The following is a 57,671-nucleotide window of genomic DNA, read 5'->3' as shown; positions in this document are numbered from 1 at the left end:
CTGCTGTTCAAAATATCGAATTAGAAACAGAAACGGATAGAACACCACTTTGGAAAGCTTTTGTTCAGAATCAGTTTTTAATGATTGTAGTGGCCATTTTCTTCTTGCTGACTAGTGCTTACTTTGCTTTTGGATATTTAATGCAGGTAGGTATTGATCAAGGTTACCAACCGGTACAACCAATTCACTTCTCGCATAAAATTCATGCAGGTGATAACGGAATCGATTGTAAATACTGTCACTCTTCTGCACGAGTAAGTAAAACATCAGGAATTCCTTCGTTGAATGTTTGTATGAACTGTCATAAGTCAATTTACGAATACAACGGTGAAACTTCAGCAGAATATACTAAAGAATTTTACGATGGTGAAATTCAAAAGTTATACAAAGCTGCAGGATGGAGTGATGCCGATCAAAAATATACTGGGGAATCTCAGCCAGTAAAATGGGTGCGTATTCATAACTTGCCAGATTTCGCATACTTTAACCACTCACAACACGTCACTGTTGCTGGTGTAGAATGTCAAACGTGTCATGGTCCTGTTGAGGAAATGGAAGTTGTTTATCAACATGCGCCGTTAACCATGGGATGGTGTATTAACTGTCATAGAGAAACAGATGTGACGGTAAAAGATAACGCTTACTATGAGAAAATTCATGCTGAGCTTTCTAAAAAGTATGGTGTAGAATCATTAACAGCAGCCCAAATGGGTGGTCTGGAATGTGGTAAATGTCACTACTAAAAAGCTGTTAACTTTTCGTAAATACGGAAAACCAAAAATTAATTTAAGAAGTAATTCAATTATATAATATGTCATCAAACAAGAAATACTGGAAAAGTGTTGAAGAGCTAAACGAAAATAGCTCTATTGTTGAGACGCTTAAACAAAACGAGTTTGTAGCAGAAATACCTACTGATGAGTTTTTAGGAAATAAAGAGACGTTAGAGGCTAGTTCTACAACGCGTCGTGATTTCTTAAAATATGTAGGTTTTAGTACAGCCGCTGCTTCTTTAGCAGCTTGTGAGGGTCCTGTTAAAAAATCGATTCCTTACGTAGTACAGCCAACCGAGATTATTCCTGGAGTGGCCAACTATTACGCTACAACAATCGCAGATGGTTTTGATTTTGCAAGTGTTTTGGTTAAAACGCGTGAAGGTCGTCCAATAAAAATTGAAAACAATACCTTAGCTTCTACTCATGGCAGTGCTAATGCTAGAGTGAATGCATCTGTTTTAGGTTTGTATGACAGTTTAAGAATTCAAGGTCCGAAAAAAGATGGTGCTTCAATTTCTTGGAGTGATTTTAATGCGGAAACTACTAAAAGTTTAAATAGTATTAAGGATTCTGGAAAGTCGATCGTGTTATTAACACAAACTTTCGCTAGTCCATCTACCACCAAACTTATTGCAGAGTTTAAAGAAACTTATGGTAATGTTAAGCATGTGGTTTATGATGCCGTTTCAGAATTTGCTGCCGTTCAAGCTTTTCAAAAGAAATACAATAAAAAAGGTTTAGCCGATTACGATTTTTCTCAGGCGATGACTATTGTTTCTGTTGGAGCAGATTTCTTAGGCGATTGGCAAGGTGGAGGTTTTGATGCAGGATATGCTAAAAACAGAGTGCCTCAAAACGGAAAAATGTCACGTCATATTCAGTTTGAATCGAATATGTCGCTTTCTGGTGCTAACGCCGATAAGCGTGTACCGGTGACACCTACTCAACAAAAATTAGCCTTAGCGAAATTATACAGTCTAGTTACAGGAAATAATGTTTCTGTAAAAGGTTTACCAGAGCACGTTGAAATAGCTGTTAAAAATGCAGCTATTCAACTTAAAAAAGCAGGTAGTAAAGCTGTTGTGGTTACTGGAATTCAGGATGTCAACGCACAAACTGTTGTTTTAGAACTTAACGAATACCTAGCAAGTAAAGCTTTTAATAGTAAAGTAGCTATTAAAACTAAGCAAGGTAATGATAATGATGTTGCTCAACTTGTTGCCGATATGAAGGCAGGGAAAGTAGGAGCGATTATCATGAGCGGTGTTAATCCGTTATATACTTTAGCTAATGCAGCTGATTTTGCTGAAGGTTTAAAGAAAACAAAATTATCTATTGCGTTTTCAATGAAAGAAGATGAAACGTCTTCTCATACGCAATATATCGCAGCAGCTCCACACTTTTTAGAAGCTTGGGGTGATGTTGAAATAAAAACGGGTCATTACAGTTTAACGCAACCAGCGATTCGTCCTTTGTTTGATACGAAACAATTTCAGGATGTTTTATTAAAGTGGACTGGTAACAGTGCTTCTTATAGTGATTATATTAAAACCACTTGGAATAGTGATATCCTAAATGGAGGTTCTTACAATCAAGCTTTACATGATGGTTTCTTTGTAAACTCATCTGTGGCTACAGAATTGGTTGAAGAAGACCTTACAGAAACTGAAGAATCTGTTAATGCGTTTTCTGGAGCTGCTCAAGCTTTAGCATCATCTGCCAAATCTAAAGGTATCGAGTTAAGTCTTTATATCAAAACTGGTATGGGTGATGGTCAACAAGCTAATAACCCTTGGTTACAAGAGTTTCCAGATCCGATTTCAAGAGTGTCTTGGGATAACTATTTAACCATATCTAAAGCTGATGCTGAAGAGCTAGGATTAATTAACAGACACGTTGCAACGGGCGCTTTAAATGGTAGTTACGCTAACATTACTGCTAACGGTGTAACAGTAAAGGCTCCTGTGTTAATTCAACCAGGACAGGCTAAAGGTTCTGTAGGTTTATCTTTCGGTTACGGAAGAACAGCAGGATTAAAAGAAGAAATGCAAACAGGTGTAAATGCTTATGCCTTATATCATAACTTATCAAACGTTCAAGATGTAACTATCGAAGCGGCTTCAGGTGAACATGAATTTGCTTGTGTACAACTTCATAATACCTTAATGGGTCGTGGTGATATCATTAAAGAAACGACTTTAGAGATTTTCAACACCAAGGACAAAGCGCATTGGAATGGGATGCCTGTAGTGTCTTTAGATCATGAAGAAACGCCTGTAACATCTCCAGATGTTGATTTATGGGATGAGTTTGATCGTAGTATAGGTCATCACTTTAACTTATCAATCGATTTAAACGCGTGTACAGGATGTGGGGCTTGTGTTATTGCTTGTCATGCGGAGAATAACGTGCCTGTAGTAGGTAAAGAAGAAGTGAGAAGAAGTAGAGATATGCACTGGTTGCGTATTGATAGATATTACTCTTCTGATGATACTTTTGAAGAAGATAATGCCAAAAAAGAAGGCTTCTCAGGTCTGTTTGGTGATAATGGTTCCTTAGGTGGATTTGGTGAAATGGAACATGCAGCCGATAACCCACAAGTAGCTTTCCAAGCGGTAATGTGTCAACACTGTAACCACGCACCTTGTGAAACAGTTTGTCCTGTAGCAGCAACTTCTCATGGTCGTCAAGGTCAAAACCATATGGCTTACAACCGTTGTGTAGGTACAAGATATTGTGCAAACAACTGTCCGTATAAAGTACGTCGTTTCAACTGGTTCTTATACAATGGAAATGATGAGTTCGATTATCATATGAATGATGATTTAGGACGTATGGTACTTAATCCTGATGTTGTTGTACGTTCTCGTGGGGTGATGGAAAAATGTTCTATGTGTATTCAAATGACACAAAAAACAGTTCTTGACGCTAAACGTGATGGACGTGTGATTAAAGATGGTGAATTCCAAACAGCTTGTTCTGCAGCTTGTAGTAGCGGTGCGATGGTATTTGGAGACATCAACGATAAAGACAGTAAAGTTGCAAAACTTAAAGAAGATAACCGTATGTATCACTTGTTAGAGCATGTAGGAACAAAGCCTAATGTGCAATATCAAACAAAAGTGAGAAATACAACTGAAGCATAAAATAGTTAAAAGGTTTTAAGTTTAAAAGTTGAAAAAATACGAAATCAACATTTAAGCAAATAACAAGTAACAAATAATAAATAACAATAAATATGGCGTCTCATTACGAAGCACCTATTAGAAGACCTTTAGTTACAGGAAATAAGTCCTATCACGACGTTACTGTGGATGTGGCAAAACCTGTAGAAGGAAAAGCAAATAAACAATGGTGGATAGTTTTTGGTATTTCACTAGTCGCTTTCCTATGGGGAATTGGATGTATTTTATATACCATTACAACAGGTATTGGTGTCTGGGGTCTTAACAAGACTGTAGGTTGGGCCTGGGATATTACCAACTTCGTTTGGTGGGTAGGTATTGGTCACGCAGGAACACTTATTTCTGCAGTACTTTTATTATTCCGTCAAAAATGGAGAATGGCCATTAACCGTTCTGCAGAGGCGATGACTATCTTCTCGGTAGTTCAGGCAGGTTTATTCCCAATCATTCACATGGGGCGTCCATGGTTAGGATACTGGGTATTACCAATCCCGAATCAATTCGGATCACTATGGGTAAACTTTAACTCACCATTACTTTGGGACGTATTCGCGATCTCAACATATTTATCGGTATCACTAGTATTCTGGTGGACTGGTTTATTACCAGATTTCGCGATGCTAAGAGATCGTGCTATCAAGCCTTTTCAAAAGAGAATTTACTCGATATTGAGTTTTGGATGGTCTGGTCGTGCTAAAGATTGGCAACGTTTTGAAGAGGTATCATTGGTACTTGCAGGTTTAGCAACGCCATTAGTACTTTCTGTACACACGATTGTATCGTTTGACTTCGCTACTTCGGTTATTCCTGGTTGGCATACAACAATTTTTCCACCATACTTCGTTGCTGGTGCGGTATTCTCTGGATTCGCGATGGTAAACACATTACTTATCATTATGAGAAAAGTGTGTAACCTTGAAGACTATATTACAGTGCAACACATCGAGCTTATGAATATTGTAATCATGATTACAGGTTCTATCGTAGGTGTGGCTTATATTACTGAGTTATTTATTGCATGGTATTCCGGTGTAGAATATGAACAATACGCGTTCTTAAACAGAGCAACTGGTCCTTATGCATGGGCATACTGGATGATGATGTCTTGTAACGTATTCTCTCCACAATTTATGTGGTTTAAGAAATTAAGAACAAGTATCATGTTCTCATTCTTTATCTCGATTGTAGTAAACGTAGGAATGTGGTTTGAGCGTTTCGTAATTATTGTAACCTCGTTACACCGTGATTACTTACCATCATCATGGACGATGTTCTCACCAACATTTGTTGATATCGGAATCTTTATCGGAACTATAGGATTCTTCTTTGTACTGTTCTTATTATACTCTAGAACGTTCCCTGTAATCGCTCAAGCAGAGGTTAAAACCATCTTGAAATCTTCAGGTGATAAGTACAAAAGAATAAGAGAAAGCGGTGAAAGTTTAACTGGAACTGGTGCAGATCCTAGAACTTCGAACGTTAATAATGAACCAAAAAACTAAAAGTAGCATATGGAAGCTTCAAAAGTAATTCACGCTATTTATAACGACGACGATATTTTAATGTCTGCCGTAAAAAGGGTTAAGGCTGAAAGATATCATATAGAAGAAATATATACACCATTTCCAGTTCACGGATTAGACCGCGCTATGGGGCTTGCTCCTACACGTATCGCTATTACAGCTTTTATTTACGGTCTTATTGGTTTAACAGTGGCTACGGTGATGATGAATTTCATCATGATTGAAGACTGGCCTCAAAACATTGGTGGTAAACCAAGTTTTAGCTATTTAGAAAACATGCCAGCTTTCGTACCAATTATGTTCGAGCTTACGGTATTTTTCTCGGCACACCTTATGGTAATTACCTTTTACTTACGTAGTAGAATGTGGCCGTTTAAAAGTGCCGAAAACCCAGATCCTAGAACTACCGATGATCATTTCTTAATGGAAATAGCCGTAAACGGTAATGAAGAGGCGCTTTCTAGTATGCTTAAAGATACTGGAGCCGTAGAGATTAATTTAGTTGATAAAGCCCATTAATAAAAGATATGAAAAGCTTAATTAAAATATTAGCAGTAGCAGTTGTTTTTGTAGCCGTTTCTTGTAATAAGAGTACGGCACCAAATTACCAATTCATGCCTAACATGTATGAATCTGCAGGGTATGAAACTTATGGAGAAGCAGCATTTTCTAATGGCTTAGAAGCGCAGTTACCTGCCGAAGGTTCTGTAGCTAGAGGGTATATCCCATTTGATGTTGAAAATTCTACCGAAGGTTATGAGTTTGCAAAAGCTAATCTGGTTAGTCCGTTAGATTCTACACAAGTAGATTTAAATAGAGGTAAAGAGTTATATGATATTTACTGTGGAATTTGCCATGGTAATAAAGGTGATGGTCAAGGTAATTTGGTGAAGCGTGAAAAAATCCTTGGTATTCCTAGTTATGATGATGCCGGTCGTGCTATTAATGCAGGAAGTATTTACCACACTATTTATTACGGTAAAAACGCTATGGGTTCTTATGCTAACCAATTACAAGAGGAAGAGCGTTGGCAAGTGGTTTCATATGTGTTACAATTAAAAGCAGATTTAGAAAAGTAAGATTGATAAGATTATTATAGATATGTATACATTTTCAAATAAATTAAAGACATTTTCTTTCATTCTAATGATTTTAGGAGCATTGGGTGTAGGCTATGGTTTTATGACGTCTCATAAATCTTTTGAGGAGGTTGAACACTTACTTGCTGAAGAATCACATCATGGTGGTGGTCACGCTGAAGCTAATGGGCATCAAGCAACACCAAGTCACGATACTCATGCTGAGGCTGAAGGAAGTCATGGTGAAGAAGCACATGCTCATGTTGATGAACATACGAAGCATGTTGAACACGTACAACACCAAATTGCAAACAGACCTTGGTCTGCATTATATGTAGCAGCTTTTTTCTTTATGATGATCGCTTTAGGTGTTTTAGCTTTTTATGCAATTCAAATTGCATCTCAAGCAGGATGGTCACCGGTTTTATTTAGAGTGATGGAAGGCATTACTGCTTACCTGTTACCAGGGGCTATTATTGTGCTTCTTATTGCTATTGCATCAGGTACTATTGGTCACTATAACATATTTATTTGGATGGATCCAGATGTTGTAGCTCACGATAAACTTATTCAAGGTAAATCTGGATGGTTAAACCTAGGTGGTTTTGCTATTAGAGGAATCATTTTTATTGCTGGTTGGGCTTTATACCGTCACTTTGCTCGTAAATTTTCTATTGCTCAAGATAACGCTGAACCTGGTGACCAAAGTAACTTTAAGAAAGCTTTCCGTATTACAGCTGGATTCTTAGTATTCTTTATCTATACAGAATCTATGATGTCTTGGGATTGGATTATGAGTGTCGACCCACACTGGTTTTCAACTTTATTTGGTTGGTACGTTTTCGCATCAATGTTTGTTAGCGGTATTACAGTCATCGCACTATTATCAATATACCTAAAATCTAGAGGGTACTTAGCCTATGTAAATGAAAACCATTTACATGATGTAGCTAAATTTATGTTCGGTATTAGTATTTTCTGGACTTACCTTTGGTTTTCACAATTCATGTTAATCTGGTATTCTAATATTCCTGAAGAGGTTACCTATTTTATAACACGAATCAATGATTATAAATTACCTTTCTTCGGTATGGTAGTTATGAACTTTGTATTCCCACTATTATTGTTAATGAACGCAGACTATAAGCGTATGCCTTGGTTTGTTGTTATGGCGGGAATCGTGATACTTGCTGGTCACTATATTGATATCTTCAATATGATTATGCCTGCAACTGTTGGAGATAGATGGTTTATAGGAATTCCTGAAATAGGCTCTGTTTTATTATTTGGAGGATTATTCATATTTGTAGTATTCACGTCTTTATCTAAGGCTTCACTACTGGCAAAAGGATACCCTCTTATGAAGGAGAGTGAAGATTTCCATTATTAATTAAGATTTAAGTAAAGAAGAAAGAAGAACCACCATGACTACTTTATTAACGATTATAGTTTTAGTATTTATTTTAATTGCCATTTGGCAAATGGTTAAGATTTTCGATTTGGCACAAGCTAAAACTGAAAATTCTCAAGTAGCTAACGATAAAGATAATGCCTTAAATGGTTATTTAATGATGGGCTTTTTAGCGTTCATCTATATCATAACTATTGTATGTGTTGTTAAATGGGGCGATTTACCGCTTTTATCAAATTCGGCATCAGCACACGGGCCTACTATTGATAACCTTATGGTTATTTCATTAGTGATTATATTTTTTGTACAAACTATTACCCAATTTTTGTTACACTACTTCGCTTTTAAATATAAAGGCGAGAAAGGAAAACAAGCGTTTTTCTTTGCAGATAACAATAAATTAGAAATGATTTGGACAATTATTCCTGTTATCGTTTTAGCTGGTTTAATTATATACGGATTGAATACTTGGATTAACATTACAAGTGTTGATGAAAGTGACGATCCTTTAATTGTTGAATTATATGCTCAGCAATTTAACTGGAAAGCGAGATATGCTGGAGCCGATAATACTTTAGGGAAAGCTAATGTACGTTTAATTGATATTGATCGTGCTAATATTTTAGGATTAGATGAAGCCGATCCTAATGCTCAAGATGATATTATTACTACCGAATTACACTTGCCTGTAGGAAAGCCTGTGTTGTTTAAAATGCGTTCTCAAGATGTATTACACTCTGCTTACATGCCGCACTTTAGAGCTCAAATGAACTGTGTTCCAGGGATGATTACACAATTCGGATTTACACCTACTGTAACGACTGCTGAAATGCGTCAAAATCCGGATATGGTTGAAAAAGTAGCTCATATTAATGACATCAGAGTTGAAAACAGCAAACCGTTAGTTGCTAATGGTGAAGAAGCTTTAGAGCGTTACGAATTTGATTACCTGTTATTGTGTAATAAAATTTGTGGGAAATCACATTACAACATGCAAATGAAGATTATTGTTGAAACGCAAGAAGAATATGACGTTTGGATTGCTCAACAAAAGGAATTTAAAAATTCTTTAATTAATTAATTTAAACAAGAAACCAAACCGATTATAAGATTATGTCAGCACACGCAGATACTCACGCTCACGAAGACGACCACGGACATCATCATAAAGAAACTTTCGTAACGAAGTACATCTTCAGTCAGGATCATAAAATGATTGCTAAGCAGTACCTTGTAACGGGTACGATTATGGGAATTATTGGTATCCTGATGTCTTTAATGTTCCGTATGCAAATTGCATGGCCAGAAGAGCCAAATGTATTATTTGAAGCGTTATTAGGTAAATGGGCTCCCGACGGTGTTATGGATGCCGATATTTATTTGGCATTAGTTACCATCCACGGTACCATCATGGTATTCTTTGTACTTACAGCAGGTTTAAGTGGTACTTTTAGTAACCTCCTTATTCCTTTGCAAATTGGTGCTCGTGATATGGCTTCAGGTTTCTTAAACATGGTTTCTTACTGGTTATTCTTTTTATCAAGTGTAATCATGGTTATTTCATTGTTTGTTGAAGCTGGACCAGCTGCTGCAGGATGGACAATTTATCCACCATTAAGTGCCTTACCAATGGCTCAAGGTGGTTCTGGTATGGGTATGACTTTATGGTTAGTGTCTATGGCTATCTTTATTGCTTCATCATTATTAGGTTCGCTTAACTATGTGGTTACTGTTATAAACTTACGTACAAAAGGGATGTCGATGACTAGATTACCTTTAACCATATGGGCATTCTTTGTTACAGCTATTATTGGTATTATTTCGTTCCCAGTTCTACTATCTGCTGCATTGTTATTAATTATGGATAGAAGTTTCGGAACCTCGTTCTTCTTATCAGATATATTTATTCAAGGTGAAGTATTACATTACCAAGGAGGTTCTCCAGTTTTATTTGAGCACTTATTTTGGTTCTTAGGTCACCCAGAGGTATACATTGTAATTTTACCTGCAATGGGACTCGTTTCTGAAATTATGGCTTCAAATTCACGTAAACCTATTTTTGGTTACCGTGCCATGATTGTATCTATTTTAGCCATTGCTTTCTTATCTACAATCGTATGGGGTCACCATATGTTTATCTCAGGAATGAATCCATTTTTAGGTTCTGTGTTTACGTTTACAACCCTATTAATTGCGATTCCATCGGCGGTAAAAGCCTTCAACTGGATTACAACCTTATGGAAAGGTAACCTTCAAATGAACCCAGCGATGCTATTTTCAATCGGATTCGTATCTACTTTCATCACTGGAGGTTTAACAGGTATCATCCTTGGGGATTCAGCTTTAGATATTAATGTTCACGATACTTACTTCGTAGTAGCTCACTTTCACTTAGTAATGGGTATATCGGCTTTATATGGTATGTTCGCAGGAATTTACCACTGGTTTCCTAAAATGTACGGTCGTATGTTAAATAAAAATCTTGGTTATATTCACTTTTGGTTAACTGCGGTTTGTGCTTATGGTGTATTCTTCCCAATGCACTTTATTGGAATGGCAGGTTTACCGCGTCGTTATTATACAAATAGTAACTTCCCTTTATTTGACGATTTAGCCAATGTTAACGTGATTATCACAGTGTTTGCTTTAGTTGGTGGTGTAGTGCAACTTGTTTATTTATATAACTTCTTTAGTAGTATTTTCTTCGGAAAGAAAGCAACGCAAAACCCTTGGAAAGCTACAACTTTAGAGTGGACAACGCCTGTAGAGCATATTCATGGAAACTGGCCAGGCGAGATACCTCACGTACACCGTTGGGCTTACGATTATAGCAAGCCAGGTTATGATGTTGATTTTGTTCCGCAAAACGTACCTTTCAAAGAAGGTGAAGTGGAATTACATCATTAATTTATTCCTGCGAAGGCAGTAATCTCTTAATAGAGTATCCAAAAGATTATTTAAAGCCTTTCCTTTATGGAGAGGCTTTTTGTTTATATTTGAAATTGTATTTTTGTGTTTTAATTATAAGTATTTATAAACCTCATTAAAGTTTGATTTATAGTAATTTATAATATAAGTTAACCTAAATAGATTCCTGCCTTCGCAGGAAGTTAGCATGAACGAAAACCTAGATCCTACCAACGATAATTTTTCTCCAGAAGAGTTTGATGTAGAAAAGAAATTAAGACCGCTGTCTTTTGATGACTTCACGGGGCAAGACCAAGTATTGGAAAATCTTCAAATATTCGTTCAGGCCGCCAATTTGCGTGCAGAAGCTTTGGATCATACGCTTTTTCATGGGCCTCCAGGCCTAGGGAAAACCACCTTAGCTAATATTCTTGCTAATGAATTGAATGTTGGTATCAAAGTCACCTCTGGGCCTGTGCTAGATAAGCCAGGTGATTTAGCGGGTTTGTTAACCAATCTCGAAGAGCGTGATGTCTTGTTTATTGATGAAATCCATCGTTTAAGTCCGATTGTAGAGGAATATTTGTATTCCGCCATGGAAGACTTTAAAATTGATATCATGATTGAATCGGGACCCAATGCCAGAACGGTTCAAATTAACTTAAATCCATTTACCCTTGTGGGTGCTACTACCCGATCAGGTTTGCTAACCTCACCAATGCGTGCTCGGTTTGGTATTCAGAGTCGATTACAATATTATAAAACCGATTTATTAACGACCATCATTCAACGTAGTGCCAGTATTCTTAATGTACCTATTTCTATGGAAGCGGCTATTGAGATTGCTGGACGAAGCCGAGGAACACCTAGAATAGCAAATGCTTTGTTACGTCGTGTTCGGGATTTTGCTCAAATTAAAGGTAATGGTAGCATTGATATTAAAATTGCAAAATATAGTTTAGAGGCTCTTAATGTGGATGCTCATGGTTTAGATGAAATGGATAATAAAATTTTAGCTACTATTATCGATAAATTTAAAGGGGGACCTGTGGGTATTTCGACTATTGCTACCGCAGTAAGTGAAAGTCCCGAAACGATTGAAGAGGTATATGAGCCTTTTTTAATTCAGCAAGGATTTATTATGAGAACCCCTCGCGGTCGTGAAGTCACTGCTGAAGCCTACAAACATTTAGGGCGTGTGAAGGGACCTACGCAAGGAGGCTTATTTTAATACCCTTTTAAAATCCCATTAATAGTTAACCCCAAATATCCTATGAAAACATTTAAACTAATTACTGCGATGTTATTATTGTGCCTTGTTTTTTCTTGTGATAAGGTTGATAAACTCACCCAGTTTGATATTGGGTATAATGAAAAGGTTGTTATAGAATCTTCAGCGGTAGTCGATTTACCATTTAATGTCTTTACGCCAGAAATCAGTTCTAATTCAGAATCGACTTTCGAAAATAATAACACCAGAAAAAATCTTATTGAATATTTTGAATTGAAAACCATGACTTTGGAAATTGAAGGTCCGGATCATGGTAATTTCGATTTTCTAAACAGCATCGAAATCTGCATTTCTGCAGAAAATGAGCCTGAAGTTAAAATCTCATGGAAAGACCAAATTGAGGCTAATAGTAGTGGTATTTTGAAATTGGATACCTCTAATGACGATCTTCAACAGTATCTTATAAAGGATCAATTTAATTTAAGATTAGCCACCATTACCGATGAAATTATTACATCAGATCACCATATTAATGTAAAGTCTGTGTTTTTTGGTGATGCTAAAATATTCGGACTTTAAGTTATAGATCTTTTAAATGGCTTCATTATATTTTTTAATTTAGAGCTGAGGCAGATATAGACGCTTATTCACATGTTAAACAATAAAACAAAATACAGTCAATTTATTAAAACCGAAGCCAAGCGCCTCGGTTTTTTGTCTTGCGGTATTAGTAAAGCCGAATTTCTGGAAGAGGAAGCGCCTCGTTTGGAAAAATGGCTAAAAAATAACATGAATGGTGAGATGCGTTATATGGAGAACCATTTTGATAAACGCCTAGACCCTACAAAACTCGTTGAGGGTTCTAAAAGTGTCGTCTCCTTATTGTTGAATTATTACCCTAAAGACATTCAAACAGAAAACAGTTATAAGCTTTCTAAATACGCTTTTGGGACCGACTATCATTTTGTAATTAAAGATAAGCTTAAAGACCTCTTGCATTTTATCCAAGATGAAATAGGTGAAGTGGATGGTCGCGCCTTTGTCGATTCGGCACCGGTTTTAGATAAAGCTTGGGCTGCAAAATCGGGATTGGGTTGGGTTGGTAAACACAGTAATCTATTAACTCAAAAAGTAGGTTCCTTTTATTTTATTGCCGAACTAATAATCGATTTAGATTTAGAATATGATGCTCGAGTTACCGACCACTGCGGTACGTGTACAGCTTGTATTGATGCATGCCCGACGGAAGCCATTACAGCACCCTATGTGGTCGATGGTAGTAAGTGTATTTCGTATTTTACCATTGAATTAAAAGAAAATATCCCTTCAGAATTCCAAGGTAAATTTGACGATTGGATGTTTGGCTGCGATGTTTGCCAGGATGTTTGTCCGTGGAATCGCTTCTCAAAACCGCATAACGAACCACTTTTTAATCCGCATCCCGAATTACTATCCATGACTAAAAAGGATTGGGAAGACATAACGGCAGAGACTTTTCAAAAAGTATTTAAAAAATCGGCTGTCAAACGCACCAAGTTTGCTGGGCTAAATCGAAACATCAATTTTTTGAAGGATACTAATTTGTAACTGGAGAATAAAAGTTTTCACTTAATAAAATGGCACGCTCAAAAGGTTTCCTTTTAAATGAATTTTACGACTTAAATAGATCAAATGTCATGTTTTCCTAATATAGGATTCTTATATTTGTTAGTTATAAAAACAATTACTACATGAGCGAAGAAAGCAAACGCAGAGAAGCCCTTATATATCATGCCAAACCTACCCCCGGAAAAATAAAAGTAGTTCCAACTAAGAAATATGCAACACAGCGCGATTTATCTTTAGCCTATTCCCCTGGTGTCGCAGAGCCTTGCTTGGAAATAGAAAAAGACAAGGAAAACGCTTATAAATACACGGCTAAAGGCAATTTGGTAGCCGTAATATCAAACGGAACTGCTGTTTTAGGCTTGGGAAATATAGGTCCCGAAGCATCAAAACCAGTAATGGAAGGTAAAGGTTTACTTTTCAAGATTTTTGCCGATATAGATGTTTTTGATATCGAAGTTGATACCGAAAATGTTGAAGAGTTTATCGCAACCGTAAAAAATATTGCCCCAACATTTGGAGGTATAAACTTAGAGGATATTAAAGCTCCGGGGGCTTTCGAAATTGAAAGACGCTTAAAGGAGGAGTTAGATATTCCTGTAATGCACGACGACCAACATGGTACCGCAATCATTTCCGCGGCAGCGCTTATCAATGCCTTGGAAATTGCAAATAAGAAAATCGAAGATGTAAAGATTGTTATTAGTGGTGCTGGAGCTGCAGCCATTTCATGTTCACGTTTATATCAAGCTTTTGGAGCCAAGCGTGAAAATATGGTAATGCTGGATAGTAAAGGGGTTATTCGTGATGATCGCGACAACCTTACTGCCGAGAAAGCCGAATTTGCAACCCACCGTAAAATAGATACTCTAGATGAAGCTATGATTGATGCCGATGTGTTTATTGGTTTATCTATGGCTAATATTGTATCGCCAGAAATGCTATTGGCTATGGCCGAAAATCCTATTGTTTTTGCCATGGCAAACCCAGATCCAGAGGTTAAATACGACGTAGCTATTGCAACTCGTAAAGATATTATCATGGCAACGGGTAGGAGTGACCATCCTAATCAAGTTAATAATGTTCTTGGCTTCCCTTTCATATTTAGAGGGGCGTTAGATGTTAGAGCAACTAAAATCAATGAAGCCATGAAAATGGCTGCTGTAGAGGCTTTGGCACGATTAGCAAAAGAGCCTGTTCCAGAACAAGTAAACATTGCCTATGGAGAAACCCGTTTAACTTTTGGGAAAGATTATATCATTCCTAAACCATTCGATCCACGTTTAATTGCCGAAGTACCTCCTGCCGTTGCAAAAGCTGCCATGGAAAGTGGTGTGGCCAAAGAACCTATTACCGATTGGGAAGATTACCAAGATGTTTTAAGAGAGCGCTTGGGGTCTGATAATAAATTTGTGCGATTGCTTTTAAACCGTGCTAAATTAAATCCTAAACGTGTGGTTTTTGCTGAAGCAGATCAATTAGCCGTTGTTAAGGCCGCTCAAATTGTGCGTGAAGAAGGCGTTGCCATTCCAATTTTATTAGGAAGAAAAGATACCATAAAAAGCTTAATGAACGACATTGAGTTTGATGACGATAATGTGATTATCATCGACCCAAAAACCGATGAAGAAGACGAACGTAAAAATAAATACGCCAAAGTGTATTGGGAACAACGTAAGCGTAAAGGTGTAACGCTTTATGCCGCGCAACGTTTAATGCGAGAGCGTAATTATTTTGCTGCCATGATGGTTAATGAAGGTGATGCCGATGCATTAATTTCAGGATACTCAAGAAGCTATCCTACCGTTGTAAAACCCATGTTAGAGGTTATTGGTATGGCTAAAGGGGTTAATCGGGTGGCAACAACAAACGTCATGATGACCAAGCGAGGCCCCTTATTTTTAAGTGATACTTCTATTAATATCGAGCCCAATGCCAAGGAACTTACTAAAATAGCTCAAATGACCGCTCAAATAGTAAAAATGTTTGGAATGAAACCTGTTATGGCCATGACATCTTATTCTAACTTCGGGTCTTCATCAAATCCTATGGCTACGAAAGTGAGAGAAGCAGTGGCGTATTTACATCGTCATGCACCCGATTTAATTGTAGATGGTGAGTTACAAACCGATTTTGCACTTAATAACGAGATGCTAAAAGAGCGATTCCCGTTTTCGAAATTAGTAGGGCAAAAAGTAAACACTCTTATTTTTCCAAATTTAGATTCTGCTAATATTACCTACAAATTAATCAAGGAACTGAATGAAGCAGATTCTATAGGCCCCATTATGATGGGTATGCGTAAGCCTGTCCATATTTTACAATTAGGGGCTAGTGTAGACGAAATTGTGAATATGACTGCCATTGCTGTAATAGATGCCCAAAAGAAAGAACAATTAGATATATAAAAGGGGCTTTCATTGTATTTCCAATGAAAATAATTTTATTACATTTGGTCAGATAACCAACTGACATAGATGATAACCCATATTCAAGGTAAACTCACCGATAAAAATCCAACCCACGTTGTTATAGATTGTAACGGCGTGGGCTATTTACTTAATATATCTTTACATACCTACTCTCAAATTCCCGAAGGTGAGCATTTAAAATTATATACTCACCTTCAGGTTAAAGAGGATTCTCATACGTTATACGGCTTTTCAAGTCTAGCCGAGCGTGAAATTTTTAGATTGTTAATTTCTGTAAGTGGTATAGGATCTAGCATTGCACGTACCATGTTGTCGTCATTAACACCCAAACAAGTTCGTGAAGGGATTGCTACAGGTGATGTAGCCTTAATTCAATCCATTAAAGGCATTGGAGCAAAAACAGCACAACGTGTTATTATTGAATTGAAAGATAAAATCATTAAGATTTATGATATTGATGAAGTTTCTGTTTCGCAAGGCAATACCAATAAGGATGAAGCGTTATCTGCTTTAGAAGTTCTTGGTTTTGTTAAAAAACAGGCCGAACGTGTAGTAGATAAGATTATGATAGCCCAACCAGATGCTAATGTCGAAACCATCATTAAGCAGGCTTTAAAAAATTTATAATTCATTTTGAAAATAACTAACCTTCAATTTTATAAATCAATTAAACCGTGTTTGTTATTATTTTTTGCCCTATGCTGTTTTACAGATGGCTGGGGACAAGAAACACCACAGGATTCCATTCCGCCTCAGGCAGGGTATCATGTTGGAAATATAAAAGCGCCAACACCTTCAAGTGTAGAGTCTAAATACACTTACGACCCCGTTTCTAATCGATATATTTACACCGAAAAAATTGGGGAGTATGACATTCGCTTTCCTATTATATTATCACCTAAGGAATATTACGATTTAGTAGCTAGAGAAAACCTAAGAGCTTATTATAAAGAAAAAATTGATGCTTTTGATGGTAAAAAGGAAGGTGCCGAAGAAGGGCGTAGAAACTTATTGCCGGAGTTTTATATCAAATCTGGGCTTTTTGAAAGCATTTTTGGAGGAAATACAATAGAAATTATACCACAAGGTTCTGTAGAGATGGACTTGGGAATATTGTATTCTAAACAAGATAATCCGTCATTTTCACCCAGAAACAGAAGTAATTTAACCTTTGATTTCGATCAGCGAATAAGCTTAAGTTTATTAGGTAAAGTTGGAGAGCGTCTTCAAATTAACGCCAATTACGACACGCAATCTACTTTCGATTTTCAGAATTTAATAAAATTAGAATACACACCAACTGAAGATGATATTATTCAGAAAATAGAAGTTGGTAATGTGAGTATGCCATTAAATAGCTCCCTAATTACTGGCGCTCAAAGTTTATTTGGTGTAAAGGCGCAACTGCAATTTGGTAAAACTACGGTGACAGGCGTTTTTTCTGAACAAAAATCGCAATCTAATACCGTTGTTGCTCAAGGAGGTGGAACCCTTGAAGAGTTCGATGTTTTTATTAGAGACTATGACGAAAACAGACACTTTTTCTTAGCGCAATATTTTAGAGAGACTTACGATGCTGCGCTATCTAACTATCCGTTTATAAACAACAAAGGTTTACAAATTAAACGTTTAGAAGTTTGGGTAACCAACCGAAGCAATCGCACCGAAAATGTACGAAACGTTGTAGCCTTACAAGATTTAGGGGAATCGGATAGAATTGGTTTGCAAACACCTCCTAATGGTTTTGTAAATGTGGGGCCAGGAGCCTTTCCAGACAATGGTAATAACGATTTCGATCCAACCAATATTGGTGGGCCTGGATCACAGCTTACCACAGCTGTTAGAGATATTGCTACCGTGCAATCTGGTATTCTAGTACCAAACGTTAATGAAGGCCCTGATTATGCTAAACTTGAAAATGCTAGAAAATTAATTGAAGGTCAAGAATATACTCTAAATTCAGAATTAGGTTATATTTCATTAAATCAGCGTTTAAGTAACGATGAAGTTTTAGCTGTGGCTTTTCAATATACCATAGCAGGTCAGGTGTATCAGGTTGGAGAATTTGCTAACGATGGGGTCGATGCTACCGATGTAGATACCGATAACAATGGAAATGTTACCAATGTGGTTAATTCTGCGCTACTACTTAAAATGCTAAAAAGTAGTGTGACCAATGTGAATCAGCCGGTTTGGGATTTAATGATGAAAAATATTTACGACACCGGGGCTTATAATCTTAGTGTGGAAGATTTTAAATTGAATATCTTTTATAACGAAGCAACACCTTTAAACTTTATAAAACCTGTAGGTAGTGATTTTGCTAACGATATCAATGGAAACCCTATAGGTAATAATACCGATGAAAAGGACTTGATTGAAAATGTACCTTTATTAAGGGTTTTCAATTTGGATAAATTAAATTTTAATAACGATCCACAAAACCGTGGTGATGGTTTTTTCGATTTTGTTCCAGGTGTAACCGTTATCCCTACAAATGGTAAAATTGTGTTTACAAGCGCCGAGCCTTTTGGAGAGTATCTCTTTAATGTGCTTGGGGGTGGTAATTATGAAGATGATACGTCTTATAACGACGACCAAAAGAAATATGTATTTGATAAACTTTATTCTGAAACCAAAACCAAAGCTTTAGATTACGTAGAAAAAAACAAGTTTAAATTAAATGGCCGCTATAAATCTACTGGCGGCGATGGTATTCCAATTGGTTCGTTTAATGTGCCCCGAGGTTCTGTGCGTGTAACAGCAGGGGGACGTGTATTAGTGGAAGGCATAGACTATACCGTTAATTACCAATTGGGAAGGGTGCAAATTTTAGATGAAGCTCTAAAAGCGTCTAATACACCTATTGAGGTTTCGACAGAAAATAATGCAGTTTTCGGACAACAAACAAGGCGTTTTACAGGGCTTAACGTCGAACATAAGTTTAATGATAATTTTGTTTTAGGCGGTACCTTTTTAAATCTTAATGAGCGCCCTGTAACACAAAAAGCAAACTACGGAACAGAATCAATAAACAACTCTATTTTCGGTGTTAATGGTAATTACGCGACTAAAGTGCCTTTTTTAACGCGATTAGTTAATAAACTACCAAATATTGATACCGACGTAGAATCGAATATTTCCTTAAGAGGGGAATTCGCTTACCTGTCTCCTGGAGCTCCTAAAGGCACCGATTTAAATGGAGAAGCCACGTCGTATATAGACGACTTCGAAGGTTCTCAAAACAGCATCGATTTAAAGTCGCAATTATCATGGTTTTTGTCTAGTAGACCTTTAGATTTAAATATTCCGAGCAATCCAAATGAAGATGATAATGGTATTCAAAATGGATACCAACGTGCCATGTTAAACTGGTATTCTATCGATCCTGTTTTTTACAGTAGTCAACGTCCCGATGGTATGACCGATGATGATATTTCTGGATTGTATACCAGTCGCGTATTTATAAATGAATTATTTCCAGATAGAGATTTGGTACAAGGGCAAAATTCTGTACTGTTTACTTTAGATCTAGCCTATTATCCTAACGAACGAGGACCTTACAACTTTGATCCTAATGCAGCTAGTGAGGTGCTAAATAATCCGCAAGAAAGCTGGGCTGGAATTACAAGACAAATTACTTCAACAGATTTTGAACAACAAAATGTAGAGTATATCGATTTTTGGGTGCAAGATCCCTTTCAAGAAAATCCGAATAATCCTGGAGGTAAGCTGGTTTTTAACTTAGGAAATATATCAGAAGATATTATAAAAGATGGGAAAAAGTTATATGAAAATGGCTTGCCCAAAGATGGCGATGTTAGTTTTTTACAACCTACAGCTTGGGGAACGGTAACACCACAAAACCAGTCTTTAGTGTATGCCTTCGATAGTACAGGGCAGGAGCGAATTAATCAAGATGTAGGTTACGATGGTTATAATGATGCCGAAGAAGCTATGGCATTTGGAGCGCAGTTTGGAGCAGATCCTTCTAACGATAATTATGTGTATTTTTTAAATGCCGATGGAAATATTTTCGATCGTTATAAAAAATATAATGGGGTAGAAGGTAATACCCCGGACAGTTTTTCTAACACAGACCGCGGTGCCAACACACAACCCGATGTTGAAGATATTAACCGTGATAACACCATGAATACCATAGATAGTTATTACGAGTATGAGTTAGATCTAAACCGTCAAAATTTACCAATTACCGAGGTCGAATTTAACAATCTACCTGATAGTAACCCTTTAAAACAGTTTTTAAGAGATTATAAAGAGCGCCCCCGACAATTACCAAATGGGCAATCTGTAAATGTAAGGTGGTATCAGTTTAGAGTCCCTGTTGAAGGAGCACATGCTAAATCTGTTGGGAATATTTCAGATTTAAGATCGGTTCGTTTTTCAAGAATTTATTTAAAAGAATTTACCGAACCCACCGTTTTCCGTTTTGGTACCCTCGATTTAGTACGAAGCGACTGGAGACGTTATACCTTACCTTTAGATGAAAATGATCCAGATCCTAGCGACCCTAATACCGAGTTTTCAGTTGGTGTTATAGGTACTTTAGAAAACGAAGGCCGTTACGAGAGTCCGCCAGGCATTGTTCCAGAACAATTGTTTAATAACAACACCGTTGTTCGCCAAAATGAACAATCTTTAGTGATTGAAGTGTGTGGCTTAGAGGCCAAAGACTCAAGAGGTGTCTACAAAAATATCAATTTAGACATGCGTCAATACAAACGGATGCGTATGTTTATGCATGCCGAAGATCAAGATGCTGCTGTAGGAACCATAGGTGATAAAGACTTAGTAGGATTCATACGTATGGGAAACGACCTTACTGAAAATTACTATCAAATTGAAATCCCGTTACAAGTCTCAGGATCTGAGTTGTGGCCAACAGCTAATGAAATAAACTTACCTATTGAAGTTTTAGGTAAAATTAAAGCTAAAAGCATTTCTAATGGTAATGGCGATTTAACATTCTATGATGTCATAGGCGATGATATTCAACTGGTAAACGATCCGTTTCTAGGCTATAAATTAGGGCAGCATCGTGTGGCCATAAAGGGAAATCCCAACTTTGGTGATATTCGAACGCTCATGGTAGGTGTTAAGAATGCTACTAACAATGATGTTTGCGGTGAAATCTGGTTTAACGAGTTACGCATGTCAGATCTGGACAATCAAGGCGGTTGGGCGACTGTGGTAAGCATGGATTCCAATATTGCAGATTTTGCAAACATAAGCGCGACAGGGCGTCAAAGCACTTCTGGTTTTGGGTCGTTAGAACAAGGGCCAAGCCAACGTAGTCTTGAAGATGTTCAGCAATATGATGTGGTTACCAATGTGAATGTGGGGCAGCTATTACCTAAAAAATGGGGCGTACAATTGCCTTTTAATTATGGTCGAGGTGAAGCTCTTATTACACCTAAATATGATCAGTTATATAAAGATTTAACGTTAGAATCACGTTTGGATGCTGCTAATGATGCTGCCGAAAGAGAACGTATTAAAGAACAGTCGGAAGATTACACCATGCGTCACAGTATTAACTTTATAGGCGTCAGAAAGGTGCGTACTACCGATGCGAAACCTCGTTTTTATGATGTGGAAAATTTTACGCTTAATTATTCTTATAATAAAATTGAACATCGGGATTTTGAAATTGAGAACTCTGTTAATAAAACTTTACGTTTAGGGGCTAATTATGCCCATAATTTTGAGCCTCTGGTTATCGAGCCTTTTCAAAAGAACGATTCGTTGTTTACAGGTAAGTATTGGAAAATATTAAAGGATTTCAACTTAAATCTATTACCAGCTAGTTTTACAGTGAACTCCGATTTAAACCGCCAGTTTAACCGACAAAAATTTAGAGAGGTAGATCTTACGGGTGATAATATCGCCATAGAAGAATTGTATCGAAGAAATTATATGTTCGATTTTCAGTACACAATAAATTATAATTTAACCAAATCCTTACAGTTAAATTATACGGCTACTAATAATAATATTGTACGAAACTATTTTAAAAATGATGATTTAATTGCCGGGGAACAGGATAATACTTTAGATGTTTGGGATGGCATGCTAGATTTTGGAGATCCTAACCGCCAGATGCAAAATTTAGGGCTTACCTATAAAGTGCCCATTAATAAAATACCAACCTTTAGCTTTTTAGATCTTACCTACCAATATACGGGAAGTTTCCAGTGGCAAAAAGGGTCCGATCTATTTGGTAATGTAGAGTTAAACGGGCAATTATATGACTTGGGGAATACGGTACAGAATTCCAATGTCCATAACATTAATTCGTCTATGGATATGAATCGATTATATAAATACATTGGTTTAACAAAAAAACCTATTAGCCGGGCTAGGCAACGTAGGGCGCCAGGACGACCAGCTACTAATCCTGAAGGTAAAGAAGGAAGTGCGCAGCCAAAAACCAAAGGGCAAGCCGGAACAAAAGCATTAAATGCCGCTATCGATATTTTAACAAGCGTTAAAAGAATTCAAATTAATTATTCTGAAAATAACGGAACCTTTCTACCGGGTTATGTTCAAACACCTGGTTTCCTCGGTACCACAAAACCAACACTAGGGTTTATTTTTGGAGGACAAAGCGATGTGCGCTACAAGGCGGCTAGACGCGGGTGGTTAACGGTGTTTCCAGAATTTAATCAGCAGTATACAACCACTGAAACCAAGCAGTTAGATGTTTCGGCGTCTTTACAGCCTGTAAGAGATTTAAAAATTGATATTCTAGGAAACCGTTCATATTATGAGAATTACTCCGAAAATTATAGGGTAGAAAATGATGAGTATTATTCATTAACACCTAATACCTTTGGTAACTTTAATATTTCAACGCTATTAATAAAAACAGCCTTTCAAGTTAGTGATGAAATAACTTCAGAATCCTTTAGCGAATTTAGGACGAATAGAATAAAAATAGCCGATCGCTTGGCGGAAGCGTTTTACGGTACAACCAATTACGCTAGAGATGCAGAAGGCTATCCTTTAGGGTTTGGAAAGAATAATCAAAAGGTGTTATTACCATCATTTTTAGCGGCTTACCAAGGGAAAGATGCTGAAAACATTACAACCGAAACATTTAGAAATGTGCCTATCCCGAACTGGGATTTGAAATATACGGGGTTCATGAAATTTGGGTGGTTTAAAAAGAACTTTAAACGATTCTCCCTAACCCATGGTTACCGTTCCACGTATACCATCAATCAGTTTTCAACGAATTTAAATCTGAATTTAGATCCAACGGACAATGAAAAACCTATACCAGGTACCCCTTATGCGAATCAACCAGCCGAGGCTTTAGATCAATCTGGAAATTATAAAAATGAAACGCTTTATAGCAATATCAATTTAACCGAAATGTTTAGTCCGCTTATGCGCATTGACATGGAAATGAAAAACTCGGTTAAAATATTAGCCGAAATTAAAAAAGATCGATTGCTGTCCCTGAGTTTTGATAATAATTTAATGACCGAAGTTCATGGTAATGAATACATATTAGGATTGGGGTACCGTATTAAAGATTTACGCATCCGATCTAAATTGGCAGGTCCACAGAAACGTATAATTAGTGATTTAAATATGAAGGCCGATGTTTCGGTAAGAGATAATAAAACCATTGTGAGGTATTTGGATTTAGATAATAATCAAATTACTTCAGGGCAAACCATTTGGGGTGTAAAATATACTGCCGATTATGCCTTTAGTAAAAACCTAACAGGGATCTTCTATTTTGATTATACATTTTCAGATTATGCCATTTCTACAGCATTCCCGCAAACAACTGTAAGGTCAGGGCTAACAATTCGTTATAATTTTGGGAATTAACAGAAAAGCTGTTTGAATTTAACATTTGAATAAATACATTTGTTGTAAATTATTAACTTAAAATATTAGACATGAATATTCCTTCAGAATTAAAGTACACTAAAGATCACGAATGGGTTAGATTAGAGGGCGATATCGCTACGATAGGCGTTACAGATTTTGCACAAAGTGAATTAGGAGATATCGTTTATGTGGAGGTAGAAACTCTAGATGAAACATTAGATGCCGATGAAGTTTTTGGTACAGTGGAAGCTGTTAAAACCGTGTCTGATTTATTTTTGCCTTTAGCAGGTGAAATTATTGAGTTTAACGAGGCATTAGAAGATGAACCAGAAAAAGTAAATTCAGACCCTTATGGTGATGGATGGATGATTAAAGTGAAATGTTCAGATTTATCCCAAGCTGAAGGTTTGCTTTCTTCTGAAGATTATAAAAGCTTAATAGGTGCTTAAAAAAATTGTACCTATTGCAACAGTAAGCTATACTGTTTTATTAGCAACAGTATGTCTTATCACCATTAAGCAAGTTCCTGATATAGGCGTTTCTTATGGTGATAAGATTTTTCATTTTTTGGCCTATGGTCTCTTAACTATTTTATGGTTTGCAACGTTCTTGCTTACTTTTAAAATCACCAAGAAATCGGCTGTGGGTTACGCGCTTATTTTTGCAGTGGTTTTTGGTATAATTATTGAGGTGTTACAAGGTACATTGACGGTTTCTAGGTCGTTAGATGTTTATGATATGGTAGTAAACACCCTTGGCGCCCTTCTAGCATCTTTCATACTAATAGTTAAAAACAAAGTCCTGCGTTAAAAACTTTTGAAACGCTTGTTATTTTGGTAAATAAATAGTTATTTTAGCAATCTTGATAAATGAATTAAATTATGGAACTTAAAAAAAATCCCAAAGCAAATGTTGGACGTAACAGTTCATTATACTTTGCTGTTGGCCTAGCACTAATGCTATTTCTTACAAATTATGCAATAAACTATAAAACTTACGATAAGGAAGATATAGATATTGGAATGGTGAATATGGATGAGGAATTAGAAGAAGATATTCCATTAACAGAACAAATACAAACACCACCACCGCCACCACCACCACCTGCAGCACCAGAAGTTATTGAGATCGTTGAGGATGAGGTTGAAGTTGAAGAAACTGTAATCGAATCTACAGAGGTTGATCAAGAAACTGAAATCGTAGAGGTTGAAGAGGTTGAAGTTGAAGAGGTAGAAGAAGATGTTGATGTGCCGTTTTCAGTTATTGAAAATGTGCCAATTTTTCCTGGTTGTGAGAAAGGAACCAATAATGAGAAAAGAGACTGTATGTCTAAAAAGATATCTCAGTTTGTAAATAAAAAGTTTAACACCGAGTTAGCTAGTGAGTTAGGTTTATCTGGAAGACAACGTATTAACGTAATCTTTAAAATTGATAAAACTGGATCTATTACAGGTGTTAGAGCAAGAGCGCCACACCCTGGTTTAGAAAGAGAAGCTGCTCGTGTAATTAATTTATTACCAAAAATGCAACCTGGAAAGCAACGTGGTAAGCCGGTAAATGTTCCATATTCTTTACCAATTATCTTCCAAGTTCAAGATTAAGGTTTTCTAATACAAGGTTACCCTCGTGTAATCTAAATAATAAATTAAATCCCGTTACAATAGCATTGTAGCGGGATTTCTTTTTTTTGGTATGCTTCTTGTGTCTTTAGGATATTATTAACATTTAATTTGATAATATTATGAAGATTCAAAGTAAAAATCATGATTTTAGGTATCAGGACAGTAAAACCTTGAAAAAGTCACAAAAGCATGATGTGAATTTAAAAAAAGACACCACCATTTATTTTCAAGTAGGAGTCATCTTATGTTTGTTGGTTGTTTTTGGTTTGTTAGAATTGAATTTTGAAACGACCATTCCAAAAGTTGATAACGATTTTCCTCCTATTGATGAGTTGGCATGGGTGGAGGTGCCACGTATTAAAACAATAGTGCCAGAAATAGTAGAGCCCATTAAAAAGAGAACCCAAAAAGAACCTGTGTCTTTTGAAGTCATCAAAAATGATGAACCTGAGGCTCCTTTCTTTGAGGATATTCAAAAAGAAATACCAACCGAGTCTGTTAGCCCCGAAACACTTCCACCTTTAGTGGAAAAGCCTATCGATGATGAACCTGTTTCTTTTGTAGCCATACAAGAAGCTCCAATTTATCCTGGCTGTGAAAAGGCCGATGGGAATGAAGCTAGGAAAAAATGTATGTCCGATAAAATCACTCAACTTGTTCAAAAGAAGTTTGAGGGTAGCGATATAGCTTCAGATTACGGATTAACAGGGCGTCAACGTATTCAAGTGCAGTTTACCATTGATAAAACAGGCCATGTTACCAATGTTAAAACGCGTGCTCCTAATCCAGAGCTTGAGCAAGAAGCCAAACGGGTTATTAACTTTATTCCAGAAATGACTCCAGGTAGGCAGCATGATAAGCATGTTGAGGTGGTATATACTTTGCCTATAGTTTTTCAAGTACAATAATGAGTTAAAAAGTATGCTATCTTAAAAAGAAATGGTGTGTTAAATGGAGTTTGTCGAAATACCCTAATGGTTATTGTCGAAATGTGTTTTGATAAGTTCTACTTTAAAGCCGGCTCGCTTAATAAATTTTAACCGTCTTCTTTTTATAATCAACCCCATCAATACGGCATACTTTAAATTAGGAATATAAAAAATATAGTATCTTTCCGCTCTGAAACCATTCTATCCAAACAAACATGAAGCAATTCATTGTACTTATCCTACTTATTGTTCAGGTTAAAGGGCATGCACAAAGCACTATTCTAAAAGAAAAACCACCTGTTTTCCCTGAATGTTTATCGGTATCTATTGATTCGCTTCAACAGTGTTTTGATCAAAGTGTGTTTAATCATATCTATAATGAGTTCCAAGTTCCAGAACGGGTTTATAAAGAAAACTATAAAGGTGAAGTAGTCGTACTTTTTGAACTAGATACCACAGGAACCTTTCGTGTGATTTATATTGATGCCATGTATGATGAGTTAAAAAAAGAAACCATTCGTGTTTTTTCTACCTTACCAACTATTATACCAGCGACCTATAATTCTAGAAATACTTTTAAACAGTATTCATTTCCTATAAAAATCCCTTTAGTAAATCAAACCGTATCTTCTCAAGATTTGGCTAAAGTTAATAAGTTGACAGCATTAGAGGAGCAAGCTAAGCGAGAATTTGACAGTGTAACAGCTCAAACACGTGCTTTTAACAAACCAAATTATAAAAGTCAGTTAAACATTCCCTTTGTGCATAGCGAATATGCGAAGTTCGATAAAGAGATGAATCTTGTTGGTACAAACAGTCATACTAGTGCCAAGCCGTTTATTTACTCAGAGGTTTCAAAATATTATGATTTTAAGGCAGAAAATGAAAAGCTGGTTCAGGAAAGAAAAACTTGGGTAGGAAGAAAAATTTGGAATGAGCACTTTGTTCAGTTGCAAACCAACAATTATTGGTTTACTATCGATCCTATTTTTGATCTACAAGTTGGTAAAGATAGCGATGCCGATTTTAGCTATACCTATAATAATACTAGGGGGATTGTTGTACAAGGTGGTTTTGGTGATAAATTTAGTTTTTATACATCCTTTCTAGAAAGTCAAGGCCGGTTTGCCGATTATTTTAATCGCTATGCAGAAACTCTTAAAGCTTTTGGTCCCGATCCTGCTATTATCCCTGGGCGTGGTATTGCTAAGCGTTACAGAACTGATGCCTATGATTATCCTGTTGCCGAAGCTTACTTGTCTTATACACCTTCTAAATATTTTAATTTTCAATTTGGACATGGTAAATCCTTTATTGGAGACGGCTACCGCTCTCTAGTTTTGAGTGATGTTGCGAGTCCGCAAGTCTTTTTCAAAATTAATACCACATTTTGGAAAATGAAATATACCAATACCTGGATGTGGCTTATGGATGTTCGTGACGAAGTTGTTGAAGATAAAGCTTTCAAAAGAAAATATATAGGCAATCATTTTTTAAGCTGGAATGTATCCAAACGTTTAAACCTTGGTTTTTTTGAATCGGTAGTTTGGGATAATTCCAATGATAGAGGTTTTGATGTGAATTATTTAAATCCGATTATATTTTATAGAGCTATAGAATTTGAAACAGGTCAAGGAGCAGGTAATGCACTTATGGGAGCCACGGCTAAATATAAGTGGAATGATAATATTTACTTATACGGACAGTTTATTTTGGATGAATTCTCGCTTGCAGACATCACAGGAGGTGAAAAAAGTTATAAGAACAAATACGGATACCAACTGGGTATAAAATATTTTGATGCCTTTAAAGTTGATAATTTGTTACTGCAATTTGAGTACAATCGCGTGCGCCCTTATACCTATTCTCATAATACTATTGTGCTTAATTATGCGCATAGTAACCAGTCCATGGCACATTTGTGGAACTCTAATTTTAGTGAAGCCATTATTATAGGGCGGTACCATTATAAAAGGTGGTTTGCCAATGCTAAACTTATTTTTGGTGTTCGCGGCTTCGATTTTAACGATGGTGTAGATGATTTTAGTTATGGTGGTGATATCTATAGAGACTATTTTGAACGCCCTTATGATACTGGTGTTGAGGTTGGTCAAGGTATTAGAACCAATATCTTTAACGGGAATTTTCAAGCGGGCTATTTGCTAAATACAGCTTCCAATATGAAAATTTTTGGTGATGTGACATTCAGGGATTTCGATCCTAATGCTACCACATCTACCACCTATAAAAATAATACCGTGTGGTTTACAGTGGGTGTGCGCTCCGATTTGTTTAATTGGTATTTCGATTTTTGATTTTATCCTCCTTTTTTGCAACCTGTTATTTTAACTTTATTCGGCTTGCTAAAATGCTTTTATAGAGTATCTTTGCACTCGCATTAAAAAAACCGTCAAGGAAAATTATATTGAGTCGTTCAAAATCAGCCATACAAGAACCTACTGTTATTTCAGATTTTAAGGAGATTACCAAGATGCGCTTGTCTCTAAGCGTCGTGTTTTCATCGCTTGCAGGCTATTTGTTAGGTGTCGATGTTATTGATCTTAAAGTGCTCGTGTTATTAGCCTTTGGAGGGTATTTCATGGTTGGTGCTTCCAATGCTTTCAATCAAATTATAGAAAAAGATTTAGACGCCCTAATGGACCGTACAAAAAACAGACCAATTCCTTCTGGACGTATGCCTGTTAATACCGCTTTTATTATAGCATCTATTTTTACTTTACTCGGCATCATTATTCTGTATACCATAAACAAGCAAACCGCTATGTTTGGTGCGATTTCTATTTTTCTTTACACCTGTGTTTATACGCCGTTAAAAACCAAAACACCTATTTCGGTATTTGTTGGAGCTATTCCTGGAGCTATTCCTTTTATGTTAGGCTGGGTTGCTGCAACCGATAATTTTGGTATTGAGCCAGGAACTTTATTCGCTTTACAGTTTTTTTGGCAATTCCCACACTTCTGGGCTATAGGTTGGTTTTTATTTGAAGACTATAAAAAAGGGGGCTTCTTTATGTTGCCTACTGGAAAACAAGATCGCGGAACAGCTGTACAAGTTATCATGTATACCATATGGACCATTATTGTGTCTATTATTCCTGTTTTTGGATTTACAGGCGAATTAAAACTTTCGGTTGTAGCAGCAGTTATTGTATTTCTGTGCGGACTATTCATGCTGCATTATGCTGTGCGACTGTTTAGAGAAATGACCGAGAAAGCTGCAAGACAATTAATGCTCGTAAGTGTGTCTTACATTACACTTATTCAAATTGTTTACGTTATAGATAAATTTATACGATAATCATGGATTTAACCCAAGGGACTAAAGAAGAGAAAATTGGCAGAGCAAAAAAAATGATGCTTTGGTTTGGAATCATTTCATTGATAATGTCGTTTGCTGGTTGGACCAGTGCCTTCGTGGTAAGTAGTAGCCGACCAGATTGGTTAAAAGATTTCCAATTGCCCAATGCCTTTTTAATTAGCACCGTATGTATCGTTTTAAGTAGTGTTGCTTTTATACTGGCTAAAAAAGCATTAAGAGCGGGCCAAAATAAAGCGACCATGCTGTGGTTGTTAATGACATTAGCTTTAGGGCTGTTTTTTATATATAATCAATTTGCAGGATTTCAACAAATAATAGACTTAGGATACAACTTCACAGGTCCTACAAGTAATGTTACCATGTCGTATATTTACTTAATTGCCGTGGTACATATTCTACACGTAGTGGTAGGACTTATTTGTTTAACGGTTGTAATTTTTAATCAATTTAAACAACGTTATAGCGCTAGTAATATGCTCGGTTTTGAGTTGGCTTTAACCTTTTGGCACTTCATTGATATTCTGTGGGTTTACCTCTTTTTATTCCTTTACTTTGTAAGATAATTTTTAGTCTTAATTCTTTTTTTTGATAATTTTAACGGCTAACACCCAGTAAAACTGACAATTATCATAGTTTAAAATTTCAAGGCGTATATTTCGTCAGATGAATAAAATGATTATTTTTGTGCAACTTTTAAATAACAACCATTATATATGAGTACTACAGTTGTAAACGCTGGATCGGACCAAACATGGAAGGGTGGTAATGAACCTTTAAAAGCCAGTTATGGTAAGATGATGATGTGGTTTTTCATCGTTTCAGATGCATTAACTTTTTCGGGTTTTTTAGCAGCCTACGGATTTTCAAGATTTAAATTTATTGATTCATGGCCAATTGCCGATGAAGTGTTTACTCACTTTCCTTTTTTACATGGTGTTGACGCTCCAATGTATTATGTGGCTTTCATGACCTTTGTACTTATTATGTCGTCGGTAACTATGGTGTTAGCCGTAGATGCGGGGCATCACTTAAATAAAAGCAAGGTTACCATCTATATGTTTTTAACGATTATTGGTGGTTTAATTTTCGTTGGTTCTCAAGCTTGGGAATGGAATACCTTTATTAAAGGTGAATATGGTGCGGTAAAAACTAAAGGCGGTAATATTTTGCAGTTTGTTGATACCGAAGGTCATCGTGTCGCTATTGGTGATTTTGCTATTGCTGATACTCATGCAGAACGTGTACAACAAGAGAATAAAAACGGACTTTGGTTCGTGTCTGAAGGGAGCTTACCAAGTTTTACGGTTGATGAAGTTTTACATGGTTTAGAAGCAAACGATAATATTTTAGTTAGAACGCAAACTTTAACAGAAGAAGGTCATAAAACTGTACTGTCAAGAGAAGAGTCTATAAAACTGATTAAAACCTACGGTGTAAAAGTTGTTGAAGGCGCTAACCTTCATGAAAATGAATATGGGTCGCCTTTATTCGCAGATTTCTTTTTCTTCATAACAGGATTCCACGGATTCCACGTGTTTTCAGGAGTTATTTTAAACATCATCATATTTTTCAACGTTGTTATTGGAACTTATGAAAGACGTAAAAGCTACGAAATGGTTGAAAAAGTGGGACTATATTGGCACTTTGTAGATTTAGTTTGGGTATTTGTATTTACATTCTTTTACCTGGTTTAATAAAATAGATACTTTTTTTACTTCCGTGAAAACGGGAATCTAAACAAAAATAGACTTAATATGGCAACAGATCATAAATTAGAAATATTTAGAGGCGCATTAAAATTCAAATCGAATACTCAAAAAATTTGGGGAGTATTAATCTTGTTAACTATAGTAACGGTTATTGAAGTTATTTTAGGTATTATTAAACCCGAAATATTAATGGGCCATATATTTGGAATGAAAGCCTTAAACTGGATTTTCATCATCCTAACCATTGTAAAAGCTTATTATATCACTTGGGATTTTATGCACATGCGTGATGAAACTCCTGGATTGAGACGTGCTGTAGTTTGGACGGCTATCTTCTTAATAGCCTATTTGGTGTTTATTTTATTGCAAGAGGGCGGATACGTATTTAGCGTATATGATGAAGGCTATATAAAAAGAGATTTTTAAAATTAATTGGCGCTTGTTAGCGCACAGATTAAGTGTTAAATAGAGATGTAAGGTGGTTTTTTTAACCACCTTTTTCTATTTTTGCAGAGCATTAAAAAAGGCTATAAAAATGATGGTTAATGGATTATAAAAAAGTAAGTCGGTATGTGATTTTAGGAATATTATTTTTCCTTCCCGTCACTTTTTTATTGTTTTTGTACCCCGCTACTCATAACTATCAGCCTCTGGATATTGTAAACGAATCGGTGGTAGAATTGAAGCATTTTACTTCAGATTCCGATACGCTAATCGAGCTAAAAGATCATATTACGGTACTTGGTTTTTTGGGTGCTCAACCTTTAAGTAAAACCATTGCCGCTTCTAATTTAAAAGAACTGGTATACGATAAGTTTAAAGGGTTTAAACGCTTTCAAATTGTTATTTTAATGCCTACAGGCACAGAGGATGCTGTTAAAAAATTACAAGCCGAAATTAATTCCTATGAGGATATGCGGTTCTGGCATTTTGTTTTTGGTGAGCCACAAGATATAAAGCGGGTGTTTTATAGTTTAAAAAGTAGTGAAGACCTCGATGCTGGTTTAGCAACCGATTATATCTTTTTAGTGGATAAAGATTTGAATCAACGAGGACGACTGGACGATAGAACCGATACCGAGATTGAAAAGAATAAACCCGTATACCGATTAAATGCCTATAACTGTATCGAGGTGGCCGAAATTAAAAATAAAATGAGTGACGATTTGCGTATAGTCTTTACCGAATACCGTCAAAAGCGCAAAGGAGAATTTAATTCAGATACCAGACGTGCAAACGATTTAAATAGTCAAAATGAAGAAAAATAACTATTCATACATTGGGATAGCCTTTATCATTCTTGTTTTTGGAATTCTTTTCATTCCTAGAATTGTAGATCGAATTACCAATAAGGATGTCATTAGAAACGAAAGCAGAAGTGATTTTGTAAATGATAGTAAAGCAGAGGTTTCTGATTTGGCATTTATCGAAATTAATGGAGAGGCTAAAAAAGTGCCTCATTTTTCGTTTACCGATCACAATGGTCACACCATTACTAACAAAGATTATGAAGGTAAAGTTTACGTTGTAGAATTCTTTTTCACGACTTGTCCAACCATTTGTCCGCGTATGAATGCTAATCTTATTCAAATTCAAAATACTTTTGAAGGTTTTGAAGACTTTGGTGTGGCTTCCTTTACCATCAATCCAGATTACGATACCCCGGAAGTGCTTAAAGCTTACGCCGATAATTATGGTATTATCAACCCTAATTGGCATTTAATGACTGGTGATAAAGAGGCTATTTATAAGTTGTCCAATGAAGGATTTAATCTTTATAGTGCTCAAGATGATGATGCTGTTGGAGGGTTTGAACACTCTGGAAATTTTGGCTTAATTGATAAAAATGGTTTCATTCGTTCTAGAAAAGATGATTTTGGAAACCCAATTATTTACTATAGAGGTATCGTTTCAGAAAAAGAAGTGGTGGATGAAGATGGTGTTAAAGAGGAAATTAGTGCTCTTAAAGCCGATATCAAAAAATTATTAAACGAGTAATTAATACCTACAATTACAGAATATGAGTAACTCAAGTATGATGCTAAATGAAAAAAAGTATAACAGATTAATCATGGTATTGTCTGTATTAATTCCTGTAGTGGTTGCCATATTATTTGGAGTTAAGATTCCGAACGTCGAGCCCTTATCGTTTTTACCACCAATTTATGCGTCCATTAATGCCCTTACTGCTTTAGTGCTTGTTTTAGCCTTTTTAGCAATTCAGAAAAAAAAGGTGAAGCGTCATAAACAACTGATGGTTTTTGCCTTAATACTTTCAACCTTATTTTTAGTAATGTATGTGGCTTATCATATGACTAGCGATTCTACAAAATTTGGAGGCGAGGGACTTATTAAGTATCTGTATTATTTCATTTTAATTACCCATATAGTTTTATCCATTGTAGTCATTCCTTTTGTGTTGATTACTTTTTTATGCGGACTTTCAAATCAGGTTGAAAAACATAAAAAAATTGCTAAAATCACCTTTCCATTATGGCTTTATGTTGCTGTTACAGGTGTGGTTGTTTATATTATGATTTCTCCCTATTACGTTTAATGCGGTTTACATGAAAACACGTTTTTTTATAGTATTATTATTTTTTTGTGATTGCTTTTTTAAAGCCTCAGCACAGTGTGCCATGTGTCGTGCCGTTTTAGAAACTGCAGATGGACAGTCTGCTGCACAAGGTATTAACGATGGAATTGTATACCTTATGGCCATACCTTATGTGCTAGTCGCTGGATTGGGCTATTTTATATTTAGAAAATACCGTACGTTAAAAAAAGAATAATAAATTTTTTTACCCAGTATTGTAACATTTCTTTGTGTTGTTAGTCTTACTACAAAGTCTTTAGCCAGAAAAATTTATATAGAAATGTTGAAAATCAGCCAGCTTCACAAGTCCTACAAAATAGGCGATTCTAGTTTACATGTCTTAAAGGGTATCGATCTTGCTGTTGAAGCAGGCGAGATGGTGGCTATTATGGGATCCTCAGGTTCTGGAAAATCTACACTTCTTAATATTATTGGCATGCTAGATGAAGCCGACGAAGGCGAGTATATCTTAGATGGCTTACCCATAAAAAACCTCACAGAAAAAAAAGCCGCAGTATATAGAAACAAGTTTTTAGGATTTATTTTTCAATCCTTTAACTTAATCAATTATAAAAATGCGCTCGAAAACGTAGCATTGCCTTTATATTATCAGGGTTTAAAACGAAAGGAACGCTTAGAAAAGGCTGCTTTTCATTTGGAAAAAGTAGGACTTTCTTCTTGGGCACATCACTTGCCTAAAGAGCTTTCTGGAGGTCAAAAACAGCGTGTGGCCATTGCGCGAGCTTTAGCTGCAAACCCAAAATTACTTTTAGCAGATGAGCCCACAGGTGCATTAGATACCAAGACATCGCATGAAATTATGGCTTTTATTCAACATCTTAATGATGAAGGTAAAACCATTTTAATGGTAACTCACGAAGAAGATATTGCGAATATGTGTAAACGTATTGTGCGCCTTCGCGACGGGATCATTCTTGAAGATACCATTGTAAACCAGGTTAGAGCAGAGCAGTATGTTTGATATCGATCTTTGGCGCGAAATATTTCAAAGTATTAATAAAAATCGAACACGTAGTTTGATGTCGGGCTTTACCGTAGCCTTTGCCATTCTATTGTTCGCCATCCTCTTTGGTATCGCAAACGGATTAAAAAACACCTTTAAAGAGGCTTTTGGTACCGATGCGAATAATTCCATAGTGATTTTTCCTGGACGTACTACAAAAGCTTACAAGGGACTTCAAGTGGGAAGAAAAATCCAATTTAAAAATGAAGATCGTGAGCTTATAAAAGAGAAATATGGCGACAAAGTACAGTTCATTACCTCAAAAGTGAATAAAAGTGTGAGTGCTTCTTACCGTGGTGAAAAAAACAACTACGAGCTAAGAGGTGTGTATCCCGAATACATGTTTATTGAAAATAATGTGGTTAAATCGGGACGGTATATTAACCAAAATGATTTAAATCATAATGCCAAAGTCGTGGTTATTGGTAAAACGGTTGAAGATGATTTGTTCTATAAAGAAAATCCATTAGGCAAATACATTAATCTTAGCGGTATCCAATACAAAATTGTTGGTGTTTTTACCGATGATGAAGGCGATAGTGAAGAAAGTGTGATATATATGCCCATTACAACCACGCAATTTGTGTATGGTAATAACGATTTTGTAGATATCATACATCTTACTTATAACCCTGAAATGTCTAACGATCAAGCTTTAGCTTTTGGAAATTCTATTAAAAAAGTGCTAAAGGATAAATTTGATGTGGCCAGAGACGACCAACGGGCTATAAGAATGTGGAATATGGCTGAGGGCACCAAAAAGGTAGAGCTCATGACTTCCAGTTTAACGGTTATCATTCTGGTTATTGGTTTCGGAACCCTTATTGCTGGAATTGTTGGGATAAGCAATATCATGATTTTTGTGGTTAAAGAGCGCACTAAAGAAATAGGTATTCGTAAAGCGCTAGGTGCAACTCCTGGTTCTATAGTGTCTATCATTTTAATTGAATCTATAATCATTACTACCATTGCAGGCTATATCGGACTGTTACTAGGTGTTGGTGTGTTGGAACTTGTGGGACCTAGTTTGGAGGCGTATTTCATAAAAGATCCTGGTGTAAGTAATAGTTTGGTGGTTGGTGCCACCCTAACGCTTATTGTTGCGGGTGCTATTGCGGGGTATTTACCTGCAAAAAAGGCCTCAGAAATTAAACCTATAATAGCTTTAAGAAACGATTAACGATGTTCAGATTTTTATTCGATAGAGATACATGGCAAGAAGTTTTTGATAGCTTGAGTAAAAATAAACTGAGGTCTATTTTAACCATGGTAGGTGTTTGGTGGGGCATTTTATTATTAATAGGCCTGCTAGGTTCGGCTAGAGGTTTAGAAAACTCCTTTAACAGATTGTTTGGCGATTTCGCCACGAACACTGTTTTTATTTGGGGCCAAAATACAGGAAAGCCGTTTAAAGGGTTTCAAGAGGGGCGTCGCGTTAATTTAACGCTTTCCGATGCTAAGAAAATCGAAGAGAATGTTCAAGGTATCGAATTTGTGTTGCCTCGAAGTCAGCAATCAACAGTCATAACCAGAAACTTTTTGTCTGGTAGTTTTCAAATGGCTGGCGATTATCCTTTACTAGATCAATTACAGAAGAAAAAGTTAATTCACGGTCGTTTTATCAATCAAAGTGATATTGAACACCGAAAAAAAATAGCCGTTATTTCTGAAGATGCTTACAAGCAATTGTTTGAAGTTGATGAAGATCCTATTGGAAAGTATTTAGATGTTAATGGTATTAATTTTATGGTGGTTGGTATGTTTGAAACCGGTAATGTAAATATGGGGCCTACAACCGATGTACACATTCCATTTACTACTTTTCAACAGATTTACAATAAAGGCGATCAAATTGGTTGGATGATGATAACGGGCAAACCCGAATACAACATTAAACAGATTGAAGAGGACTCTAAATTACTTCTTAAAAATCTAAACCACATTCACCCAGAAGATTCGCGTGCCTTTGGTAGTTTTAATTTGGGTAAAGAATTTGCTAAAATGACTGGCTTTTTAACAGGAATGCAGTTTTTAACCTGGTTTGTTGGTATTGCGACTTTAATTGCTGGTGTTTTTGCCATTGGAAATATCCTTTTAATTACCGTAAAAGAGCGCACAAAAGAAATTGGATTACGGCGTGCCCTTGGCGCCACACCTTTTGAAATAAAAAGACAAATTGTGGTTGAGGCCGTTTTTATCACTTTAGTAGCTGGTATTATAGGGATTATTACGGGAGGATGGATTCTCATCGCCCTAGATCACTTTTTTGGTCAGGGTGAAGATGCCGCTATCGTAAACGCTTCGGTATCTATAGCCGTCGTTTTCGTGTCCTTAGCCATATTAGTGTTAATAGGAACTTTAATTGGATTAATTCCTGCAACTAAAGCTACTAGCATTAAACCCATTGAAGCATTAAGAGAAGAATAAATAATAAGCAACACAATGAAAAAAAGCGTAAAAATTATTTTAGTCATAGTCGTTATAGTACTATTAGCTTTTGTATTAAAATATTTTAAAGATTCCAATTCCAAGGATATTTTGGAGTATCAGGTGGAAGAACCTTTTTATACGTCTATAAATACTAAGGCGGTAGCTACAGGGAAACTAAACCCCGAAGAAGAAATTGAATTAAAGCCGCAAATTTCTGGAATTGTCGATGAGATTTTGGTAGAAGAAGGTGATGTTGTAAAGAAAGGCGCCTTAATAGCGACCATTCGCGTGGTGCCTAACGAGCAAAATTTGGTGAGCGCGAGAAGTAGAATTGCTACTGCAAAATTATCTTATGAAAACTCGAAAATTTTGTACGATCGAAATAAAAGTTTATTCGATAAAGGCGTGATTTCAAGACAAGATTTTGAGAATAGTGAGCTGTCTTATAAGCAAGCAAAAGAAACTTACCATCAAGCACAAAAAGATTATCAGATTATAAAACAAGGATCGGTATCTGGTGGAGCAACATCGAATACCAACATAGTTGCGCAAATTGCTGGAACTATTCTAGAAATTCCTGTTCGCGAAGGTAATCAAGTTATTGAAAGTAATAATTTTAACGATGGTACTACCATTGCCACCATTGCCGATATGAGCAAGATGATTTTTGAAGGTAAAGTAGATGAAGCCGAGGTTGGAAAAATAAAAGAGGGTAAGGACATAAAAGTGGTTTTAGGTGCCATACAAGATGAAGAATATCCGGCTAAATTAACCTTTGTAGCACCAAAAGGCGTTGAAGAAAATGGCGCCGTACAGTTTACCATTAAAGCCGATGTAAAAATTGATGGCAAATCGAATATTAGAGCTGGATATAGTGCTAATGCCGAAATTGAATTAGAAAATAAAGATGAAGTTTTAGCCATTCGTGAAGCTTTATTGCAATACAACCGTATTACCGAAAAGCCATTTGTGGAAATTTTGGAGGGTGAAAACAAATATAAAAAGCAGGATGTTGAGCTGGGCTTATCCGACGGTATCCATGTTGAGATTGTTAAAGGAGTCAAAGAAGGCGATAAAATAAAAGTTTGGAATAAAGCTTCAGAAGATAATGAGGATGATGCAGCCTCTAAAAGAAGAAAACGTTAAACCTATGAAAACACTAAAATATACCATATTATTAGGCTGCTTTCTTATTGCTTCCGTGTCGATGGCTCAGGAGAAATTATGGACGCTTCAAGAATGTGTAAATCATGCTTTAGTTAATAATATCTCTGTAAAACAAGGTCAGAATAGTTTATTACAAAACGAGCAGGATGTCATTGCAGCTAAAGGGCAGTTTCTACCTAATTTAAGTGGGAGTTTAGGACATAGTACGACCTTTGGAAACGAAGAGGTGTTTTCGGGACAGTTTGTTAACAGAACATCTAACAGTACCAACGTTGGCATAGGTTTGAATCAGACTATTTTTAATGGTTTCCGACTTACAAATTTGTATAAGCAATCCAAATTAAGCTTAGAGAGTAATCAATTAGAACTCAATAGAATTAAAGATGATATTTCATTAAATGTGGTGAATGCCTACTTAAATGTACTATTCAATAAAGAACGTTTAGAAATCGCCAAGGCTCAATTATCATTTAGTACCAACCAAGTGGAACAAGTTAAAGACTTGGTTGATGCAGGGGTGCAACCAAAAGCAAATATTTATGATGCCGAAGCGACTATGAGCCTGGATGCCCAGGAAGTCACTTTAGCTGAAAACAATTACAATTTGGCCTTGCTAAGTTTATCGCAACTCCTACAAGTGCCTTACAAAGGGTTTGATGTACAACTTATGGACGTAGATTTTCCTTCTAGTACTTTGCTTTATAACGACGTGCAACCTGTTTTAGATTATGCCTTGCAAAACCGAAATGAAATTAAAGTGGCCGAGAAAAATATGGAAATTGCACAATTAAATTCCGAAATTTCTAAAAGTGGTTATTATCCAAATGTTACAGGGGGTTACCAATACGGTTCTAGTGCTTTCTTCTCTAATCTTACCGAGGATGAGGCTTCCTTTTTTGATCAGCTTGACGCCCAAAAATCACACGGCTTTCGAATTAGTGTAAACATTCCTATTTTCTCAAGGTTTGAAAATAAAACCAATGTGGCTAAATCTAAAATTGATGAAGCCAATAGTTTATTAAGTTTAGATCAAGCCAAGTTAGATTTAGAATCTAATATTCAACGGGCTTTTACCGATGCCCAAGCAGCTTTTAAATCTTATGTTGCCTCTAAAAAAGCTCTAGAAGCGCAAGAAATAGCTATGAATAATACCCAAGAGCGCTTTAAAGCTGGCATTATTACGTCTTTTGATTTAGAGCAAGCTCGTGTAAAATACGTAAATGCACAATCATCGTTAGTTAATGCTAAATATGATTTTGTTTTTAAGACAAAAGTTTTAGACTTTTACATGGGAAAACCAATAACAGATTAATTTGAGTACGTACATTTTAAATATTGAAACTGCAACAACGAATTGTTCGGTTTCGCTGTCAAAAGATGGGAAAACCTTAGTGTTAAAGGAGGATAATGATAAAAATTATTCGCATGCCGAACGTCTACACATGTATATCGATGCTGTTTTAAAGACAGGTAATATCACTGCTGAAGATTTAGCAGCGATATCTGTAAGTAAAGGACCTGGGTCCTATACCGGACTGCGAATTGGTGTTTCGGCAGCAAAAGGGCTTTGCTATGCCTTAAATAAGCCTTTAATAGCGGTACCTACGCTTGAAGCTTTAGCGCAACAAGTGAAAGCCGAAAGTGGTGTGATTGTGGCTATGTTAGACGCTAGACGTATGGAAGTGTACTCGGCGGTTTATGATATTGATTATAATGTGGTACGTGAAACACAAGCCCAAATTTTAGATGAATCGTCTTTCATGGCGTACCTAGAACAAGGACTGGTTTACTTCGTAGGAAGCGGTGTAGAAAAAACAAAAACCATTATTCAGCATGCCAATGCACGTTTTATAGACGGTAAATTACCATCGGCGAACTTTATGGGGGAAATCGCTAATATGAAATACAAAATAAGCGACACCGAAGATGTCGCTTATTTTGAACCTTATTACTTGAAAGATTTTGTGGCGCTAAAGCCAAAACCAAAGTCTTAAGCCTCTTTATGAATTTCAACTTGATGTGGGTAAGGAATTTCAATTCCAGCTGCATCAAGGGCTTCTTTTACGTTTTCTGTAACTTCAAAATATACGGTCCAATAGTCTCCAGAAGCGCACCATGGTCTCACGGCAAAGTTTACCGAGCTATCAGCTAATTCTGAAACATTAACTGTTGGTGCAGGATCTTCTATTACTAATGGATGTGCTTTTAAAACATTCATTAATACTTCTTTGGTCTTTTTAATATCTGAAGCATAGTCTACACCAAAGGTTAAATCTACACGACGGGTTCCTGCAACCGTATAGTTTACAATATTTCCGTTAGATAAAGATCCATTAGGAATGATAATTTCTTTGTTTGATAAACCTGTAAGTTTGGTAGTGAAGATGGTAATTTCTTTTACACCACCAATTTCACCTTGAGCTTCAATAACATCGCCTACTTTAAAAGGTTTAAAAATCATAATGAGAACACCTCCAGCAAAATTAGAAAGGGACCCTTGTAAGGCTAAACCAACAGCCAAACCTGCAGCAGCAAGAATTGCTGCAAATGATGTTGTTTCCACACCTAAAGTGCCTAGCACCACGATTATTAATACGATTTTAAGTCCCCAACTAGCAAGATTAGATAAGAAACCTTGAAGACTTTCGTCGTAGTTTCCTTTGGACATAACTGTTTTAATGCTTTTTAAAAGTTTTGAGATAACCCAAGAGCCTATAATCCATATAGCAATGGCCCCTATAAGTTTAAGTCCGTAATCTACGGCCAAAGCCATCCAGGCTTCAAAGTCAATTTTTTCGAATTCCCTCATATTGTTTAAAATTAAGTTTAATTCAAAAATATTAACTATTTGTAACAATGCTTCTATGAAATGATAAAAAATGGTTAAGTTTTATTGATTAAAGCAGGGTAGTGTATCAAGTATCTTTAAAGATAAGTTTACAGACCACAGTTAGTGCGAGCTGCTTTAGAGAAAATAAATCTTGCATCATCAAACAAAAAAAGCGTCCCAAAATAGGAACGCTTCATTTTTTAATTTTAGAGTTCTTTATTAATCCACTTCAAAAGTGATTTTTACATTTACTCTAAATTCCGTGACTTCGCCGTCTTTTACGTTAGCACTATGATCCTGGACATACACAGATCGAATGTTTTTTAACGATTTAGACGCGTGTTTAACGGCTTGTTTTGTTGCATCTTCCCAGCTTTTTTCCGAGTTTGCTAAAATTTCAATTACTTTTAATACTGCCATAATTTTTGTTTATTTAAGTTGAATCTTAAAGTTAACAAAAATTATTGGGATTATCCGTTAATTGCCTCAACCATAGCGACTTTTCCTGGTAACATTTCTTTTAACATGTTCTCAATACCGCTTTTTAAAGTATAGGTTGATGAAGGACAACCGCTACAAGCGCCCTGTAATAGGACACTAACATTTTTAGTGTCGGCGTCGTATGATATGAATTGTATGTTACCACCATCACTGGCCACTGCAGGTTTTACATATTCTTCAAGAATATTAATAATTTCTTTAGAAGTATCGTCTAACGATTCAAAATGACTATCTAATTGTTGGTTTGTTTTTTCTAAACTTTCAGCAGCATTAGCGACTGCGATTTCCTTGCCGTGTTCGATGTACGACTTAATAAACTCTCTAATATCAATGGTAATATCTTGCCAATCGGCGATATCATATTTAGTAATAGACACGTAGTTTTCATCTAAAAATACACTTTTAACAAAGGGGAAGTGAAACAATTCGGTAGCTAAAGGCGATAACTTGGCGTCATCGATGCTTGTGAACTCAAAAAGTGTGTTTACTATTTTTTTATTAGCCACAAACTTCATTACCGAAGGGTTAGGTGTGCTTTCGGCATATACTGTAACTGGTACCTTTTTAGCCGCAGCTGTGTCTTCAACCACAATACCACCATCATTAAGATAGGCTTCAATTTGTTCGGCTACTTCGTCCTGTACGTCGTTCCACTCTACGATATTATAACGTTCCACTGCTATAAAATTTCCAGAAATGTATACCTTTTTTACAAATGGTAAATAAAATAATTGCTGTGCTAAAGGCGAGGTTTTTGCTTCGTCGATATTATTAAACTCAAAACTTTGGTGTTGGGTAATAAATTGATTGACTTCAAATTTTACAATCGCATTATTGGTGGTCTCTTGCACGGAAACTTTAAAAGTGTTCATGTTGTTTATTTTTTGCAAAAATACTAAAACTAAAACTTAGTTATCAATATTATTGATAGGGTTTTAATGTTTAATATTTTGGTTTTACGTGGTGTGTTTGACTAATAACTTTTTGAATGACAGGTATTTTCTTTTTTGGTTTTGGGAATCTCTTTTAGTTTCAAGTTCTTAAAATGAGTGTTCTAACTTGGTGAAATATCGTTTTTTGTATTTTTTAACCTTTCTGAAATTTAAAGTAACTGACGCATTAATAAATACCGATTAGGGTCTTTGATCTTGTAAAAAGAGATAGTAAATGAAGCCTATTTTATTGAAATTCATTAAGTTTGTTAATAACTTTAACAAAACATCTGCTTTTATATCATGAAACTAAACCGCTTTATTCTTGCAATTGTAGCTCTACTAAGCTTTCAATTTGTTAGGTCACAGGAAGGAATCCCCATCTATGCCGATTATTTAAGTGATAATTATTATTTAATTCACCCTTCTATGGCTGGGGCAGCTAATTGTGGAAAAATTCGAGTAACGGGAAGGCAACAGTGGTTTGGGCAAGACAATGCGCCTAAATTATTAACCGTAAGTGCTAATAGTAGGCTTGGTGATTCGCAATCGGCTATTGGTGGTATTGCTTACACCGATAAAAATGGTTACCATTCGCAATCGGGCGGGTATCTCACTTATGCCCATCATCTTATGTTTTCTAGAAGCGTATCCGACTTAAATATGTTGTCCTTTGGTTTAAGTGCAGGATTTATTCAATATAAATTAGATGAAACCGAATTTTTAAACGATGTGCCTGTTCGGGATCCTAATATTGATGGTATTGTACAGAGTGAAGCCAATTTTAATTTAGATGTTGGGTTTTCATACCATTACATAAATTTTTATGCCCATGGCACGATTAAAAATTTACTTAATAATTCTGGTATTAATAACGATCTTGAGGTAACAAGTAATTTAAGACGTTTATTACTCTCCACAGGTTATGTTTTTAACCGTTTTGGGAGCTCTTGGTCTTTTGAGCCATCGCTGCTTTATCAATATAAAACCGGGACTAAAGAAAATCTTATCGATGTCAATGCTAAGGTTTATAAGCAAATGGATTTCGGACAATTTTGGGCAGGTTTGTCATACCGTCAGAGTCTAGATGGTACCGAATATAAAACCGATACCCAAACCATAGAAACTCAAAGACTCAATCTAATTACCCCTATTATTGGTGTTAATTATAATCGCTTCATGTTTGCCTATACCTATACGTATCAATCTAACGACATTGTATTTACCAATGGCGGTTTTCATCAGTTTTCTTTGGGTTACGACTTCAATTGCGCACCTAAACGCTATGAGTGTCATTGTCCGGCAGTGAATTAATTTGTATTTTTAGTCAAGATTCAAGAGCCAAGATTTAAGAATCAAGACTTAGTAGTCAAGTTCCTATAACTAAAAACGAATAACTTAAAACCAACATCCAAATGCCAGTAATAAAACCGGTAAACGGCAAATCGCCTCAAATTCCAGAAGATTGTTTTATAGCCGAAAATGCTACTATTGTTGGAGATGTCACCATGGGTAAGCAAGGGAGTGTCTGGTTTAGTGCTGTGGTTCGTGGCGATGTCAATTACATTAAAATGGGCGATAAGGTCAATATTCAAGATGGGGCTGTAATTCATGCCACGTACCTAACGGCTCCCACCAATATTGGTAATAATGTATCCATTGGGCATAATGCTTTGGTGCACGGTTGTACCATACACGATAACGTACTCATAGGTATGGGGAGTATTGTTATGGACGGTTGTGTTGTTGAAAGCAATAGTATTATAGCTGCAGGTGCTGTTGTTACTAAAAACACACGGGTTGAGGCTGGCAGTATCTATGCCGGTGTACCAGCTAAAAAGGTTAAAGATGTGAGTCCAGAGTTGCTCTCGGGTGAAATTAATCGTATTGCCGATAACTATATTAAGTATTCCAGCTGGTTTAAATAATAAACAGCAACGCTTTAAGTTAAGCTTCTAGCATTGTGTTTTAGGGCGTTACCACAAGGGTCGCGTTTTCCACTATATCTTTTTTGGGCTTAGGTAATCGTAATTTACCTATAATTTGTACTCTAACAAAGGCTTAGAAATGCCCATGTTTTTCTTCAAACCAAAAAAGGATGCCGTTGCAACCGCTAACGCAAAACCTCACGTTTAAAAATCAAGATAGGCAATATCATGAGACGTGCCTAATAGTGCAGTAATTACCTCTGGATTTGCATTGGTATAAAATGTTGATTTCCCTTTTTTTGATGAAGGGTTTAATAGGTTATGCTGTGTTAAAACGGCTTTCGTTTGTCTAGCAACAGCCTCACCAGAATCTATAATTTTTATGCTTTTAGGTAAGAGTTTTAAGAGGATTGGGATGAGGTATGGGTAGTGAGTGCAACCAAGAACGAGATAATCTATATCGGCATCTATCATGGGTCTAAGGTATTCTTCAAGCAAGGCTTTCATGGCTTCCGAGTGTAGTTTTCCGGCTTCAATAAGTTCTACAATACTATGACCTTCTTGTTCCATAATCTTGGAATCGCTTGCAAACAAATGAGCCGTTTTATGGAAGAGCTCACTGCTTAAAGTCCCTTTAGTGGCTAGAATACCTATGGTGTGTGTTTTACTGTTTAATGCCGCGGGTTTTATGGCGGGTTCTATGCCTATAAAAGGTGTTTTGTAATTTTGTCTTAGAAACTCTATAGCGTTTGTGGTGGCTGTGTTACAAGCCACGACAATAAGTTTACAACCTTGGTTTATCAGATAATCTGTGTTTTTAATACTAAGGTCTATAATAGCTTGCTTCCCTTTAGGGCCATACGGTGCATGCTTACTATCGGCAAGATAAATCATATTTTCCTGTGGTAACAAAGCCTGAATTTCTTTCCAAATGGAAGTTCCTCCAACACCAGAATCGAAAATACCAATAGGTTGTGTGCTCATAGTTAAACAAAAATAAAAAAGCTGCCTTATTAAGGCAGCTTTTGTTTTAATTTATTCCGATAATTTAAAAAAATTAGATACCTAATTTTTTCTTTACATCAGCTAAAATGTCTTTTCCGTTAGCAACAATTAAAGAAGCTCTATCAACTACGTAATCGTAACCTTGAGCTTTTGCAACCTCTTGAATGGCTTTCATTGCTTTCTCTTGGATAGGCTTAAATAATTCAGCTTCTTTTTTAGCGATGTCTTGTTGTGCATCAGCTCTAAACTGTTGAATACGTTGTTGCTTTTCTTGTAATTCTAAACCTCTTTTTTGGTTTTCTTCATCAGTTTTAGTACCAGCTTCAGCTTCGTATTGTTTAACCGTGTTTTGGTATTCGGTAATAGAGGCTTGAATATCTGTTTGGTAAGTTTTACCTAAAGTTTCAATCTCCGTTTGAGCTGCTTTAGCTTCTGGCATTGCTGCGATTAACTCTTGCGTATTTATATGTGCAATCTTGCTTTGTGCTTGAGTAAAACTAACTGTTGCAATACAAAATGCAGTTGCTAATAAGAGATTTTTTAATTGTTTCATTTTTAATAGTATTAAGTGTGTTATAAATTGATTATTTGTTTTGGTTTATACTGTCTCTAGCGCGTTGGCGTTCTTCTAATATTTTACGCTTTCTTTCTTCTAATTCTTTTTTTCTAGCTTCACGATCGGCTAGTTTCTTTTGTCTGTTTTCTTCTATGAGTTGTTCTCTGGTTTTAGTTTCTGGAGCGCTTTTTTTTGCTGTAGCTCCTGGAACTTCATTTTCTTCTACTTTTGCTTCTTCTTTTCCTTCTTGCGGTGTTACACCATTTCTAGCATCTATTTTAGCTTGGCGTTCACGTTCGCGTTCTTCAATAATTTTTTGACGTCTTTCTAAAGCTTCTTGTTTTTTAGCTTCTCTAGCAGCTAAAACTTCGCGTCTTCGGGTTTCAGCAGCACTTTCACGGGCTTCGAGTTCTTCATTTATCTCAGGAACAAGTTCCTCTTTTTCGGCAGCTTTACGCTCTGTGCGGTTTTGTGCTTGATTTCTTTTGGCAGTTCGAGAAATACTTCTTAAAATCTGCTCGCTTAAATCAAAGCGTTTTGCCGAGAATAACATGGTCGCATCAGAGGATTTGTCGAAAATAAAATCATATTTTTTACCTTCTGCGATATCTTGAACCGCCGAGAAAATTTGATCTTGTATCGGTTGCATTAATTGCTTCCTTTGAAGGAACAAATCACCGTTAGGACCAAAACGTTTCTGCTGATAATCTAAAATTTCACTTTCTTCAAATTCGATATCTTCTTCACGTTCACGAATCAATTCTTCGGTTAAAAGAACCTTTTCTGTGGTAAGATCTTTTCTTTTTTGTTCAACAGCTTTTAGCTTTTCATGGATTTCATTCTTCCATTTTTCAGCTTTTTGATTCAATTGTTTTGTGGCTTCTTGGTATTCCGGTACATTTTCTAAAATATATTCGGTATCAATATAGCCTATTCTAACCCCACGTTGCGCATGTAAACTAAAGCATGCTGTGAAAATGAATATCAGTAAAAAAAGAACGTTGCTTTTATGGTTTGTTAGCATGTTTCTAGTTTCGGTAATAGGAAACGGGCTTAAACTGTTGTTTTTAAATTTTATGTTTTTTAACAAGGCTCGTTTCATTTGGTTAATGTTAAGTTTTTGTATTAAAGTTTAAAAGGACAAATAAACATGCCGTTTTAAAATGCAATCTTCAAAATTAATGAAATATAATCTTAAAAATTTTAATTTTTATACAAAACATTAAAGTGTTATTAGAAAATATCGTGCCACAATAAAATAAGCTTTTAAAATTGTTGCCCAATTATGAAATGTGTTTCCCAACCGTTACTAGTTTTTGTTCCTGGAACAGGATCGAATCCATAACCAAAATCAATACCTAATAGACCAAATGCAGGCATAAAGATTCTTAGTCCAACCCCAGCCGATCGATTTAAATCGAAAGGATTGTAATCTTTAAAATTATTATATGATGCTCCAGCCTCCGCAAATCCTAAAGCAAATATTTTAGCAGATGCTTTTAGTGTAATTGGGTAACGTAATTCTAATGAAAACTTATTGTAAATAGTTCCTCCATCTTGTCCAGATAAGGAGTTGTTAGGGTACCCACGTAATTGAATAGTTTCCCTGCCGTCTAAACTGTAATTTCCTAAACCATCCCCACCAACGAAGAAACGCTCAAAAGGAATCACTCCTCTATCATTATTGTAAGCGCCTAAAAATCCGAATTCTGTACTTGGTCTTAAAACTAAGTTTTTAGCAATTTGAGTATACCATTCTGCTTTAAACTTTACCTTGTAAAACTCTAACCATTTGTATCGTTCTTGATCGATTTCAGCAATACGATTGTTGGCGTCAGTAATTTCTGTAGGTGTGCTGTTTACATCGGTTCGTATCACATTATTTTCATTACGCTCAATTTTTAAGGCTTCATAATCCACATTGTTAAAAAGGGAATATGGTAAAGTAAGTTTAGCACTTACCGAGTAACTTGAACCCCCTGTAGGGTAAATAGGGTCTACGCTCGTGTTATTTCGGCTTAATCCTACGGTGTACGATAAGTTATTTGAATAACCATCACCAAATTCAAATAGGCCTGTATTGTAGTTGTTTAAATCATAGCGTTGGTAACCAACAGCTTGAGAAAGTGTAAAAAAATCATCTGGAACACTTAAACGCTTTGCTAAGCCAAATGTAATTCCTGTAATGTTAAAACTTCTGCTTTTATCTACTTCGAAAGTTTGAAAATTTTGTCCAAACTGTTTGGTGTGCGATAAAGAAGCAGAAAACTGAACGGGCTTTTTACCTCCTAACCAAGGTTCTGAAAAAGAGAAACTATAGGTTTGGTAAAACTGGCTAGCTTGTAATCGTAGGGCTAGTTTTTGACCATCACCCATTGGAATTGGTTTGTAAGCGTCCTTTTTAAAGATGTCTTTAATGGAAAAGTTATTAAAAGATAATCCTAAAGTTCCAATAAAGCCACCACCACCGTAGCCCCCTTGTAATTCTATTTGACTAGATCCTGTTTCTTTAACCGAGTACTCCATATCAATACTACCTTCAACGGGGTTAGGGTTTAGAAAGTTTGGCGATAATTCCTGAGCATCAAAAAAGCCTAATTGACCTAGCTCTCTAACGGTACGAACTACATTAGCCTTACTGTATAATTCTCCTGGGCGCGTACGAATCTCTCTATAGATCACGTGATCGTTTGTTTTGTCGTTACCTACAACGCTTACATTGTTAAAATAAGCTGGTTTTCCTTCGGAAATTCTAATTTCTGTATCAATAACATGGTCTTCAACATTCACTTCTACCGAATTGATACTTGAGAATAAGTAACCGTTATTTTGATACTGGTTGGTTATATCAAAGGCATCTGGCTTAGAATTGTCGGCAATACGCTCTTGTAAAAGGATGCTGTTATAAACATCACCTTTGTTAATACGTAGTAAGCGTTTTAAATATAAGTCGCTATATACCGTATTTCCAATAAAGTTTATTTCTCCAAATTTATATTGTTCGCCTTCGGTAACATTTATTTGAAGTGAAATGGTTTTGTCGTCGTTAACAATAAGGCTGTCCGATAAAATTCGAGCATCTCTATAACCGTTTTTCTTATAAGTGTCTATAACATGACCTAAATCGGCTTGGTAAGCCGAATCTATAAACTTCGAACGTTTCCAGACACGTAATCGGTTAATTTTTTTTGTGCTTTTCATGCTAGCACGAAGTTTTTTGTCCTCTAAAACCTCATTACCATTAAAGGTAATATCTTTAATTTTTACTTTTTCACCCCTATCTACGTTTAAAACCATGTTTACGCGTTGCGTATCTAAAGAGTCCTTAACTTCAATGGTGTTAATATGTACTTTGGTATTGTAAAAACCGTCTTTTTTGTATTTTTTGGTAAGGAAGTTTTTTGTGGTAGTAATTAAGTTTTCGGTAACTTTTACGCCTTTATTAAGGTTGTTTTCTTTAATAATTTCGTCTTGTTTCCCCTTTTTAACGCCGTTAATTTTGAGTTCGTTTAGTTGAGGTAGATCTGAAAGTCTAATTTGCAACGAGGCAACATTACCTTCTATATTGGTAACATAAACTTCTATATCGTTAAAAAGTTTAGAGTTCCACAATTTCTTAATGGCGTTACTAATCTCTTCTCCAGGAATATAAATTTCTTTGCCTTTGCTTAAACCCGAATATGTAACAATGGTTTGTTCGCTAAAGCTTGTATTTCCAGCGACAGTTATTTCGCCTATAGTATACTTTGTATTAGGGTTTTGTGCTTCAATAGTAAAGCTGCCTATAAAAAGAATTATAGAGGTGCAATATTTCAAAAATGTTAATACGGGTTTTGTATTAACTAAGCTGGTCACTGGTTTTCCCAAATCGTCGTTCTCTTTTTTGATATTCAATAATAGCTTCATACAAATGTTGTCTGGTAAAATCTGGCCATAGCACACTTGTAAAATGTAATTCGGCGTATGCAATTTGCCACAGTAAGAAGTTACTTATGCGTTGTTCTCCGCTGGTTCTGATAAGTAAATCTACATCTGGCAAATTTTGCGTGTAAAGATGCTCATTAATAATTGATTCATCAATATTTTCGGGCGAAATTATATTATTTTTAACTTTATTACTAATTTCTTTTACTGCGTTTACTATTTCATCTCTTGAGCCATAGCTAAGTGCAAGAGTAAGAGTCATTCGCGAGTTGTTTTTGGTTAATTCTATAACAGATAAGAGCTCCTCCAAAACTTTTTTAGGTAAGGTTTTTAAACATCCTATAGCGCAAAGTTTGATGTTGTTCTCTTGAAGGGTCTTTAATTCTTTGGTTAAAGCCGACACTAAAAGTTTCATTAGAGCTTTTACTTCTAGTTTAGGTCGGTTCCAGTTTTCGGTAGAAAAGGCATAAAGCGTTAGATTTTCTATGCCAAGTTCGGCACAAGTTTCTACGGTTCTTCTTACGGTTTTTGCGCCATTTTCATGGCCAAATGCACGCATCATACCTTTTTGCTTAGCCCAACGACCATTACCATCCATAATAATGGCAATGTGTTTTGGTAAAGTTTCGGGTAATATATTATTTTTTAAATCCATTTTTATTTCACGCAATAACAGGGGTTTTGCCCAAAAGTATAGGTTAAGGTAAATCCTGAAAACATGTACCAGTCGTTATTGTTTATATTTCCAAATTTATTTGAGTCTAAATTGTCTGAGCTAGGAACATTACCGTCAATCTCATCGGTAAATGTGTAGCGAGCGCCAACCTCTACACCTATAACAAAGTTTCCAATTATTTTAGCTTTAACTCCAACGGCCATTGGAATTGCAAAAGCCCAACTTGATTTGTTTTCAGAAGTTTGTTGTCCATTGGAAAAATAGTAATTGCCATGACGTACGGTGCTAATACCGCTAAATAGGTAAGGCGTGAATTCTTTTTTTCCAGAGTGTAAATCGAAATCTAAAAAGGTGAATTCCATTCCTGCAGCGATTTCTAATAGGTTAGAGTCGAAGTCGTAATCGCGCTGTATGCGTCTAGGGTCGTCCGATTTGGAGTCGTATGCTTTTAAATCGGAATAGATAATCGATGCTCTCCACGAGTATCTGCTGCTTCTGTTCCACCGGTATAAGAGTCCGAGTGCCGGGGCGTTGGGTGCGATGTATTCCGTAGAACCAACATCGCCAATTAAATTACTTCCTCCAGCAAAACCACCAATTTCATGAATTTGAGCTTGACAGAAATGGATGCTTAATATGCTTATTATCAATAGGGTTAAATGCCTCATAAAAATTCAAAAGTTTGCAAATATAATAAATAAGATTAGTTTGTAGCACATAGAACTAAATAGTCTTAGTGTAAAACAGCATTTCTTTATATTTATTGCTTTTATAGGTGTTGTTAGTTAGGTTAGTTGTTGCGTTTGTCCTCTCCCCAAAGCAGTTTTTTTCGTAAAGTAATTAGGAAGCTTTCGTCTAGAAGATCAATCATTTTTATTTTGAAATCGGCTTTTTTAATTTTAATTAAAGTGCCGTTATCAAGTGTGGCTATTCTGGAGTCTAAAGACACTAAATGGTTTTCTTCACGACCACTAACTCTGAGGTGAACTTCTGTAGAATCTGGTATGATTAAAGGGCGGGCACTTAAATTATGAGGGGCGATGGGTGTTAATACAAAGCTATTGGTGCTAGGCGTAATTACGGGGCCGCCACAACTTAAAGAATATCCTGTCGAACCCGTTGGTGTCGATAGTATTAACCCGTCACTCCAATAGGATGTTAAATACTCACCATCTAAATGGGTTTCCACCGTAATCATGGAAGTGGTGTTTTTTCTACTCACAGCTACTTCATTGAGCGCAAAATTCATGACGCTTATGGCGTCGTTTTCTGGCGATGTTTCTACGGCTAGCAAGCTGCGTTCCGATATTTTGTAATTGCCATCAATAATATTTTGCATGGCACTTTCAATAACATCGACTTGAATGGTGGCTAAAAAACCCAGACGTCCTGTATTTATGCCAATTATTGGGATATCGATATCTTTAACAAAAGTAATGGCTCTTAAAATGGTGCCATCGCCTCCAATACTTACTAAAAAATCGAAGGAAGTATCTAAGGTGTCAAAAGTTTTAAAGGAGCTGAAATCGTTAATTTGAGCTGAATTTTCTCTTATAAGGTTGAAAAAATGGGTTTCGATATAGGCATCGATGTTTTTTTTCAAGAGATAATTAAATAATCTTTCTACTGAAACAGATGTGTTTTTATTGTAAAATCGTCCGAAAACGGCAACTTTCATATATTATATGTTTAAGTATTTTTTTAAATAATCCGAACGCTCTTTTAGGGTTTCAATATAGCCATCCTGTTCATGGCCAGATACAATATTATAGCTGTATCTTCTAAAAGTTTGAATAACGTCTGTAATATCTGTTTGTCCAATTTTTAGCGTAATTTGAGTTAAATCACTGCCCGTTTTAGAAATAAAAGCACCTAGTATTTTACCGCCATTGGATTCGACAATCTGACTAACTTCACTAAAGGAATAATCGTTGATGCCCTTTTCTATAACTAAAACGTCGCCAGATTCAGTAAAAAAAGGAGAGTCACTAAACAAACTAATAATGTCGTTAAGTTCGTAGTAGCCCAAATACTCATTTTTATCATTTAGAACGGGCATCATATTTGTAGAATTTTTAGCAAAAGCTTCTAAAACATCAAGCCATAAGGCGGTGTCCTGAACAAAAAAATCTTCAATGGCGTATTTGTATTCTAATAAGGATTTAGTTTTCTCAAAACAATAGGCATCGGCTTCAGAAAAACTACCTGTAAAAGCATTGTTTTCATTACATATAGGAATGTGAGAAAAGGTTAGCTGGTTGAAAAGCAACTGTAAATCACTTACCCTGCTCTCGATCTTCAATGGCTTTATGTCGTTTATAATATATTCTGAGAGTTTCATAATTCCTGTTGAATTGGACTGCAAATTAATCAAAAAAAAAGTATGATAGGCTGTTCTACTTTGTATTTTTGCTTTTTAAAACCGATATATGACAAAGTTAAGTGTTAACATCAATAAGATCGCAACGTTAAGAAATTCTCGTGGTGGCGATGTGCCTAATGTGGTAGGGTTTGCAAAAGATGCCCAGCGTTTTGGTGCCGAAGGGATTACCATTCACCCCAGACCAGACGAAAGACATATTAGGTATCAAGATGCACGCGATTTAAAACCAGAGGTGTACACCGAATATAATATTGAAGGAAACCCTGTAAAGTCGTTTATGGATTTAGTTCTAGAGGTTAAGCCAACGCAGGTAACACTGGTGCCAGATGCGGTCGACGCGATTACCAGTAATGCTGGTTGGGATACGATTAAACACAAAGATTTTTTAATTGATGTGATTCAGGAATTTAAAAATAACGGCATTCGAACCTCTATTTTTGTAGATCCTGTTTTAGCACAAATAGAAGGTGCCAAACTTACAGGAACAGATCGTATAGAATTGTATACCGAAGCTTATGCGCATCAATACAGTTTGGGAAATAAAGATGCTATAAAACCTTACTTTGAAAGTGCCAGATTAGCAAACGAACTTGATTTGGGTATTAATGCTGGACACGATTTGTCTTTGGAGAATATCAAATTTTTTAAGGATGAAATCCCTAATTTATTGGAAGTTTCTATAGGTCATGCCTTAATTACCGAAAGCTTGTATTTAGGGGTAGAAAACGTAATTCAAATGTATTTAAACAAACTTAAATAATGCTATTACATTCAACAGTTTTAGGAGAAGGAAAGCCTTTTGTTATATTACACGGATTTTTAGGCATGAGCGATAACTGGAAAACCTTAGGGATGCAGTTTAGCGAGTCTGGATATGAAGTGCATTTGGTTGATCAGCGTAACCACGGACGCAGTTTTCACGATGATGCTTTTAGCTATGAAGTGCTTGCTGAGGACCTAAAGTTTTATTGCGAATATTATAATTTACAGGATATCGTGCTTCTTGGGCATTCTATGGGCGGAAAAACAGCCATGATGTTTTCTACCCTTTACCCAGAATTGGTGTCTAAATTAATCGTAACCGACATTTCACCTAGATTTTACCCAGTGCATCACGATGCCATTTTAAACGGATTAAGCGCTATTAAGTTTGATGAAGTTAAGAGTCGCGGAGAAGTAGACAAGGTTTTAAGTGACTATGTTCAGGATTTAGGAACCAGACAATTTCTACTTAAAAACTTGTATTGGGTTGAAAAAGGACAGTTGGGTTTACGTATAAACTTAGAGGGGCTTCAAAATGAAGTGGCCGAAGTAGGTGAGGCCTTGCCAAGTCATGCTACTTTTGATGGCGATACTTTATTTTTGCGTGGCGATCGCTCGGAATATATAGGGGTGGGTGATGAACGTATTATTAAAACACATTTTCCTAAAGCAAATATTGTAACCATTTCTAACGCAGGGCACTGGTTACATGCCGAAAATCCAAAAGATTTTTATGCTGAAGTGATGAAGTTTGTGTAAATTGTAGGAATTTAAATTCTAAAATAATGAAACTTATTTTAAAATGGTTATTAACTGCTGCTGCCGTGTTTCTATTGGCAAATTTTTTATCTGGTGTCACGGTTGATGGCTATACCACAGCCCTAATAGTTTCGGTTATTTTAGCCGTACTAAATCTTTTTGTAAAACCCATTTTAGTTATTTTCACGCTGCCAATAACCATTTTAACGCTAGGCTTATTTTTACTTGTTATCAATGCCATAATTATACTGTTGGCAAGTAATCTTATTAGCGGGTTTCATGTAAACGGTATTTGGACTGCCATTATATTTAGTATTCTATTGTCTATTCTAGAATCTATACTTCATTCTCTTATAAAAGAGGATTAAATCACTCTAAAAATCAAGCTCTTAAAAACTTTGTCAGGATATAAAAATATATTACTTTTGCATCCCGATTTTAGTAGCACAAACTCTACGTGTTTTGACGCCTAGAGTTTTCCATTGAAATTATCAGGCTCGTTAATTCGGGAATCTATTAATTTTAGGTTTTACAAAAAAAACCTTATTGTTAAATGCCTAATTGAAGGCTTTATATCATTTAAAATGAATATTACAAGAGAAAACGTTGATGCATTAAATGCTGTTGTTAAAGTGGATATCGCTAAGGAAGATTACAGCGATAAAGTTGAGAAAATCTTATCAGATTACCGTAAAACAGCAAACATTCCTGGTTTTAGAAAAGGACATGTGCCAATGGGCATGGTTAAAAAGCAGTACGGAAAAGCTGTTTTAGTTGATGAAGTAAACAAGTTATTACAAGACGCTTTAAATAAGTATTTAACAGAAGAAAAACTTGACGTACTTGGGCAACCTTTACCAAAAGCCCAAGAAGGTATTGATTGGGACGCTGATAATTTTTCATTTGAATTTGAATTAGGGCTTGCACCAGAATTTGATGTAGAGCTAAAAAGTAAAAAAGCCATCACACAATACAATATCATTGCCGATGATAAAATGATTGATGAGCAAATTGAGCGTATTCAAAAACAATACGGGAAATTAGTATCTCAAGATGCTGTTGAGAAAGACAGTGAGCTTACAGGAACTTTTACAAACGAAGAAAAAGAAATCGAAAATACAGTAACTTTAACTTTAGATAAATTTAAAGGAGAAGCTACAGCAAAGCAATTTTTAGGTGCTAAAGTTGGTGATGTTATTACCTTAAAAACTAAAGGTCTTTACAATGACGAGCACGAATTAATGCATGCATTAAAATTAAGTCATGACGATGTTCATGGTTTAGATATTGAAGTTAACTTTACAATTACTGAAATTAATGAACGTGAGCTAGCCGATTTAGATCAGGAGTTATTTGATAAGCTTTTTGGTGAAGGTGAAGTGACATCTGTTGATGAGTTAAAAGCTAAAATCAAGGAAGATGCTGAAAAACAATTCGCGCAACAAGCCGATCAGAAATTGTTAAACGACGTTACCGAATATTTGGTTGAAAACACAAAATTCGATTTACCAGCTGAGTTCTTAACGAAGTGGATGCAAACTGCAGGTGAAAAAGAAATTGATGCCGATCAAGCTAAAGAAGAGTATGAGAAATCTGAAAAAGGTTTACGTTACCAGTTAATCGAAGGTAAGTTGATTACCGATAATAACGTTCAAGTAACTATGGACGATATTAAAAATCACGCCAAAGAAATGATTAAAGGGCAAATGGCGCAATTTGGTCAATTAAACCCATCAGATAAAGAATTAGAAGATATTGCAGCACGTGTACTTGGAAACCAAGATGAAGCCCGTCGTATTTCTGAACAATTAATCAGCCAAAAATTATTAGCTGTTTACAAAGAAAAAGCAAATCTTAAGGTTAAAGAATTGAGTTACGAAAACTTTGTTAAAGAAGTTTACGGTGACAAATAAATAAAAGAATAATTGTTTATCTTTAAGCGCTTAAACCAGAAGGTTTAAGCGCTTTTTTTTAAACGAAACGCTTATTTTATTGATTTTCATGTTATTTGTTTGAAAATTAATAAAACATTAAATAATAAGACAGAAAACTATGGATTACGCAAAAGAATTTGAAAAGTTCGCGATAAAAGATCAAGGGATTAGCAGCACATATTACGACAAAATTATTAGTAGTATGTATCCTCAAAATTTGACTCCAAACATTATAGAAGAGCGTCAAATGAATATTGCTGTTTTTGATGTATTTTCTCGATTAATGATGGATCGAATCATATTTTTAGGAACGGGCATTAACGATCAAGTGGCAAATATTGTTCAAGCACAATTGTTGTTTTTAGAAAGTACAGATGCTAATAAAGACATTCAAATTTATATCAATTCTCCAGGAGGAAGCGTGTATGCTGGTTTAGGTATTTACGATACCATGCAATTTATAAAACCAGATGTGGCTACTATTTGTACTGGAATGGCAGCATCCATGGGTGCCGTTTTATTATGTGCTGGAGCGAAAGGTAAACGTAGCGGATTAACACATTCTCGTGTGATGATTCACCAACCTTTAGGAGGGGCACAAGGGCAAGCTAGTGATATAGAAATTACAGCAAGAGAAATTTTA

50 protein-coding genes and 1 pseudogene (2 of these 51 only partly in view) are annotated in these 57,671 nt (G+C 36.0%); 40 read left to right on the top strand and 11 right to left on the bottom strand.

The window, feature by feature from the left end; genetic code table 11:
• From C1A40_RS05010 to tsaB, 33 genes and pseudogenes are all read left to right on the top strand, one after another.
• Positions 1-743: the 3' portion of a c-type cytochrome gene (locus C1A40_RS05010; protein ID WP_102994938.1), read on the top strand. Its footprint begins 553 nt before the window's first position; the window shows 743 of its 1,296 coding nt (coding positions 554-1,296); its start codon lies off the left edge, out of view; the stop codon is at positions 741-743.
• Between the two features lie 68 nt (positions 744-811).
• Entirely contained in the window at positions 812-3,922 is a 3,111-nt protein-coding gene (locus C1A40_RS05005; protein ID WP_102994937.1) for a TAT-variant-translocated molybdopterin oxidoreductase, read from the top strand.
• Positions 3,923-4,014: 92 nt separating this feature from the next.
• Positions 4,015-5,436, top strand: a pseudogene (gene nrfD, locus C1A40_RS05000) (NrfD/PsrC family molybdoenzyme membrane anchor subunit); the annotation flags it as partial.
• 36 nt (positions 5,437-5,472) lie between these two features.
• Positions 5,473-6,003 carry a DUF3341 domain-containing protein gene (locus C1A40_RS04995; protein ID WP_102994935.1) on the top strand — a complete coding sequence of 177 codons (531 nt, stop codon included), beginning with the start codon at positions 5,473-5,475 and terminating at the stop codon, positions 6,001-6,003.
• Between the two features lie 8 nt (positions 6,004-6,011).
• Positions 6,012-6,563 (top strand): c-type cytochrome, encoded by a 552-nt coding sequence (locus C1A40_RS04990; protein WP_199287742.1) that lies wholly within the window; start codon positions 6,012-6,014, stop codon positions 6,561-6,563.
• A gap of 22 nt (positions 6,564-6,585) precedes the next feature.
• Complete coding sequence (locus tag C1A40_RS04985) at positions 6,586-7,953, top strand: quinol:cytochrome C oxidoreductase (protein WP_102994934.1); 1,368 nt, start codon at positions 6,586-6,588, stop codon at positions 7,951-7,953.
• Between the two features lie 34 nt (positions 7,954-7,987).
• Positions 7,988-9,055 carry a cytochrome c oxidase subunit II gene (locus C1A40_RS04980; protein WP_102994933.1) on the top strand — a complete coding sequence of 356 codons (1,068 nt, stop codon included), beginning with the start codon at positions 7,988-7,990 and terminating at the stop codon, positions 9,053-9,055.
• A gap of 32 nt (positions 9,056-9,087) precedes the next feature.
• Positions 9,088-10,881, top strand: coding sequence for a cytochrome c oxidase subunit I (locus C1A40_RS04975; protein WP_102994932.1), 1,794 nt, complete (start codon positions 9,088-9,090; stop codon positions 10,879-10,881).
• A gap of 208 nt (positions 10,882-11,089) precedes the next feature.
• On the top strand, positions 11,090-12,112 hold the full coding sequence (ruvB, locus tag C1A40_RS04970) for a Holliday junction branch migration DNA helicase RuvB (RefSeq protein ID WP_102994931.1): 1,023 nt from the start codon (positions 11,090-11,092) through the stop codon (positions 12,110-12,112).
• 42 nt (positions 12,113-12,154) lie between these two features.
• Positions 12,155-12,691 carry a hypothetical protein gene (locus C1A40_RS04965; protein WP_102994930.1) on the top strand — a complete coding sequence of 179 codons (537 nt, stop codon included), beginning with the start codon at positions 12,155-12,157 and terminating at the stop codon, positions 12,689-12,691.
• 72 nt (positions 12,692-12,763) lie between these two features.
• Complete coding sequence (gene queG / locus C1A40_RS04960) at positions 12,764-13,699, top strand: tRNA epoxyqueuosine(34) reductase QueG (RefSeq protein WP_102994929.1); 936 nt, start codon at positions 12,764-12,766, stop codon at positions 13,697-13,699.
• Between the two features lie 143 nt (positions 13,700-13,842).
• The gene (locus tag C1A40_RS04955; protein WP_102994928.1) at positions 13,843-16,125 is read left to right on the top strand and encodes an NADP-dependent malic enzyme; all 2,283 of its coding nucleotides are present in this window, start codon (positions 13,843-13,845) and stop codon (positions 16,123-16,125) included.
• A 69-nt stretch (positions 16,126-16,194) separates the two neighbouring features.
• Complete coding sequence (gene ruvA / locus C1A40_RS04950; protein WP_067145058.1) at positions 16,195-16,776, top strand: Holliday junction branch migration protein RuvA; 582 nt, start codon at positions 16,195-16,197, stop codon at positions 16,774-16,776.
• Between the two features lie 6 nt (positions 16,777-16,782).
• On the top strand, positions 16,783-24,018 hold the full coding sequence (gene sov / locus C1A40_RS04945; protein ID WP_102994927.1) for a T9SS outer membrane translocon Sov/SprA: 7,236 nt from the start codon (positions 16,783-16,785) through the stop codon (positions 24,016-24,018).
• A gap of 71 nt (positions 24,019-24,089) precedes the next feature.
• Positions 24,090-24,470: a glycine cleavage system protein GcvH gene (gene gcvH / locus C1A40_RS04940; protein ID WP_102994926.1), complete on the top strand. Its 381-nt coding sequence runs from the start codon at positions 24,090-24,092 to the stop codon at positions 24,468-24,470.
• Positions 24,463-24,831, top strand: a complete 369-nt coding sequence (locus C1A40_RS04935) for a VanZ family protein (RefSeq protein ID WP_158651271.1) — start codon at positions 24,463-24,465, stop codon at positions 24,829-24,831. Before gcvH ends, C1A40_RS04935 begins: the two co-directional genes overlap by 8 nt.
• 71 nt (positions 24,832-24,902) lie before the next feature.
• On the top strand, positions 24,903-25,622 hold the full coding sequence (locus C1A40_RS04930; protein WP_102994925.1) for an energy transducer TonB: 720 nt from the start codon (positions 24,903-24,905) through the stop codon (positions 25,620-25,622).
• Between the two features lie 140 nt (positions 25,623-25,762).
• Positions 25,763-26,551 (top strand): energy transducer TonB, encoded by a 789-nt coding sequence (locus tag C1A40_RS04925; RefSeq protein WP_102994924.1) that lies wholly within the window; start codon positions 25,763-25,765, stop codon positions 26,549-26,551.
• A gap of 236 nt (positions 26,552-26,787) precedes the next feature.
• Positions 26,788-28,887, top strand: coding sequence for a gliding motility protein RemB (locus C1A40_RS04920; protein ID WP_102994923.1), 2,100 nt, complete (start codon positions 26,788-26,790; stop codon positions 28,885-28,887).
• 110 nt (positions 28,888-28,997) lie between these two features.
• Positions 28,998-29,891, top strand: coding sequence for a heme o synthase (gene cyoE / locus C1A40_RS04915; protein WP_102994922.1), 894 nt, complete (start codon positions 28,998-29,000; stop codon positions 29,889-29,891).
• Between the two features lie 2 nt (positions 29,892-29,893).
• Positions 29,894-30,475 carry a cytochrome c oxidase subunit 3 gene (locus tag C1A40_RS04910; RefSeq protein WP_102994921.1) on the top strand — a complete coding sequence of 194 codons (582 nt, stop codon included), beginning with the start codon at positions 29,894-29,896 and terminating at the stop codon, positions 30,473-30,475.
• 150 nt (positions 30,476-30,625) lie between these two features.
• Positions 30,626-31,606 (top strand): cytochrome c oxidase subunit 3, encoded by a 981-nt coding sequence (locus tag C1A40_RS04905; RefSeq protein ID WP_102994920.1) that lies wholly within the window; start codon positions 30,626-30,628, stop codon positions 31,604-31,606.
• Between the two features lie 60 nt (positions 31,607-31,666).
• Complete coding sequence (locus tag C1A40_RS04900; RefSeq protein WP_102994919.1) at positions 31,667-32,047, top strand: cytochrome C oxidase subunit IV family protein; 381 nt, start codon at positions 31,667-31,669, stop codon at positions 32,045-32,047.
• Between the two features lie 119 nt (positions 32,048-32,166).
• The gene (locus tag C1A40_RS04895; RefSeq protein ID WP_102994918.1) at positions 32,167-32,889 is read left to right on the top strand and encodes a hypothetical protein; all 723 of its coding nucleotides are present in this window, start codon (positions 32,167-32,169) and stop codon (positions 32,887-32,889) included.
• Complete coding sequence (locus tag C1A40_RS04890) at positions 32,876-33,619, top strand: SCO family protein (RefSeq protein WP_102994917.1); 744 nt, start codon at positions 32,876-32,878, stop codon at positions 33,617-33,619. Before C1A40_RS04895 ends, C1A40_RS04890 begins: the two co-directional genes overlap by 14 nt.
• A 22-nt stretch (positions 33,620-33,641) precedes the next feature.
• Positions 33,642-34,178, top strand: a complete 537-nt coding sequence (locus C1A40_RS04885) for a DUF420 domain-containing protein (RefSeq protein WP_102994916.1) — start codon at positions 33,642-33,644, stop codon at positions 34,176-34,178.
• A gap of 10 nt (positions 34,179-34,188) precedes the next feature.
• A complete protein-coding gene (locus C1A40_RS04880) occupies positions 34,189-34,413 on the top strand; it encodes a hypothetical protein (protein ID WP_102994915.1) in 225 nt (74 codons plus the stop codon).
• 84 nt (positions 34,414-34,497) lie between these two features.
• The gene (locus tag C1A40_RS04875) at positions 34,498-35,199 is read left to right on the top strand and encodes an ABC transporter ATP-binding protein (RefSeq protein ID WP_102994914.1); all 702 of its coding nucleotides are present in this window, start codon (positions 34,498-34,500) and stop codon (positions 35,197-35,199) included.
• Positions 35,192-36,421 carry an ABC transporter permease gene (locus C1A40_RS04870; protein ID WP_102994913.1) on the top strand — a complete coding sequence of 410 codons (1,230 nt, stop codon included), beginning with the start codon at positions 35,192-35,194 and terminating at the stop codon, positions 36,419-36,421. Before C1A40_RS04875 ends, C1A40_RS04870 begins: the two co-directional genes overlap by 8 nt.
• Before the next feature lie 2 nt (positions 36,422-36,423).
• Positions 36,424-37,668 carry an ABC transporter permease gene (locus C1A40_RS04865; protein ID WP_102994912.1) on the top strand — a complete coding sequence of 415 codons (1,245 nt, stop codon included), beginning with the start codon at positions 36,424-36,426 and terminating at the stop codon, positions 37,666-37,668.
• A gap of 15 nt (positions 37,669-37,683) precedes the next feature.
• Positions 37,684-38,817: an efflux RND transporter periplasmic adaptor subunit gene (locus tag C1A40_RS04860; protein WP_102994911.1), complete on the top strand. Its 1,134-nt coding sequence runs from the start codon at positions 37,684-37,686 to the stop codon at positions 38,815-38,817.
• 4 nt (positions 38,818-38,821) lie between these two features.
• Positions 38,822-40,150, top strand: a complete 1,329-nt coding sequence (locus C1A40_RS04855) for a TolC family protein (RefSeq protein WP_158651270.1) — start codon at positions 38,822-38,824, stop codon at positions 40,148-40,150.
• Between the two features lies 1 nt (position 40,151).
• Positions 40,152-40,832, top strand: a complete 681-nt coding sequence (gene tsaB, locus C1A40_RS04850) for a tRNA (adenosine(37)-N6)-threonylcarbamoyltransferase complex dimerization subunit type 1 TsaB (protein ID WP_241910485.1) — start codon at positions 40,152-40,154, stop codon at positions 40,830-40,832.
• Here tsaB and C1A40_RS04845 read toward each other — a convergent pair.
• The 3 genes from C1A40_RS04845 to C1A40_RS04835 form a co-directional block, all read right to left on the bottom strand.
• Positions 40,829-41,647: a mechanosensitive ion channel family protein gene (locus C1A40_RS04845; RefSeq protein ID WP_102994909.1), complete on the bottom strand. Its 819-nt coding sequence runs from the start codon at positions 41,645-41,647 to the stop codon at positions 40,829-40,831. The genes tsaB and C1A40_RS04845 overlap by 4 nt on opposite strands.
• 240 nt (positions 41,648-41,887) lie before the next feature.
• Positions 41,888-42,088: a dodecin family protein gene (locus C1A40_RS04840; RefSeq protein WP_067145039.1), complete on the bottom strand. Its 201-nt coding sequence runs from the start codon at positions 42,086-42,088 to the stop codon at positions 41,888-41,890.
• Between the two features lie 50 nt (positions 42,089-42,138).
• A complete protein-coding gene (locus tag C1A40_RS04835) occupies positions 42,139-43,041 on the bottom strand; it encodes a NifU family protein (protein WP_102994908.1) in 903 nt (300 codons plus the stop codon).
• 363 nt (positions 43,042-43,404) lie between these two features.
• Between C1A40_RS04835 and C1A40_RS04830 the strand changes: the two genes are divergently transcribed.
• A complete protein-coding gene (locus C1A40_RS04830) occupies positions 43,405-44,415 on the top strand; it encodes a PorP/SprF family type IX secretion system membrane protein (protein WP_102994907.1) in 1,011 nt (336 codons plus the stop codon).
• A gap of 101 nt (positions 44,416-44,516) precedes the next feature.
• The gene (locus C1A40_RS04825) at positions 44,517-45,029 is read left to right on the top strand and encodes a gamma carbonic anhydrase family protein (RefSeq protein WP_102994906.1); all 513 of its coding nucleotides are present in this window, start codon (positions 44,517-44,519) and stop codon (positions 45,027-45,029) included.
• 204 nt (positions 45,030-45,233) lie between these two features.
• Here the strand turns inward: C1A40_RS04825 and murI are convergent, their stop codons facing one another.
• The 8 genes from murI to C1A40_RS04785 form a co-directional block, all read right to left on the bottom strand.
• Complete coding sequence (gene murI, locus C1A40_RS04820; protein WP_102994905.1) at positions 45,234-46,013, bottom strand: glutamate racemase; 780 nt, start codon at positions 46,011-46,013, stop codon at positions 45,234-45,236.
• A gap of 73 nt (positions 46,014-46,086) precedes the next feature.
• Positions 46,087-46,587, bottom strand: coding sequence for an OmpH/Skp family outer membrane protein (locus tag C1A40_RS04815; RefSeq protein ID WP_102994904.1), 501 nt, complete (start codon positions 46,585-46,587; stop codon positions 46,087-46,089).
• A gap of 31 nt (positions 46,588-46,618) precedes the next feature.
• Entirely contained in the window at positions 46,619-47,692 is a 1,074-nt protein-coding gene (locus tag C1A40_RS04810; RefSeq protein WP_241910484.1) for an OmpH/Skp family outer membrane protein, read from the bottom strand.
• A gap of 164 nt (positions 47,693-47,856) precedes the next feature.
• Positions 47,857-50,496, bottom strand: coding sequence for a BamA/OMP85 family outer membrane protein (locus C1A40_RS04805; protein ID WP_102994903.1), 2,640 nt, complete (start codon positions 50,494-50,496; stop codon positions 47,857-47,859).
• A complete protein-coding gene (locus C1A40_RS04800) occupies positions 50,429-51,169 on the bottom strand; it encodes an isoprenyl transferase (RefSeq protein ID WP_102994902.1) in 741 nt (246 codons plus the stop codon). Before C1A40_RS04800 ends, C1A40_RS04805 begins: the two co-directional genes overlap by 68 nt.
• A 2-nt stretch (positions 51,170-51,171) precedes the next feature.
• Entirely contained in the window at positions 51,172-51,858 is a 687-nt protein-coding gene (porG, locus tag C1A40_RS04795; RefSeq protein ID WP_102994901.1) for a type IX secretion system protein PorG, read from the bottom strand.
• A 122-nt stretch (positions 51,859-51,980) separates the two neighbouring features.
• On the bottom strand, positions 51,981-52,868 hold the full coding sequence (locus C1A40_RS04790; RefSeq protein ID WP_102994900.1) for an NAD kinase: 888 nt from the start codon (positions 52,866-52,868) through the stop codon (positions 51,981-51,983).
• A 3-nt stretch (positions 52,869-52,871) separates the two neighbouring features.
• Positions 52,872-53,531 carry a CBS domain-containing protein gene (locus C1A40_RS04785; RefSeq protein WP_102994899.1) on the bottom strand — a complete coding sequence of 220 codons (660 nt, stop codon included), beginning with the start codon at positions 53,529-53,531 and terminating at the stop codon, positions 52,872-52,874.
• 88 nt (positions 53,532-53,619) lie between these two features.
• Here C1A40_RS04785 and C1A40_RS04780 point away from each other — a divergent pair, with 88 nt between their 5' ends.
• From C1A40_RS04780 to clpP, 5 genes are all read left to right on the top strand, one after another.
• Complete coding sequence (locus tag C1A40_RS04780) at positions 53,620-54,333, top strand: pyridoxine 5'-phosphate synthase (RefSeq protein ID WP_102994898.1); 714 nt, start codon at positions 53,620-53,622, stop codon at positions 54,331-54,333.
• Positions 54,333-55,094, top strand: coding sequence for an alpha/beta fold hydrolase (locus tag C1A40_RS04775; RefSeq protein WP_102994897.1), 762 nt, complete (start codon positions 54,333-54,335; stop codon positions 55,092-55,094). Before C1A40_RS04780 ends, C1A40_RS04775 begins: the two co-directional genes overlap by 1 nt.
• Before the next feature lie 26 nt (positions 55,095-55,120).
• Positions 55,121-55,462 (top strand): phage holin family protein, encoded by a 342-nt coding sequence (locus C1A40_RS04770; protein WP_102994896.1) that lies wholly within the window; start codon positions 55,121-55,123, stop codon positions 55,460-55,462.
• 216 nt (positions 55,463-55,678) lie between these two features.
• On the top strand, positions 55,679-57,007 hold the full coding sequence (gene tig / locus C1A40_RS04765; protein ID WP_102997135.1) for a trigger factor: 1,329 nt from the start codon (positions 55,679-55,681) through the stop codon (positions 57,005-57,007).
• 139 nt (positions 57,008-57,146) lie between these two features.
• On the top strand, positions 57,147-57,671 hold the 5' portion of the coding sequence (clpP, locus tag C1A40_RS04760; RefSeq protein ID WP_067145023.1) for an ATP-dependent Clp endopeptidase proteolytic subunit ClpP. Its footprint extends 150 nt past the window's final position; the window shows 525 of its 675 coding nt (coding positions 1-525); its start codon is at positions 57,147-57,149; the stop codon falls past the right edge of the window.

This window comes from Tamlana carrageenivorans (assembly GCF_002893765.1).
GTDB lineage: Bacteria > Bacteroidota > Bacteroidia > Flavobacteriales > Flavobacteriaceae > Pseudotamlana > Pseudotamlana carrageenivorans.
Note: the sequence above shows the minus strand (reverse complement) of the source record. Positions and strands in the feature narration are given on the sequence as shown.

What these genes read in the sequence shown, in the direction of transcription:
- C1A40_RS05005 (WP_102994937.1), top strand. Translation starts at nt 812, where the DNA reads ATGTCATCAAACAAGAAATACTGGAAAAGTGTTGAAGAGCTAAACGAA.
- C1A40_RS04995 (WP_102994935.1), top strand. Translation starts at nt 5,473, where the DNA reads ATGGAAGCTTCAAAAGTAATTCACGCTATTTATAACGACGACGATATT.
- C1A40_RS04990 (WP_199287742.1), top strand. Translation starts at nt 6,012, where the DNA reads ATGAAAAGCTTAATTAAAATATTAGCAGTAGCAGTTGTTTTTGTAGCC.
- C1A40_RS04985 (WP_102994934.1), top strand. Translation starts at nt 6,586, where the DNA reads ATGTATACATTTTCAAATAAATTAAAGACATTTTCTTTCATTCTAATG.
- C1A40_RS04980 (WP_102994933.1), top strand. Translation starts at nt 7,988, where the DNA reads ATGACTACTTTATTAACGATTATAGTTTTAGTATTTATTTTAATTGCC.
- C1A40_RS04975 (WP_102994932.1), top strand. Translation starts at nt 9,088, where the DNA reads ATGTCAGCACACGCAGATACTCACGCTCACGAAGACGACCACGGACAT.
- ruvB (WP_102994931.1), top strand. Translation starts at nt 11,090, where the DNA reads ATGAACGAAAACCTAGATCCTACCAACGATAATTTTTCTCCAGAAGAG.
- C1A40_RS04965 (WP_102994930.1), top strand. Translation starts at nt 12,155, where the DNA reads ATGAAAACATTTAAACTAATTACTGCGATGTTATTATTGTGCCTTGTT.
- queG (WP_102994929.1), top strand. Translation starts at nt 12,764, where the DNA reads ATGTTAAACAATAAAACAAAATACAGTCAATTTATTAAAACCGAAGCC.
- C1A40_RS04955 (WP_102994928.1), top strand. Translation starts at nt 13,843, where the DNA reads ATGAGCGAAGAAAGCAAACGCAGAGAAGCCCTTATATATCATGCCAAA.
- ruvA (WP_067145058.1), top strand. Translation starts at nt 16,195, where the DNA reads ATGATAACCCATATTCAAGGTAAACTCACCGATAAAAATCCAACCCAC.
- gcvH (WP_102994926.1), top strand. Translation starts at nt 24,090, where the DNA reads ATGAATATTCCTTCAGAATTAAAGTACACTAAAGATCACGAATGGGTT.
- C1A40_RS04930 (WP_102994925.1), top strand. Translation starts at nt 24,903, where the DNA reads ATGGAACTTAAAAAAAATCCCAAAGCAAATGTTGGACGTAACAGTTCA.
- C1A40_RS04925 (WP_102994924.1), top strand. Translation starts at nt 25,763, where the DNA reads ATGAAGATTCAAAGTAAAAATCATGATTTTAGGTATCAGGACAGTAAA.
- C1A40_RS04920 (WP_102994923.1), top strand. Translation starts at nt 26,788, where the DNA reads ATGAAGCAATTCATTGTACTTATCCTACTTATTGTTCAGGTTAAAGGG.
- C1A40_RS04910 (WP_102994921.1), top strand. Translation starts at nt 29,894, where the DNA reads ATGGATTTAACCCAAGGGACTAAAGAAGAGAAAATTGGCAGAGCAAAA.
- C1A40_RS04905 (WP_102994920.1), top strand. Translation starts at nt 30,626, where the DNA reads ATGAGTACTACAGTTGTAAACGCTGGATCGGACCAAACATGGAAGGGT.
- C1A40_RS04900 (WP_102994919.1), top strand. Translation starts at nt 31,667, where the DNA reads ATGGCAACAGATCATAAATTAGAAATATTTAGAGGCGCATTAAAATTC.
- C1A40_RS04895 (WP_102994918.1), top strand. Translation starts at nt 32,167, where the DNA reads ATGGATTATAAAAAAGTAAGTCGGTATGTGATTTTAGGAATATTATTT.
- C1A40_RS04890 (WP_102994917.1), top strand. Translation starts at nt 32,876, where the DNA reads ATGAAGAAAAATAACTATTCATACATTGGGATAGCCTTTATCATTCTT.
- C1A40_RS04885 (WP_102994916.1), top strand. Translation starts at nt 33,642, where the DNA reads ATGAGTAACTCAAGTATGATGCTAAATGAAAAAAAGTATAACAGATTA.
- C1A40_RS04880 (WP_102994915.1), top strand. Translation starts at nt 34,189, where the DNA reads ATGAAAACACGTTTTTTTATAGTATTATTATTTTTTTGTGATTGCTTT.
- C1A40_RS04875 (WP_102994914.1), top strand. Translation starts at nt 34,498, where the DNA reads ATGTTGAAAATCAGCCAGCTTCACAAGTCCTACAAAATAGGCGATTCT.
- C1A40_RS04870 (WP_102994913.1), top strand. Translation starts at nt 35,192, where the DNA reads ATGTTTGATATCGATCTTTGGCGCGAAATATTTCAAAGTATTAATAAA.
- C1A40_RS04865 (WP_102994912.1), top strand. Translation starts at nt 36,424, where the DNA reads ATGTTCAGATTTTTATTCGATAGAGATACATGGCAAGAAGTTTTTGAT.
- C1A40_RS04860 (WP_102994911.1), top strand. Translation starts at nt 37,684, where the DNA reads ATGAAAAAAAGCGTAAAAATTATTTTAGTCATAGTCGTTATAGTACTA.
- C1A40_RS04855 (WP_158651270.1), top strand. Translation starts at nt 38,822, where the DNA reads ATGAAAACACTAAAATATACCATATTATTAGGCTGCTTTCTTATTGCT.
- C1A40_RS04845 (WP_102994909.1), bottom strand. Translation starts at nt 41,647, where the DNA reads ATGAGGGAATTCGAAAAAATTGACTTTGAAGCCTGGATGGCTTTGGCC.
- C1A40_RS04840 (WP_067145039.1), bottom strand. Translation starts at nt 42,088, where the DNA reads ATGGCAGTATTAAAAGTAATTGAAATTTTAGCAAACTCGGAAAAAAGC.
- C1A40_RS04835 (WP_102994908.1), bottom strand. Translation starts at nt 43,041, where the DNA reads ATGAACACTTTTAAAGTTTCCGTGCAAGAGACCACCAATAATGCGATT.
- C1A40_RS04830 (WP_102994907.1), top strand. Translation starts at nt 43,405, where the DNA reads ATGAAACTAAACCGCTTTATTCTTGCAATTGTAGCTCTACTAAGCTTT.
- C1A40_RS04825 (WP_102994906.1), top strand. Translation starts at nt 44,517, where the DNA reads ATGCCAGTAATAAAACCGGTAAACGGCAAATCGCCTCAAATTCCAGAA.
- murI (WP_102994905.1), bottom strand. Translation starts at nt 46,013, where the DNA reads ATGAGCACACAACCTATTGGTATTTTCGATTCTGGTGTTGGAGGAACT.
- C1A40_RS04815 (WP_102994904.1), bottom strand. Translation starts at nt 46,587, where the DNA reads ATGAAACAATTAAAAAATCTCTTATTAGCAACTGCATTTTGTATTGCA.
- C1A40_RS04810 (WP_241910484.1), bottom strand. Translation starts at nt 47,692, where the DNA reads ATGAAACGAGCCTTGTTAAAAAACATAAAATTTAAAAACAACAGTTTA.
- C1A40_RS04805 (WP_102994903.1), bottom strand. Translation starts at nt 50,496, where the DNA reads ATGAAGCTATTATTGAATATCAAAAAAGAGAACGACGATTTGGGAAAA.
- C1A40_RS04800 (WP_102994902.1), bottom strand. Translation starts at nt 51,169, where the DNA reads ATGGATTTAAAAAATAATATATTACCCGAAACTTTACCAAAACACATT.
- porG (WP_102994901.1), bottom strand. Translation starts at nt 51,858, where the DNA reads ATGAGGCATTTAACCCTATTGATAATAAGCATATTAAGCATCCATTTC.
- C1A40_RS04790 (WP_102994900.1), bottom strand. Translation starts at nt 52,868, where the DNA reads ATGAAAGTTGCCGTTTTCGGACGATTTTACAATAAAAACACATCTGTT.
- C1A40_RS04785 (WP_102994899.1), bottom strand. Translation starts at nt 53,531, where the DNA reads ATGAAACTCTCAGAATATATTATAAACGACATAAAGCCATTGAAGATC.
- C1A40_RS04780 (WP_102994898.1), top strand. Translation starts at nt 53,620, where the DNA reads ATGACAAAGTTAAGTGTTAACATCAATAAGATCGCAACGTTAAGAAAT.
- C1A40_RS04775 (WP_102994897.1), top strand. Translation starts at nt 54,333, where the DNA reads ATGCTATTACATTCAACAGTTTTAGGAGAAGGAAAGCCTTTTGTTATA.
- C1A40_RS04770 (WP_102994896.1), top strand. Translation starts at nt 55,121, where the DNA reads ATGAAACTTATTTTAAAATGGTTATTAACTGCTGCTGCCGTGTTTCTA.
- tig (WP_102997135.1), top strand. Translation starts at nt 55,679, where the DNA reads ATGAATATTACAAGAGAAAACGTTGATGCATTAAATGCTGTTGTTAAA.